Genomic DNA, 44,375 nt, shown 5'->3' with positions numbered 1-44,375 from the left:
CGATGATGCCAGGCAAAAATTTGATAAGGCTTATGCTAGCCTCACATGTCAAAATTAAATGGAAATAGTAATAGTTTGTTTATATATGTTAAATGCCTGTAAAGCTTATATAGAATATATAATTGAAGATGGCGACTTAAAAAAGAGCCTTTGTGATATTATCTCACTCGACTATCTTAATGTGATTATGGCGCACTATTCACATATATCACAGGATGATTTCAGATTATGATTTATTTTTACAATTAAGGGTATGTTAATTTAATATGAATAATTATTATTTAATTTTATCGTGAAAATTGAAGATAACTTAACATTGAATAATTAACCGGATTTATTTCTCAAATTCTTGTTGGTTTTCACTGAAGCCAAAAATATGACGGAACAATTAAAAACCCCCTCGTTTACTTAACCATCAAAATAATAAACAACATGATCCTGATTCAAAAGGGATTATATTGGTCTAATTGAGCTAATATGCTACAATTAAATTATAAATAGTAGATGGTGTTGCATGTGAATTTATCCGACTCAAACCATAATATTGTTTCTGGCTCTAGTATCGAGCTATATAACAATTTAAATCCATCGACAAGATCTTTAATTGATTCGATGAAAAGAGTTGTCTGTAATATCGTTCCTACTGAACATATTGTTGATGAGGTTATTGATATTTCAAATGAGGGCAATGAAACCTGGTATAGTTATATAGTTGTTACTGACTTACCCCAAAGTGAATCATTATCATTGAATAAAAAATTCATAACTTATTGCTTAGAGAATGGACTTCATAAGCTATTAAACTCAGCCGTTACATTTCGATTCAAAGTAGGTAAAGGACATGCCAATAAATGCACAAAACCTTTTGACAATTTCAAAAAAATTATTAGGCGTAACTTCTCAGGCTGAAGAGTATTTCCGGGTCTCTTCGAATCGGGCCTATTATTGCGCTTTTCACTCATGCTCTCAGGTAGCAAGATCTGAATTTAATGCTATACCTAATAATGGTCATCAAAGCTTTGGGCATGAAGAATTATATGATTTATTCTTAAACCACCAACCGCCTTTAAAAGTTCCAAATAAAAGAGATAAGGATATATATCAGATAGGGTATTTATTAAAGCAAGCAAGAGATTTAAGAGTTCATGCAGATTATAAAAATCAAACATTCTCTATTAACGACGCACAGGATACGATTAATAGTACAGAAGAAATACTGCGCTTAATTAAACTGTTATAAATTGAAGATTCAGCAATCCTTAAACACTACCAATGAGCGTGCACTAATATAGCCAATTGCAATACATGGAAACTATAGGATTAGATAATTATTCATTGATTGTGTAAATTTTAGTCTAATTATATTAGAGAAGAAACGCTTTGCTGTATAATAAAAACCTTATCTATCTCAAACTATTTACTTTATCTGTTCATCAAAGTTAAAAAATTATAATGATTTCAAGGGTAAGTAAACTTTTTGAGCTAGATCAGGTACGTTATCTGACTCAAAGTATAATTTACATGAAAATTAAATAAAATATCTTATTGTGAAAAATTCGGATAAAGGACAACTACAAGTGAGAGCTAATGTTACCGAAAAAAGGATCAACGTACACACTAGGCCATTAAGGACGTAGGTTCTTTAATTGTGATATCTTTTTGCCATTTCAGACAGGATGTGTTAAAATTTGTGCAATTTGATTTCTGGGTGATTAATGTGTTTGATACAGTTTATAGAATTGCAATAGAAACTAATGATTTTGAAGAGTTAAAAAGCAAGTTAAAAGAACTTCATGTTGATACTTTGGGTCTAAAGGATGGCTTTCTAGTTACGGTTGGAGCTCAATTAGCAAGAGAATGTAAACACGATAAAGTTGAATGGATGCGGCAGCTCGGCGCAAATGTTGATACTATTGCTTTTGGCTATGCCCAGGCAGGCAATCATGACAAAGTGGAGGCCTACAGACAACTCGGCGCAGGCGTTGATACTATTGCTTGTGGCTATGCTTATGCAGGCTGTCATGACAAAGTAGAGGCCTACAGACAGCTCGGCGCAGGCGTTAATATTATTGCTTTTGGCTATGTACTGGCAGGCAATCATGACAAAGTTGAGGCTTATAGACAGCTCGGTGCAGGCGTTACTACTATTGCTTTTGGCTATGCGCTGACAGGCAATCATGACAAAGTTGAGGCCTACAGACATCTCGGTGCAGACGTTCATAAGATTGGTTTTGGCTATACGCTGGCAGGTAATCATGAGAAAGTAAAGGCATACAGACAACACGGTGTAGACATTAAGGGTATTGCTTATGGCTATGTAGTGGCAAGCAATCATGACGCAGTAGAGACCCGGGAGAAATCACGACGTCGCGCAAAAGTAACTGTTGAAGAGCCTCCCCACCTTGTTGGAGTGCCTCCCTACCTTGCTATAAGATCTGGTGCCGATGCTGATTATGCATTGGTACGCAATCGTGAGAAAGAAAAAAAATACGATATCAAATACAATCTCATTGACACGTTGGATAAATACCTGAAAAAAAGAAGCACTGTAGTTGATTCCTCAGGAAAAACCAAAGAGTATTTTTATGGCAGCTTTTTTTCTGTATTTCAAAAAAGTTTTAAACAAAAAAGTGATGCTGTTAAAGCTTTACAATTAGCGTTAGAGGGATATAAGGTTGACTTAAACCCACACTTGTCTACTTTAAGAAATGGCCATCTGGGTAAAGTGCTGCGAGAATTTATTCAAACTGGCATCGGTGTTGGAAAAGAAGTGACTACCGTGAGCGGCTTCATTCAGGCCCTTCAAGAAGAAAATTTCAAGGCAGTACAGTCTTTTTAATCACTCGTTAAATGCTCTCACCACATCGAGTGAGAGCAGAACTCACTTAGGTTCTGTGAACAATAGGATCAGTACTAACTCAGGAATAGCCAACAATTTTCCAATGCTTTTCTCAATAAAGTAGTTTTTTAATAACTTTTCAATAGTATGATGCTGATATGGATTTTTAATAAATCTGGCAAGAACTATTAAGAGGTATTTGCACGATTCCCAGGGTTTCTGACTTTTAAGCATCTGCTGTCTCAAAAAACGGTCGTTTTTTGAGACAGTATAAAAAATTGATAGTTTTGTTGGGACCCATACCATCACGTACTAAGTCGGACACTATGAAAACCACTTTAAGGAAAGCGGGAAAATCTATGTCATATCATGTAACAAACAGCTTAAATTTCAAAAGCACCTAATATTTCCTTAATCTATACAGTTTATAATTTGAACATAATTGACTTAAAGGAAATTTTGATGGCGAACAAGACTAAGAAAAGTTATAAATTTAATAGCTGGAGTAGGGATTTCGCACTTGTGCCCTTTATCCCTTTGTATATTTATGCTTCTTATGGCAATGCAACAGGTGCTTGGAACAGAAGTGACGCAAGCGCTGACTCTCTTGCTCCCAAACAAATTTTCAACAATACTGTTGGGAAATTATTTCGACAACCGCTTGCTGCCATAATGAATATTGCAGCTTTAACTCTATTAACGCCTATATGCTTGTCGATCGCGGCGGTTTGGTACCCTGTTGCTATATTACATGACATTTATTCTGGAGTTCGTTCATTTTTATTTGGTAGTAAGAAAAATATTTCTTCATCAGAACCCGTAGATTCTAAAAACAGTCAATCGTTATCGATACTTTCTGAAGATTCATTATCGGAGGAAACATCTCATCAAGCTAATGTAAACCATGCTGGTAAAAATACTAACATTGCTTATTTTGACCAACGTAGATCAAGCAACAGAACTCAGCCTACAACATCAGAATTCATTCAGAAGCTTGTTGGTTGCATAAATGGAATAAAAGAAGAAGACATTCAAGACATTAAATTAGTTACTCCCGGTCAAAAATATATTATCAAAGTTAGTGGAACGTATTTCAATGCGATATTTGTTGAGCAAGCTTTCCGTAAAACACTGGAATCAAAGAGCCCAAGAAAACTGAGTGAGGGTATTCGCTTTATAGATGATAATGGAGTTACAGTCGAGAAAATAACCAAAGATACCCATACAATTGAAATTTATGGAAAAGCGGCCGAGCTACTAAATCAATTGTTAGTTGAGAATAATGACCATATGTATTCAAGCCAAATGAGATAATACTTCACATAAGTCTGGTTAGTGGGTTAACCAGGCTTAATCGTTCGAATTTGCGTCAGGGCGCGAGTTCCGGAGCGCCAGGCCTATTATTTTCACCGCCCGCCATGCTCTTCGATCCCGGAAATGGAGGGCAATCCTTCCGACTTTGCGTTTTACCCTCTGTTGCCTTCGGGGTGACCAGACTCTCGGCCATTTCTCAGCTTCGTTAACGGGACTCTATCACTTCAATCTGCAGGTTTACGGCTTGCGGTTTCCTATGCCTACGCTTAACTCAGGATGTTACCATCTCTGCGCCCAAGGCTTAGTACTAAGTGCGTTCGGCTACGCTTCTTTGGTGGCACTTTCCGCCACTAATAATAGTGCGCCTCGTGGCGCACGGTCAAAACGACCCAACCTACAAAAATTATCCGGCACCAAGCCCCCCATAATGGCCCTCCTCCCCCCAAAAAACAAACCAACAAAAAACACATAATGCACTATAATAAGACATTATGGAGATCCCCTTTTCGCTATAGAAAGGACAATAACTACATGAATAACGAGATACAGGAAGAAACCCAACCAGCGATGCCTGAAGAAGCATGGAAAATGTTAGAGACATTTAAAGACATATTTGTTCATCCCGACTTCTTTGAAAAAGGGTTAGTTGTGATCAGCCCGCCTGCAAGCCCGGATATGCCTCGATCCAGCGAAACATTACGTATTAATGAGCGAGAGTATGTTATCTTTAATCAGAATAAGGAAAAGTGGGGCGACTCCCCTACTCCGGAATCACGCTCAATAAATAAAACCAAAAAACTGGCTACCGAACTTTCCCGCTATGCGAAACAGCAAAATCAAACAGATTTTGCTGTCCATAACAATGCCGGTATTTATAATAAACAGCGTCGTGAAGAAATCTTTTTGCCATTAACTGTCGCTACCACAGATAGTTCAGTCCAGTGCTATGCTTACCCTTGGCTCGGGCGAGGCGGCAACATGCCTCAATTTAAAGGCGCTGCGCGTTTTGTCAGTGCCGGTTGTATGTTTGGTGCAACCTTGTCTGGCAAAACAAATACCCAAAAAGAGATTACTCTTATCAATCATAAGTTACCGCTTGAAAAAGACGAGATAATTACTGAGGTTATCTATGATAAGCAATCGCAAAACCCATTTGAAGAAACACTTTTTCAAGAGTTTGAAAAAACTTGCTGTATAATTGATGCTCTGTGTCAACAAAACAAGCCGAAACAATTACTTTATCATCTGCCATTGTATGATTATCTACTATTTGGGGTGAAGTTAGTCTTACAAAATCGCATGACACACGATGCGCTATCTACGTTGACTAAGGCTGTTGTTGAAAAAGCCGCCTTTTATCGAGTTAAGTTGTTGGAAATTTGTCAGCCACATAATATTGAACTGACTATTACCTCTCCTTTTGAGGGATTGTTTACCGAATTTGATCCTAACGCGCCAGCTCAATCACTATGGACTCAATTAGGATTAGCAACAGAAGAACAATCCGTTCCCCATGACCACGCAGAAGCCGAATTGACTCAATCATTGCTTGAGCGGTTGCAAACTGCAAATCATAACCAGAAGCAACAACAAATCTGGCAGACCTTAGTTGCCTTGGAAAAAAATCCAATTACTGATATTGAAGGGTTATTTAAAGTTGCTAATGCAGTTATTCTGGCGGAAGCAAGCCAAGGACAAGGCGATTATGAAACCTGTTCTCTACTTCCATTATCTGAAAAACAGATCCAGGTTCAGTATGACGGCTATGTAGCTATGGCAGCAAATGCGGCTGGTAAAGGCAAAAAATCTATTGCAGCTATAGTTAATATTACAATGTTTGAACCTGTAATTACCTATTCCCCAACAACCAAAGGTTTGTTGTTTTACATGGCTTGCTGCTTAAAGTCTCTGGCAACATTAATTAAGGATCATCAAATTCTTAAATCTGCATCCCAAAAGCTTGGATTGTTTGCCAGCAGTTCGAACATTCCCACTGAAGCAAGTCATTTAAAAACGCCTGGCACATCGCCTGGACTTAACGGATAGGCAGGATAAGCCATGAAACAAAAAAAAGCTTTACCGCCGTTGGAAGCAATAAGTACAAGCCCTGATATTCGACATTTAAATGTTCAAGCTCAGGATCGACTAATCGCAGACATAATTTATTATTACGAAACCATCATTGGTTGTATGCCCGGGAATGTATATTGGCTCGACCGTGAAGGCAAAACTGTCGGTTGCAACCAAAATGTGCTTGATATGTTTGGTATGCAATCGATTGCTGAATTTCGGGGGCTCAACTTTGAAGAAATGGGAAAAATTGGTAACTGGTCTGAAGAAGCCATCCAATCATTTAAAACAGATAGTTTAGCAGTGATGGAATCAGGAATTGCCAAATTAAATATTGAAGAGCCGCCTATCCCGCACCAGGATGGGCGGGTTATTTATTTTTTAACGCATCGCGTACCAATCCTGGATCAACAAAAACAAGTCACTGGTTTAGTAGGGATTTCAATTGATATTACTGAGCGTAAGCAAATGGAAAATGCGTTACGTGAGGCCTTGCAAAAGGCGGAAGATGCAAATCATGCCAAATCAGAATTTCTGGAAAATATGCGCCATGATATCCGTACCCCGCTAACAGGCATTACCGGTTTAACAGAAATTATTCGGGATGAAATCAAAGATCCCGCTTTGCAGACTCATTTAGACGCCCTCTCTGAATCAAGTCAGGCCTTGTTGGATTTATTAAATGAAATTTTAGAGCTTGTTAAACTGTCATCCGGTGAATCTGCTATTACTGTGACTAAATTCAATCTGGAAAATAGGTTAAAAAGCATCATTGAGCTTAATCGAGCCAAAGCGGCAGAAAAACAATTAGCGTTAAATTTTGACTATGATCCCGCTCTTGGGAAATTCTTGATTGGCGATGACAGGCGTATCCATCGTTTAACTCTTGAGTTGATAACAAACGCTATAGTATTTACTGCTACAGGGCATGTGACATTATCTGCAACACTTGCGAAACAGACCAATCGCGACATTGTATTAAAACTCGCTGTTAGCGATACAGGTATTGGAATTCCAGCTGAAAAACAAGAAGTGATTTTTCAACGCTTTAAACGATTAACCCCTTCTTACAAAGGCACTTATCAAGGAGCTGGCTTAGGTTTATCCATCGTTAAGCAATTTATTGATGAGCTGGATGGAGAATTATATATCAATAGTGAAGTGAATCATGGCACAACATTTACCTGCCTTATTCCACTTAAGAAGCCGTTATTAGATACAGACGAAGGCGCGAAGGCCGATTTACCTATGCCAGCACCTGCGGCTCAAAAGCCTTTGGTGAAGACTTCTGAGCTGATTGATGAAATAAAACTGGTATCGCACGATGATACTTATCAAGTGCTGCTAGTCGAAGATAATACCATTGCAGCGATTGCTGCCAAAGCAGTGCTAGTCAAAAATCATTGTGCGGTTACATTAGCCGTAACCGGCGAGGAAGCATTAGCGCTCGCGCGCACGAACCCTAATTTTGATTTAATCTTAATGGATATAGGGTTGCCCGACAGTTCAGGCGATGAAATCGCCATTCAAATCCGCAGAGACACGGCGCATAAGACCACACCTATTATAGCGTTAACCGCGCATGTAGGAGAAGAAAACACGGAGCGCTATCATAACGCCGGTATGAACATGGTGCTTTCGAAACCGTTTAATCAAAACAAAGCCGATACACTTATAGCCGCCTATCTCACAATCAAGAAATCGACTGCTCAGACCGCAACAACAATCATTGACGAAGAGTTCGCATTAAAGCAATTGCAAGGCGACAAGCACTTACTACAAGACATGTTTTCTCTTTTTCTATCGACCCTTCCGGAAGAAAGACAGTTGATTAGCAATGCGTATATGGCAAAAGATTGGACACTGGTAAAAGCGCTTGTCCATAAAATGAAAAGCTCTGCCAGTTATTGCGGAGCACAAAGTTTGGTTGATGCATGCAAAAACATGGAAGCAGCGATTAAAAATAATGAAACAGAAATTTATGAAACCTGTTACCAAGCCTTCGAAAATGAGCTTAATCAAGCGACCCAAGCCATCACCACATTAGTTCAACAAAAAATTTCGAACCTGTAAGCCATGCTTATTATCTCCTTTTAAAAGATAATAAGAAGTCAAGACTTACATTTCATTTTTTATCTGGTAGAATCACATTCGTCAGGATTCTATTCTTCACAAGTTCTTTGTGGATAATTTTAACTACAGTCAGATTAATTCCCATTACTATTACTACTCTATTTTCTTCTAAGCCTTATCAGGCCTTGCTTTTTTTCCAGTTTCACTGCTTCACCCAGGAATAATTTATCCACATTTTCTGTGGATAAACCTGTTAATAGCCTCTGAAAAACCATACCCCGTATGCCCGATAGCAATATGGTTTAACTGTTACCAGGCTGCTTATGCCGTGTTTCCCAAAAATCTATTTAGAAAACACTTGACCCTATAGTTACTATAGACTTTATCGTTATCATCATAGGAGGTAACACCAATGGCTCAATGGTTAGTAAAAAGCTTAAGTACATTAACGGGTGTGTCCGTGCAAACATTACATCATTACGATCGTATTGATCTGTTAAAACCATCGTTGCGTCTCGCTAACGGTTATCGTGTTTACACAGAAAAGGATTTATTAAAACTACAACAAATCATTGCTTTGAAATTTTTTGGATTCGAACTTTCACACATTAGAGATTTACTTGAGAAGCCAAGTGATGCCCTCGAACATTTTACTACTCAGGCCGAAGTCTTGGAAAAAAAAGCACATGCGCTGCTGGAAGGAGCTACCGCTTTAAGGAGCATCACATCTACCGTAACCGATAACAACCAGGAAATTCCCTGGAAGACACTTATTCAACTCATCGAGATTTATCATATGACAGTTCATCTTGAACATTCCTGGGTTAAAGACATTTTTACTCCTGAAGAATTAAAGGAATATGCTGCCTTTAAGACCGAGACGGATGAAATTACAACATAAAGATGCCTGCGTGGTTTATTTAACAACGCCACATGCGCTTGGTTCCAAAACAGTGGGCATTGATGCTCATGCCATTTCAAAAGCAGCTGGCCAGAACATGATTTATAATCGTTGCAAAGATATGGTGGCAACATGGTGTTCTCAGGAGTCAGAATTTGCGCAAGCGCCGGGGGCATTTGCAATCTACCCTGGCTGGGTGCAAACCGACATGGGCGGGAAAAATGCGCGACTTACCGTAGAGCAAAGCGTAGATTCCATGGTCAAAGTAATTGATACAGTAATTAGCAGCAAAAAATTTAACGCCGTTTATTCCTACAATGGCTCAGTGATGAATCCTAATGCTTATGTTGCTTCGGAGGAACTCTCAAAAGTCATTGCTGCGGCAGAAAAAGCAAATCAGAAAAAGGAAAACAATAATGCTTCTCTCGCGGGATTTTTTGCCGACAAACGCAATGGAATAGCGGGTGCCGGGTTAAGCTCTCCGTCCCTTACCCCTATCGGATAAATAAATGTAGCCTGGGTGCAGGTCCATAGGACCGTAACCCGGGTTTCACTTCGTTTCACCCAGGCTACAGTATTAAATATTTTTTAATGGCAAGACCTGTTTAAGCTTCCAAAAATCACCCCAGGGATCATTTTTTAACGCACGTAATCGCTTGGGTAACGTTTTAATGGTATAAGCCGTATCAGAGCGGCGGTTAGTCAGCTCATTCCAATCGAGAGGAACTGACACCGGAGCATGTTTTCGAGAACGGCTTGAGTACGCGCTTACCGAAGTAGCGCTGCGCTGATTACGTAAATAATCGACAAATATTTTACCGCCGCGTTTAGCTTTAGCCATTTTACTAATATACCGCTCGGGATTTTTCTGTTCTAAATATTCAACAAAGACATGGGTAAAGTTTTTAATCACATCCCAATCATATTCCGGTTTAATCGGGATCACCACGTGCAGCCCTTTACCACCAGTCGTTTTCACAAAAGAAGTTAGTTTTAATTGGCTTAACTCCTCTTTAATATCCAAAGCTGCCGCGACGGTAGTTTTCCAGGTCACATCAGGCGCAGGATCGAGGTCAATAACAATGATATCAGGCGTTTCTAAAGACGTTATCAAACTTCCCCAAGGATGAATTTCTAAAACGCCCATTTGTACCAGACTTAACAAACCTTCCCGATTATCTAAATAAATATAGGGTTCGATATGTCCTTTACTTTCTATATCAATTGATTTTAATGCTTTAGGAGTCGTTGCATTGTAATGGCGTTGAAAAAAGCACTCATGGTAATTTTCAGGGCAACGGACTAAAGACAGCGGCCTATTTTGAATAAAAGGTAGAATATAATCGCACACCTCATCATAATAGCCAAGCATGTCTTTTTTAGTATAGTTATCTTCAGGATAAATAATTTTATCGGGATGCGTAATAGGAAAATCAACCGATGACTTTTTCATTTTTTTCTCCACGTCATGTAAAGATTTTGCCTTTTCACGTTTAATGCCGGCGGCCTTTTTATCAAGCCTTAACCCTTTAAAACTGGGATGACGCAAATGATTATCATCAGTCCACTGTGTGAATTCAACTTCAGCTACTAATACCGGTTTTAGCCAATGCGCCTTACGAGATTCCGGCGGTGTGATATTAAAAGGATTTTTAGAAGTACTATATTGTTGCAATTGCTGATAGATTTCTTCAAGCGATTCCTGTGTAAACCCCGTGCCTACATTACCCACGTACTCTAATTCATCCTGGTCATTCCACACGCCCAAATAAAGTGAGCCGAAATGATCTCGGTTTCCCTGTGGATTAGTGTAACCGCCAATAACAAATTCCTGGCGCTTGACGCATTTCACTTTAAGCCAGGTTTTACTGCGTTTTGTTTCATAGGGGCTGTTGATCCGTTTGGAAATGATACCTTCTAAAGCAAGCTCACAGGAATGGTGAAACAACATATCACCGCCATTAATAATGTGATCGCTATATAAAAGGTTCGGGTGTTTCTCAGGAAGTACGGCACGTAATATTTCTTTACGCTGAATAAGAGGTAATCGCTTTAAATCATAGCGATCGTAATAAAGAATATCGAAAATATAATAAATAAAATTAGCCGATTGGTTCGCTTTAATCGCATTTTGTAGTAATTGAAAATCCGATTTACCGTCTTTATCCAACAGAACGACCTCGCCATCAAACACCACATTTTTAAAGGCCAGTTTTTTAATTGCAGTAGCGATAGATAATATCTCGGCGGTCCAGTCAATATGATTACGTGATTTTAAAGTTACCTGCTTATTTTCAACAAAAGCCAGAATACGATACCCGTCAAATTTCACTTCATGCAGCCACTCCGCGCCTTCCGGGGCTTTATCGACAAGAGTAGCCAGTTGTGGAGAAATTCTTTTAGGGAAAGCCGCGGTTTTTAAGTCGTCAGGTAAAGGTACGACTGATTTTTGTCGTGGTTGTTTGCCTTTTTTTGGCGGCATTTTGGGGGTAGCGCCGTCTTTTGTCCAAACCTGTTGATAATTCGCTTTAATTTCATCCATTGTTTGTTCGGTTAGCACGCTAAGCGGTTCTGCTTTGGTCACATCATAATCTGCTAACGGCCTGGCATAATCATCTTTATGTTTAACTAAAAACCAATGTTTATCGTCTTTAAAGCGAAACAAATCCCAGCGGCCATGTAGTTTATGGGCTTCCAGCTCAAAACGTAAATGCCCCTGTTGATATGCTTTCGCAGGATCACTATCCAACGGATGCCAGATGCCTTTATCCCATAACATCACAGTGCCGCCGCCATATTCACCTTTGGGGATTATTCCTTCAAAGGAACCATATTCCACAGGGTGATCTTCAACATGCATGGCTAACCGTTTAACTGTCGGGTCAAAGCAAGGCCCTTTTGGAACAGCCCAGCTTAACAATACGCCATTGAGCTCCAGGCGAAAGTCATAATGCAAGTGGCTTGCGGCATGTTTTTGAATAATAAAAAGATGTTTATTGCCAGAAGCAATTTTACCTTTTGGCTCTGCTGTTTTCTTAAAATCTCTTTTCCTGTGATATTCGGTTAAGCTCATAACTAATCCTTTTGCGCTTTTATTTATTCTAACTCAAAATTTTGCCCTCTATATAAGATAGACTAAGCTTATAGATACACCTACTTTTGAAATAATCGACAATGGCCAGATCAATTTGGGAAGGAGAAATTTCTTTTGGATTAGTATCAATACCAGTATCCTTAGTCTCCGTTGAAGAAAAAAATGATATCCATTTTCATTTACTCGATGCCAAAACCAGGTCACGAGTGAAATATCAGCGCGTCAGTGAGGAAACAGGTAAAGAAGTGCCCTGGGCGGATATTGTTAAAGGGTATGAATACGATAAGGATAGCTACATTATTGTTGATGAATCGTCGTTTGAAAAAGCAAGCCCCGAATTATTTAAAACTATCGAAATTGATGAATTTGTGGATATGAAGGAAATTGATAGCCTTTATTATGTCAAACCCTATTATCTGGTGCCAGAAAGTAAAAATAAAAAAGCCTATGTCTTGTTGCGTGAAGCATTAAAGAAAACACGTAAAGTCGGTGTTGCCAAAGTAATTATTCGAAAGAAAGAATCATTAAGCCTTATTTTACCGCATGAGAATGCCCTGTTGTTATATTTAGTCCATTTTTCCGATGAAATCAGGCAGGAAGACGAGATAAGCCTTCCGAAAGATCCAGCCAAAGCTTACAAAATTGCTGATAAAGAATTAAAAATGGCAGAAGCGTTAATTAACGAGATGAGCACCAAATGGCAACCTGAAAAATACCATAATGAATATCGGGATGCATTACGAGAATGGCTTGACCAGCAAGTGGAGAAAAAAGCTAAAAAAAGCCCACAGAAAACCAAAAGCAGCGTAAATGAAGGCTCTGTTGTTGATTTCATCTCCCTGTTAAAAGAAAGTATGAAAAAAAATAAACCCGCACCTAAAAAAACAGTCCGCAACAGAAAAACCTGACAACGCGCTTTCTTGGCAGATGGAGTATATGACTCAATCAGCATTATCCACTACAATCTCTTCGCAACGGTATAAATATCGCTGCCGATAAGGAACCCTTTTGATTCAATCAAGGGAACATCAATAAAAATTTAAGGAATGTTGTATATGAGTGTGTATTCTACTTTTACCATTTATGAAAATGAAATGCGTCGTTTTATTCAAGCATTAGCAGAGCAAAGTACACTAGATATCCCAAAAATTACAGATTGGATTTATAACACAGGCGTGACAACGTATATTGCTGCTCAAGGCCCTATGTATCACGCCTTCGTTAAACAATGCCAGGAAAAATATAACCATAGGCCATTAATATCGCCCAATCATATTCAAGGACAGCATTACACCGGTCTGGTAGCCCTGATGAATGATTTAATAAACACTTTTAGCGCAACTAATCCTTACTTAAAAAACATTATAACAACTAACTTTGCTAAAATATTATTGTTAGCCATTACCAATCATAACCCGTTTATTGAAATCGAGTCTCAGGTTGCATCCGAATTAAATGAGTTATTGGATAATAATCCTCCCATAAGCCCATTGGAAAAAACCATGGAGCTTTTTGAAGCTAAACGGGCTCAGCATCCTGAACTGGAAGAAGATTTTAAAAATAAATTAACCCTAATGAATGAATTTCTTACCGGACAGAAAGAAAGTCTCGCTAAAATAGCTCGCCCCCATCAGGCAACTTCCAATAATCCTTACGCGCATTTTCAGATGCAGAAAGAAGATCGACCAATGCCTTCTGCTTCTACATTAGGAAATACTGGACCTGCTCAGTAATCAATGGGCCAGGTTCTGAACTTGGCCTTATTTGTTTACTGTTGATCTGTCTTTAGCTTTTCAGTGAGATAGCCTGTTCTGTTTGTTTAATCACTTCCTGCAACTGCAAATAAAGTACTTCTGCTCTGGAAGTATCTCCAATTTTAAGTGATTTTTCCAATGCTTCGCATGCCGAAAACAGACGCTTGGTACCACAGTAAGCCGCCCCGCTTTTAAGCTTGTGCGCTACCTTTTCAAGGGTTTGCCATTCCTTATGGCGAAATGCCTCATCTAGTGCCTGGCGATCTTCAGGGATTTCCTGAGTTAACAGCATGGTTAATAAATCCCGCAAGACTTCTTCACTACCTAACTGGACAATGGCCTGTTCTTTATCCAGGAGAGGAAGGGCTTGCTCGGTGTTTGGCTCTGCTGCCTGCTCTGGGGCTTTGCTACGTATTACTGCGTTTGGGGTTACGCTTTTTAGACATTCCGCAAGCATCTCCGGAGTTAATGGTTTAGTTAAAACTTTATTTACCCCTGCCTGATTGGCATCAGTTAATTCATTGGCTGCATGAGCGGTCAATGCAAAAACAGGAAGAGGTTTTCGATGTTCAAGCTGCTCCAATTGTCTGATTGAATGCGCCAATTCAAAACCATCCATGCCTGGCAATCCAATGTCTGTTAATACCATATCCACTTTATTGGTTAACAGCAGTTCAAAACCCGTTTCAGCGCTCTCAGCAGCTAAACTCAGGCAACCTGCTTTGGCCACTAACGATTCGGCCATCTTTCTGGCAATCAGGTTATCTTCAATGATCAGTACGGTAATAGCAGCTGATGAATCGGGCAAGACCGTTGCCTGGTTTGGTTGTGCAATAACCGATTTAATTCGCTGCGAAGGAATAGCGGACTGACTCAAATGGACAACTTTATCTGATCGAGCAACAGCCCGCACCGGCACAGTAAATCGAATGGTTGTACCTACCCCTGGCTCACTGGTTAATTCAATCTTACCTTTCATCAACTCCACATACTTTTGAACAATATGTAACCCGACTCCATGCCCTTGATATTTGCCATGGTAACTGGCATCACCGCGAAAAAAGCGGTCAAATACCTGCGATTGCATAACTTCAGGTATGCCAATCCCTGTATCTTGAATGGTAAATTGCAACAAGACCTGAGACCCATAGGTCGCAACTGGTTCAATCTTAATGCAGATCCCCCCTTTTTCGGTAAACTTTATGGCATTGCCAATTATATTTAATAATATACGATGCAGTTTGGTTAAATCTGCTTCAATGATAGGAGGCAGTGTTGAAGCCAGGCGAGTAGTTAACGACAACCCTTTTAATTCAATGGCTGGCTTCTCAAGGGCTTGAATATCAGCGATAAGGGTACTTAAGGAAAAGTGCTGCGCCGTTAAGTGCTCCTCAGTTAAACTATCACTGGCAATTAAATCCAGAACGCTGTTAAGTAAATTTAATAACTGTTGACCACAATCGTGCACCCATTCTGCATGTTCACGCTCAATTGGAGTTTGTGCTTCTTCGCATAGCAAATCAGAAATGCCAATGATACCTGCTAATGGAGTACGAATATCATGGCTCATATTGGCGATAAACTCGCTTTTGGCGGTATTGGCTGCTTCAGCATGTTTCACTTGCTTTAATTCTGCCTCAAGCCGTTTTAAATGGGTAATATCTACAGTATTACCAACGATTCCTGCAACCTCCCCTTGTTCATTAAACAACGGTTTTTTAACGGAAAGTAAAATAATGTTCTCGCCATTGGCTAAATGGGTAACTTCTTCCCGTGATATTTCTTGTTGTAATGTCATGACCTCAATATCATTTTGGCGATAAACTGTGGCATTATCCCTATTAAATATATCAAAATCTGTTTTACCAATTATTTCAGAAGCTTCAGGTATTTTAATAAATCCCATCTGGTAAATACTTTCGACACAACGTTTATTTAAACCAAGCCATACTCCATCACGATTTTTCCAATAAACATCACCTGGGAAATCATCCAATAAGTTACTCAAAAGATTATGCTCAGCGCGTAAAACACTTAATTGCTCTGTAAGGGCCTCAATTTCTGCTTGTTGACGTTCTAATGCTTGTTTAAGCTCTTCTGGATTATCGTTAGCCATTACTGCATCATGTCTGTTTTTAATTAATACAAGTATAGTGTAAAAAATAAGCACTGGAACAATGCTTTTATTAGGCAACGTCCCTGAAGTTTTTTTAAACAAGATTAAATCTTGGATTGAGCATAGATTTTTCAATTTCACTTTGATCTGCCCCCTCTCCCGCGATAGGAGCTTTGATAGTATGATATGCCTTTCGCGGGAGAGGGCTGGGGAGAGGGAAAGTCACGGATGGTCATTGCTGAGGAGATGACTACTCGCTGATAATCAATTCCAACCTGATCAGCAAGTGCGTGTAGAGATATTCCTTTGGCTCTACAAACATCGCGTAATTTTAAGAGAATTTATTTAAACTTGTGTCGTTGTCTGACATAACAGTTCCTCTATCTTAAATATCGCTTCTTTCATTTGATTATATCATTTTTTATTTACCAGCAGTTAAAAAAATCAGCGTTATACATTTTCAAGATTAGTTAATAAAATATGTCTATTGTTCCTGACAAGCTCAAAAATTAACTATTTTACTTTCTGCATACACTTCAGAAATATGGTCGCCATTCCAGATATATCTTAGATGGCACCCTTGAACAGGTATTGTTAGCGCAGGCGGTCTAAAAATAGCCATACATAAGCCGCCTTGATTTCTTATGCTAGGGTAAAATATCCCCCAATGCTTCTCATCGCGGATTTTTTTTCCAAATTTCTGACTTGTGTCATAGAAAGCAGGGTCCGGATTTAATAATTCGCTATAAACTTTACTGGTAATATCGACTACTGGTTTCGTGATACTCGCTATATATTCTCGCATAGAGATAGAACACGTTTTTTCGTTAGAAGCCCGGTAAAATCTTTCTCGATGATAAACTGTTTCTTTAATCGCAGTATCTAAAGATGACGCAGCATAATAAACCCCATAACTGCCATCGCTAAATCTTGAGGGAAAACCGATATGACAAAAGGCAGCCATAAGAGGAGTAGCTCCAGGGCTGCCTACCCAATCTTCTTTTGATATTAAATTAATCCGGCCATATTCAGCCTGAATGCGCTCATTTGTAAGGCCTTCCAAAAGAGCAATCTGTTCTAGCTCTTCAGCAGAATCAGCCCAATCAAACAATGATACAGGAGGAAATTTGGATGGTATAAGCCTATGTACTTTCTTGTCATAATCGATAAAAGAGTACAATTTAATACCCTCTCCAAAAATCTAAAAATCTTCTCACCTCTGCAAGGCGAACTATTCCTCCCTCCAGCATATACTCTTTAGGTGTTAAACCATTAAAAGGCGGCAATGTATTTTTACGATTAATCCATGTTCTAGCTTGTACTTCATCATCAAATAGAATGCGTAAAGATTTATAAATACCCAAAAGATAAGACACTCTCTCCCTTTGATCTCTATTTAATCTGGATTTATGAGAAGTATAGGTTGAGCGTGGCATATCCCCCATTAAAATCCGTGCCTCTCCTTCTTTTAAATCAAAGCGATCCACAAGATTAATAAGTGATTTCCACACAACTTCATCGGGAATGTTATTTATTTGGTTTGTGCTGACTTGCATATACTTCTCTCCACTGTTCCTTAGAGGATAGTATATAGAAAGACAATTGTCCATTGATAGACACAAAGGATACTTTGTAAATACTTAAGCCCCGCTATACAGTAATATAAAAAATTAGGAAACAGATAGACTTTTTCAAGTCAGATATGATAAAAAACAGCACGGAATTGAGGCATCCTAAAAGTATTAGAAAAGCATACTGATTTTGGAGCCTATATTGATTACTAGTCCAAAGGTTAAGCGTTATGTTGTTAAACGGAATTGTTTCCTCGCGATATTATTTATTTTCCATTTCTAATTTAATCGCCGCATTTGGCGGAGGATTAATTTTAGGAAAGGCTACAGATGTTATTAAGACGCCATACCTTCATGGCGGGTCAATTCTGGCATTCTTTGTTGGCACTATTCTGGGTTTATTATTTATCCAATTATTGCCTAAGAAATTATCAAAAACCATTGCACCCTCCTTTTCCGTGGGATGCAGTCTGGTATCAGTGATTTTATTTTATGTTTATTATAATTACTCCCAAAACCATTATTTATCGGGATATCCATCTGTAATATTTTTCATCCTTTTAACCCTCCGATTTACTTTTTGGTTCTATTCTCGAGTAAAACGTGCTTCAGAATCATCTGGCTATCAACAATCAATTGCCTGGGTAGAATTTGGATATTACGCTGGTATGGTTCTGGGTTTGATCTTCTGGAAAATTCTGAATCTTGACGTCTCTTTAGAAATGGCTCTGCTAATCGATGCTGCCTTTCAGTTTATCGCAGGCTCAATAGATATTTATAGCTTCTCTTTAAAAACCAGGCCGGCCAATATATCTGCATCACCCGCTCAAACCGTGAAAGTCGAACAGTTCAGCTCAGACTGGTGCTCAAGGCTGTCTAAATCCGTTATCTTTCTTACAGTAGGCGTACAGGTAGTTATATTCAGTGCTGCCCACTATTTGTCACAGACAATCAGCACTTATCTCCTGGCTACTTTTTATTTTGGGGTCGCAGTCGCAGCATTTGTTTGTAATAGGTACAAAGTATTTTTGTCCTGGAATAAAGACCATGATTATGCGGCAATGCTATATACTAATAAACAAAATATAAGGATCCCGCTGCTTCTGGTTTTAGCTATTATTTTTCTGAATATTTCTGCAGTCTGTTATGAAATTTATAGTGATATGTCGGTTCATGAAACCTTTTTCAATGTCATTATAGTCTGTGTATTGGTATTCCTTGCGGCATTCGCTTATGAAGCAATATCACTCTCATTCCTGGACAGAATTGGTTATGAAGAAGAAGCATTAAACTCATCCGGACTCGTTATGAAAACCTATGGCCTGATGGGCGTCTTTTCTGCCATAGGGTTTTGGATCCTGAATATCTTTCACAACAACCTATTCATTTCATTATTAATGATAAGCTCCTCCATTTTATATACAACCCTTGCAACATTAAAAAGAGAAGTAAGTTGGGGTGTTTCGACCCAACAAGGGGCTTGATCAGGTCACTAAGGCAAAATCAGGATTAAAGTCAGGCATGTTGGGTCGAAACAATACCAGCACTTATCTACCAGAGAATGGTGGAACAGCCCTTAAAAGTTTTGAGGACCTTGTAAGATATTTAGTTGATAATAACGAAGCATATAAAGATGTCTTCAAATCCTACCGCAATGCACCTGTTCATCATATTGTAGAAATTAAGGATGGAAAGAATGTTGTAACATTAACTGTTTTACACTGCCATCGAACCTCCGATGCAGGGATGGTTAGTGTTGGTCAAACTACTATCAAACTATAGCGCGTTGTAGCCTATATTGGATATGGTACGCCACAAATTTCTATTGAATTATGGACGGGTGATGCACGAAAAACGATAGCCAACTCTCAAGCAAAGGAATAAAAAATGCCAATAAGTATCCATCCAAAACCAGGACAAATTCTTCTTTGTGATTTTTCTGAAGGATTTAAAGAACCTGAAATGGTTAAATCTAATAGGCCTGTAATAATAATATCTAATGAAATTAAAGGGAGAAAGAATCTAGTAACTTTAGTCCCACTCAGCACTACTAAACCGAGTCCTATCCTTGCCTATCATTATCTTATGCCAAAACAATCCATGCCCATGCTTAAACATTTCCAAGAATATGAAAACTGGGTTAAAGGGGACATGCTTTATACTGTCTCTTTTGAAAGATTAAGCTTAATAAAACTAGGTACTAGAGATTCATCCGGAAAACGATTGTATTTTAAGAATAGGCTTGGAAGGGAGCAAATGAAGGAGATTTATAAGTGTATACTACATGGATTAAATTTATCCCGATTAACACCCTATTTGTAATTTTCTCTAAAAATGAATATAATATAATTGTTAACTGCTCTGCTTCGGCATCAGGCATTCAAGACTGCACAAAGGTCCGCCCAGTGCAGCTGGCCCAACAAACGGAGACGACAATCCATGTTGACGCCATGTTTAGGCTTCTTCGGAAGCCTTTGTCGTTTTAAAGGCTTCTCAATCGTATCATTAACTACCTCAATATATTAAATTTTTAATGCTTGTCTTAAACAAAAGGGTTATTTATGAGCCCAATCTATAGCTAAAAGTGCAAACATTGCGAAAAGTAATCGTCTGTTGCGCCGGTTAAGTTATTTTCACAAGGCTTTTTTTAAAGCGACAAATTTTATCAATATAATGCTTAGAAAATGAGCTCATTTGCTTTATTTCCTCTTCTGATACTAGCCTCATAATCTTACCAGGCGAGCCAGCAACGAAAGAATTGTCAGGAATTGTCTGATTTTCAAGAATAAGAGTATTTGCTGCGATAATACAATTTTTTCCAATAGTTGTATTATTGAGAATCGTGGCTCCAATAGCAACAATTGTATTATCGCCGATGTGACAGCCATGCAACATGGCTTTATGAGCAATAGTAACATTATTACCAATTTTCATTACCAAATGCGGATCCGTATGAATAATTGCTCCATCCTGAATGTTAGTACCGTCTCCAATATATATCTCTGCATTGTCAGCTCGAATTACAGCATAAGGAAGAATGCATACATTATTTTCAATAATAACGGAGCCTATTAAACAAGCCTCTTCTGCTATATAGATATTACTACCGTTAATTTGTGGCTTACGTTCTTCGAATGAATAAAGCATACATTCCTTAATAAATAAAACCTAATAGAGTTCTATTGATCATCCTCATTAATTTGCAAAAAATCCTCTTCTGTTTGTATTGGTATATCATCGATGACACAACTAAATCCTAGCCGTATCTGATCTTCTTTCAAGCCTAAAACAGTACATTGGATAAAATCACCAATCATTATTGTTTCCCCAATACGTCTTTTAAAGAGCAACATGTTCAATTTCCTTTTATTTTTAAAATAATTATTTATTGTTTTACTGATGGTTTGATTGGTTCTAATCACCTACATGCAAGCATTATCAGAATGGCTACAGGAAGTGTTAATAAACTTAATATTATCTGGATTCTTGCCTATAGTTTCAAAATCACAGGCAAAGATATATCCTACTTTTCGGATATCTTGAGGACTCATATCAGCCAGCATTTCATCATCTCGAAATACCAACGCAGCTGCCGTATGTATAATAATGTCATCTTTTTTGTCTCTTATGGACAAGACACATAAGCCATGGGGTAATTTAAATTTTTGTGCAATTACTTCATATCTATATTGCTTTTCTACGGTTCCACTGTCTGCTGTAGCCATTTTTTTCTCCATTTTAATTGGACCTTTCTTCAAACTAAATTATTGTAATCCTAAATTTTTACTCTCACGTTACATTTGTAATTAATATATAATTTCATTTTTTCCATACCAGGTAACAAAATTTAGCGAATACTATAAGTTATTTTTCATTTCTGCAACAACAAATTTTCATAGATGAAATTATCTGTTCAATTTTTTATAATATTGAATTATGAATTTGAAAACTTGACAGAATCCATGCGTTCTAGTAAAAACGCACAAGTACGATTTAATAAATTTTTTCACGTTAGCTAATTATGACTACTATTGCCGATAACATTAACAGACTTATGAACGAAGAAGGAATTACCGCTTCAGAGTTATCGCGTATTACAGGCATAGATCGCTCGGTATTACATAAAATTATTAGTGGTTCTACCAAAAATCCCACTATCGATTCTATTAAAGCTATTATCAAACATTATAGTTTTGATGAAGTAGTTTTCGGCGTTAAAGAGGGCACACACAAATCTTGTGATGAAATTCCAATATTATCTTGGGCAGACGCTGCCTGCCTTTCCAGATTAGGCTTCACTTCTAACTACAAATACCTTAAAGTGGGTTATCAACCACCACAAGCTTCATTTGCATTGTTGATAGAATATACTTTGGACAACCGTTTTCCAGAAGGAACTTTTCTTATTATTGATCAAAACAAAAAACCTAAAAATGGAAGCTACGTAATCGTCAAACAGGAAAACAGCAATTTAGCCTCTTTAAAACGTTTTATTTTAGATGGAAGTACTGCATATTTAAAATCTATAGATCATAGTATACCGAGCGTTCAATATGATGATAAAACCACAAAAATTGTAGGAGTTGTAATTCAGTCGATTCTCAACTTTGAATAATCAATAATTTTAAATTTTGTAGAGATAAAAATGCCTCAAAAAAACTGGAACCCTCACGAGTATGATAAGCAAAGTGTATTGCAGTATAATACTGCAATGTCTATGTTGAATACTTTACCGCTAAAAGGCAATGAAAAAATACTGGATATCGGCTGCGGTACTGGCAGAATCACATCTCAAATTGCAAGAGAAAGACTAACCAACGGTGGTTCTATTATCGGCTTGGATATCAATGAAGGCATGATTGATTATGCAAAAAATAATTATGTCCACAATAATTTAAGCTTTGAATGTAAAAATGTATTAGATATGGATCATGAAGAAAGTTTTGATTTAGTGATCTCATTTTGGACATTGTCATGGATCCCTTTGAAAGACCAGGCTGATGCATTACAGAAAATAATTCAAAGTTTAAACGAGGATGGCAACCTCTTTCTAATGTATCCATTAAAACATGACGCTTACGAAGTTGTTACCGAAGTAATAAAAAGGCCTCACTGGCAAAAGTATTTTCAAAATTATGCTATGCCAAGATCTTTTATTACCGAAGAACAGTATAAAGATTTAATACTCAGCCACATCCCGATGGATATTTCTGTTCAAAAGAAGGAAATTGAATGCCGTTACACTAGTGATCAGGAAATGGTTGATTCAATAAACTGCTGGCTTGCGCATGTCGATGAAATATCCGAGCCACGTGAGAAAAATCAGTTTTTGTGGGAGGTCGCTGAAGCTTACAAAGCATTTAGAGGAATAAGCACACCGGCAATGTTTTATTCAACGTTAGAAATTACGGGTTGTAAGAATACTCTTCAAAATAATCTAAAATTCACGTGCTAGGATAGTTATGAGTGACCAAAACCTATTAATATCAGTTAAAAGAAATGAAGAATATAAATATTTATCAGTAACCTCTATGATTTCTGTTACATTTTTAATTTGTGCAATGGTATTTACATATCGCATTATTGAGTTTGGGCCTTTTTTGACACCAGGAGGCGTTATTCCATTCGCGGCAACCTATCTTGTAGCAGCATTAATTACTGAAGTCTATGGCTATAAACACGCTAGAAAAATTATTTTTGGGAATTTCGTCTGTATTTTTATTTTCAATATAACCGTATCTTTTTTATTAAAACTACCCACACCGTCAGGAATCAATTATTCTGCTTATAATCAAATATTTAATAGTGCTTTGTATGTTATGATTATATACAGCATAGGCTTCTTCTTTGGCGATTATATCAACGCTTTTTGCATTGCTAAATGGCGGAATTTTCTTAAGGGCAAGTATTTTTTCATAAGGCTTATTGGCGCATCCATTATTGGACAATGCAGTTTTTCCATAATTGTGATCCCTGCTTTATATTTACATACATTAAGCCCAAATAGATTAATACAACAGTTTTGTACAACAATACTCGCAAAACTACTTGTGATTTTAATATTATCGTTTCCCTTCTCAGTTATTGCTAAACTTTTGATGAGATACGAAAATATTGATTCAGAATCACCAAAAGTTATTTTTAACCCCTTTACAATGAATCAAACCTGATATTGATTTTTTATTTATTTTAAGATGTAATCACATTTTAGTTGGCTTTTGAAAAACTTTACGGAAAAATTATTTATGAATTTTAAGTGTGATAAGGAAACCATTTTAAAGTTTATGGTTCAACGATTAACGAATATTGTCGCTTCTTTATTAGAAATTATCAAACAAAAAGACGAGCAGTTAAAAATAAAATATAGGCTCGTTGATTGGGTGGAAAAAAATGGCACTGGATACTGCAGAATACAACTTGTTGGAACTAGTGTAGTAAATGATTATACTCCCGAGGAAATCGTTGCTGATGATGATTTTATATCCGGCTTTAGCCATTTTGACATAAGAACTGTTACTAATCTGGCTAATCATGAAAAATATAAGCCAAAGGCAAAAATCATGTTTGTTAAACATGAAGAGAATTGTGTAGGCATTAAGGAAAATGGGCAAATTCAAGATATTAATATTGATAATGGCATTCAAAGTGATATTAAAAAATTTAGTCAAAATGATGCATTTATTTTAGGGAGACTTCTTGGCGAAAATGATATCAAAATATAGTGTCTTGAATGAGCAATATTTTTGTAACTTATTGTATGAAATTAATTTACTTTTGGTACAAACTTTGTATCAAGGTGAATTTTAGCATCTGAATAACCAGCCTGCACGTTGAGTGCTTATTGTTTTCCAGTTACAGAGCTATTTTGATGACAGGCTATCCCTAGGACTTAGATATTCACTAAGACACAGTTAGATGACTACTTTCCTTTTTTATGTCAATTATTGTTTCTAGTTTTCTCTTTTTGCCATTTTTTTATTGCGATTAACTTACTCAAAACTAAAATATATCCTTTAGCAATGAACACAGGACTAATATCTATAGAGATATTGATTTGGATTAATTTTTTCAAAATATATTGATGAGTCCATCATTGTGAATAGTCTCTATTTTTTTACGTAATTAACAATTGTTAGGTAGTAGGTTTTCATTTTCGCTTTATATATTGATAGAGTCTTGATCTTTTAATTGCAAAGTAGCACAAGAAAACAGCAAATAGAGCAGAAAGGCTTATTCCTACGCCGATAAAAATAATTAAATAAATTGAGTTTTTATATATCGGATCATTAGGATTAGTAATGGCTGCTATGAGTCCAGAAAAAAGTAAGAAATTGAACAAAATCAGTTTTATTTTTGTATTTCTAGGGAAGAATTCATACTGCTTTTCAAATACATATATAATTGACTGTCGCTTTACATAAATTTTTTCTCTATTGCCCAAGATTGATTTGATATCTTTATTGCAATTTATAATACTGTACGCGAATCCTATCAATGCTACAATCAAGGCGCTTAATCGGTGTATAATAAAAATTGGCAAACAAATACCAAGTACTTTCATTCCAAAAGCCTGTACTGAACAACTCAATAATTCTAATTCTAATTTTTCTTTTGAATTAACAATATAACCAAGCGATGACGTTACTGGGCTTTTCCTAAAAATATATTTATTTTTTCCAATTTTTTCAAAATAAATGGAAGGATTTGATATCATATATTAACCTCTTTCAACTAAAATTGGTATTTTTTAATATTATTATTTTACAATCCATTAATACTTTTTTAATCCTTATATAGTAATCAATTAGAAAAAAATTATTTAAACACTATCATTTGCCTTTAAATAACATGACTACATTTCTATTTAAACTCTAAACCTATTCCACCATAACGCGATTTAAATGCTAACGAAGCATCAAAATGTTTAATGGAATATGTAATGTTTTTTGTAACTCTTTGACCTACATTACTCACATTATTTGCTACTGTTCCCATTTTATCCCACACAAAACTATAAGCATTTTTTGCAGCACTACTCACATAATTACCTAACGGCGTTAAATTGTAACCTAAATAACCAATAACACAGCCTACAGTATATCCTGGTACAGCCCACGTACCCATAGTCATGCTGGCTGCATATGAGCCAAGGCCAAGTCCAAGAGTATGCGCAGCCGCTACACTCCCCCATGCTCCAGCAGTAACACCAAATCCAGCGGCAGTTGTTTCCCGTGCCTGAATATTAAAGCCAGCATCCATATTTTTGGTGTAGGCCTCACTCATTTCTTTCGCCATCTGTACAGTATATAATAGGCGTCCACTGTTCTCTATTAACTTATACCACCTTGAATTTATCGCTCCATCTAAAATAGCGTATGATTTTGAAACCTGCGTTTTAAATAATGGTTTAATCTGGTTCAAATTTTTTGCTAAAGATAAAGCAATACTTTTTGTACGATGCAATGCTCCAGCTCGGTTCAACACAACATTTATCTTATATTTTACATGAGACTCATAAGCTAGCTTCCCCATATCATTAGTAGTGTTCAAATAATTTAGTAAAGTATCAGATGAAACTCCATCGGAATAACTTTGCTGGCTATTGAAATCACTGTCTCTTGGCAAGCAATCACTAATCACAGAGCCCTCGATATTATTTGCAGCCGCCCTAAAATCCAGATCCCCATCCAGTGCTGAACTCACCAGTTCCCGTGCTTTTCTTTCTTCCCTAAACCGCTCATAGGTTCCCTCTGGTATGGGGGTGAAGCTGCCTTCTTCTTCGATGGTGAAGGGGCAGTAGCCGCCGGATTCGATTTGTTGTTGGGCGGTTTCTGTTTGGAGTTTTTCCTTGAGTTGGGCAAGCGCTTGGCCTTTTTCGGCGATTGAGCTTGCGAGTGTGCTTCCGATGGCATTGCCTAAGTTGTTGAGTAAGATATCGCCGGCTTGAATATCCTTGAAATTGCCGCCGTGGGCTACGGTGTCGATTGTGCCGGAGGCGAGTGCGTTCAGCTCGCTGTTGATCAGGGAAGAGATTTCTTTGCCTACGGTTGTTGTGAGCTTGTTTTGGGCTGATTCGACAGTTTGGCTGCCTAATATGCCGGCGGTGACGGCGGTGGTTCCGAGTTCCAGCCAGTCGAAGTGTTGGTGATCTCTTAATGCAAGGTTTGTTGTTTGGGCGATAGTGTCGCGTTCCATCATTTCAAGGGCGCTTCGGACGTTGAAATGGTTAGAAAGCTCATCAAGTTTAGGGGCTAACTCTTTATAGAATCGGGTGCCGCCTATCAGGTTGCCGGCGCCTGCGGCTGCGGCTGAGGTTAATGCGCTGATTAATAGCCCTTTGACATCCAGTCCGTGTTGCAGGCCGAAAGCGTTGCTTAAACCTTGGGCGGCGAGACTGCCGATGAAGCCGGCGGCAAAGCTTACGCCTGCCGCAGCGAAGGCCGAGAGACCTAATGCGGTACCACCGCTTAACGCACTGAAACCGGTTGCAAACAGTCCTCCGGATAACGCGGCCCCTCCGGGGAGTAAGGTGGCCATAATGCCTGCGCTTAATACCGTTGCGACAATCGCCGTGACGGTAATGGCAATTTTAGCAAGCGTTTTCCAGAGACTTTTTTTATGCCGGACCGGAGTTGGCAGCGACATCTCAAGGGGATCAAGACGGGCGGTGGCGCTTAAATTGCCATATATCGCCTCGCTTGATAACACTTTGTGTGTGCCGTTGTTATAATGTTGGTCAAGGTTTACCGGCGGGAGAGTTAATTGTTTGCCGACAGGTAAACTGCTGCTTTTACCGCCTTCGGCATTACGCTCGCTGATGCCGTTGGCATCGGCAATCAGGTACCATAAACTGCTGTCGCCATAGACAGCAAAAGCGATGCGTTCCAGAGTATCGCCAGCCTGGACGGTATAGGCGCCAAGCGTACTTTGGGGCGCTTCCGGCAATATCCCGTCAAACGGCTTAAAATCGGTTTCCTGCAGGAAATTGTTGCTGCTAGGTGCGCCTGTGGGGGTAAAGCCTGAATACAGATTGAGCGCTTGGGTACCGTTGGTGTTGAGTTTGACATCACCGATTAATTTCCCGCCAATGGCAAGATACGAGGTGTGGCCGCTGCCATCGTATCGGTCGTGGAGGCCGTCAAGAGCGCTGTTGCTGAAAAAGGTGTTGGGGCTTGTGCCCTGGTTGTCGTTGACTTGTTCAAATTGACCGTCGATGGCATTGTATATGCGCCTACCCTGCCCCAAACTTACCCTGCCATCGGTGGTGACAAGGCTTACATACTCCATACTTTGCTGATAACTATCCCACAATTCATAGGTATAGGTCCGCTTTTCGGTCGCATCGATAATATGATGCATTGGATTATATAAAGTCGTTAGCCGCTCTTTTAAATTACCCGCGTCATCGTACCAATAGTTCGTCATGTTGGCGATGAAATTGCCAGACGGCAGCAAAGTCATCTGGGTTTCGAGCAAATTCGCTTTATAATGCGACAGGTGCATTTCAGACACATCACCCAACTCATTATAAAGCAGCTCCTTTGTCAGGCGTCCGGCCTCATCATATTGCTTGTACTGGAGGTCGAGCCCGTTTTTTTGGATGCGCTCCAATTGGTTGTCGCCGGTATATAGGTAGTCGTAGCGTTCTGCTTTGCCGTCTTTAATTTGAAATGCCAGACTTAAATTGCCGGCGGCGTCATACCACAGGGCTGTGCCCTGATTATAGGGAACATAAACTTCACCCTGAGCATTTAACCGGCCTTTATTGATGACCATTCGGTTATTGGCATCATAGGCAAAATAATCGTCCTCGCTCACGGCCTGATAGCCTGGGTAGTGCGCGGTGGCTGAGGTATGGATAATATTGCCGTTCGCATCGTATTCATATTGCAAGGCAAGCACTTTATTCTGGTCTTGTTCGTAGCGGTTAACCGCCACCAGCCGGCCTAGCGCATCGTATTGATATTCATCCTTTTGAGCCGCCCAATAGCCGCTACGAGACGAGCTTTTAGCTGTGACATTGCCCTCGTCATCATAGGCGTAAGTTGCTTTTTCACCCCCGGCTTTATCCTCAAAGCTTGCCAGCCGGCCATTGCTGTAATAGGTGTATTCGCGGTTTCGCAGGGTGTTGGGTGAGGTTTCAGCGACTAACTGACCATTGGCGTTGTAGGTATATACCGTCTTGCGGCCGAACATGTCGGCATGTTCTGTTACCCGGCCATACTCATCATACGCCCAGCTTTTGCTGTTATTAAACGCACCGACCTCGAGGGTTTTATGGCCGGCATCGTCATAATAATAGCGCGTTGCCGTTATCGCCGGCGAATCTTGCTTTCCGACCAGAAAACCCAATTCGTTGTACCAGAAACGAACCTGGTTATCCATGCCGGCGGTTTGTTGGGCAATAAGTTGACCGGCTTCATCGTATTGGTATTCTTTATGGCTGGTCGGCGTTTTAATCTGGACCAGGCGGTTTTCATGGTCATAAAAATATTGGGTGATATAGGAGCGTTCATCACGTAAGGTTTCCAGTTGACCAAGCAAATTATAGGTCTTATCGCGCTGATAGCCTAACGCATTGACGTCACGGATAATCCTGCCGTCCGCGTCATAGTATTTGGCCACTGCATTGCCATTGGCATCAATCATTGCAATGGCATGACCAAGCTCGTCATAGGCATATTCAATCACCGGATTAATGGTCCGGGCGCCATTCGCGTGGTACACAGCGACTGCCGGTAATTGCTGCCTTATCACTTCATCAAAGGCGTTGTAGTCATAACAGGTGGTATCCCCGAGGGCATTGGTGTGTTTAAGAACATTTCCCCACCTGTCGACTGTTTGCGCTGAGAGCCTCACCCTGGACTTACACTGCCCGGTTGCCGGGTCATAAACCCCGTCTTCGTCTTGGGAAAGCACGTGTCCCATGCGATCGTAGGTATAGTATTGACGATGAAAAGCGAATTGATAAGCGAGGCTATCAAAATCGCTTTCCTGATTAAACGCTGCCTGCGATAAGTCAATCCCATAAGCACCGTAGGCGGCCAGCGTCTGCTGACTGGCGGTGATGGTTTCAGTCAGGTTGCCCGCAAGGTCATAGCGGTAAATCTGGTAATAGCCCTGACTGTTGCTGCGCCAAAGCCTGCCGGCGTTATCATATTCAAAACGGGTTGTGAATTGGTGATTAATGCCTTTGCCGGCAATTTCGCCAAACGAGTTATAGCGCACATCCTCCGTGCGGACACTGCCGTCTTGTTTTAAGGTTGCGGTCTGGATAAGGCGGTTGTCGTAATCGTACTGATAACGCTTGTCCTGGATAAGATAGCTGCCGTCAATTTGCTTGAGTACTTGCCAGCTGCGGGCCACGTTGCCATTTTCATCGTAGCTGAACCAGGTGCTATGCTGATTGCCGTCAATTTTTTCAATCAACTGGCCGCTATTGTCATAGCGGTTATGGGTGATAATATCGGCAGCGCTTGCGGCTTTTAAGGTGTAACCGGTTTCATCGGCGTTGGCGGCGCCTTGGGCCCATTGATGCGTTTCAACCAGCTGGCCAAGGCTATCGTATTGATAAGTCGTCGCCGCCCGGCCTTTTTGGGTCAGCGGGGCGATTTTAGCGATGAGCTGCCCGCTTGGGTCGTAATAACAATAGGCAGTATTGCCTTGCGGGTCGGTGGTAGCAATCAGGTTGCCAACCGCATCATACTGATAGAAGCTGGTCAAATCCCCGGTGTGCTTTTCGTATTGGGCTTTATTGCCGGTCAGGCGCTGCCAGCTGACCTGTTTTAAGGTCTTACGAGTCACCCGGCTTAAACTATCGTATGCAAACTCAACCGCACGGTCGTTTGCTGATAACGCAGGCGGTGTATAATCGGTCGCCGTCCAGCCGCTTACGCGGTTTGCATATTGCACCTCCCGCAGAATCTCGCCAAACGGAGTATAGTCATAAGTGGTTAAATAATCTTCGGCATCAATCACTGCCGTTTTTAAACCATCCTGATTATAAAAACAGGATGTGGCCGCCCAATCCTGCTCATTATGTTTCACCTGGGTACTGATAACTTCACCAAAGGCATTATAGTCATAGCGTGTTATGGGCGTTTGCCAACTGGTAAGCCCAGTGCGGGCATTATACATTTTGACTGGTTGTTTGCTGGTTTCAATGAGCCGATTATCGGGGTCATAACGATATGTTTCAGTGCGGTCGGCAAGCGGATCTTCGATTATTAAGCGCGTGACCTGTTCTTTCGTTAACGCGGCAGCGTCAGGCAAAGACACTGGAATGGCATAAGCTGTTTTGGTTATGAGGTTACCGGCGGTGTCATAGCTATATTGGGTTACCTGATTGCCGCCAGCAATGGAATAAATAAGTTGTCCCTGGCCATCATAGATATAACGTGTCCAATGCCCTGCCCGGTCACTGTGTGCAATCACTTGCCCAAAGTCATTGTAAACCCATTGTTCGGTTAGTGTTTTAGTCGTGAGATTAGGAAAGGAACTCGCTGTCATACCGGCGGCGTTTACCGCTACATCGGGATAGCGGGTCTGCGTAAGCTGGTTGTTTTTATCGTATTCATAACAAACAGTTTGGGCAATGCCGTCAGCGTCTTTTATAACCGCCGTCACATTGCCAAAACTATCGTATTGCTTGCGGGTAATAATTGCGCGGTTAGTCGTCGCAAGCGTGCCATTTTGCCAACTGCTGACCGGCATGATTGGCGAATGGGTCGCTATCAGTTGATTGGCCTCATCATACTCATAGCTGGAAACGGCCTGGTTTGCCTCGGTTTTATACACCAGGTTGCCATTGTCGTCATAGTCATAATGAGTCAAGTGATGTTCGGCATCGGTTTTGTCGCGTAAGCGGCCATTGGCATCATACTGATAACGGGTTATTCGTGCCTCGCTGTCGGTGCCGAGCGCCGCCTTCATCGCTTTTTCGCTATACTCAGGCAGTCTCACGGTTTGGCTGTGGTTGATTTCAGCCACCACGTTTCCAACTGCATCATACACTCTCTCAACCACATGGCCTAGCGGGCTTACCCGGTATATTTCCCGGCCGGCAGCGTCATAGACCGTATGGGAAATGCGATCGGCGGCATGATCAGTTATGAGCGCATCCCAATTCGCCGCGGATCGCGCGTTAATGCTCAGTAAGGTCGCTGATACAATGGTGGTCGTGACATGGCCCAGGCTGTCGTACTGATAACGGGTAACAGCGCCTGAGGCTGAGACCTGCGCGCGTAAGCAGCCGGCCTTATCATAGGCATATAATACGCTCCGATCCTTGGCCGGATTGCGCTGAAGCAAGGACTCGATGACCTCCAGCGTATAGCCTGTTTCATTTCTGGCAAGGGTCTGGCTGAATTCGGTTTTTTTAAGCAACTCATCCCCGTGGTTATAGTCAAACCCGGTGAGTTTGCCGCCTGGATCGATCTGATAGCGTAAGCGGTTGAGGCCGTCATAAGCAAAATAGGTAGCGCGCAGGGTTTCGGGAGTTTCCTGCTTGCCATATTGCTTTTTAATGGTCAGGTTGCCGTTCTCGTCATAAGTGTAACAGGTAATATTGCCGAGAGCATCCGTTTGTCTGATCAGGCGAGAGGCATTATCGTATTCAAAAAGCCGGGTTTGATCGTGGTCCGGATCGCGTTTTATCGCCTGGACAATTTGCGCTTCCTGATAGGTGTCAAGCGTGCCGATGCGGTTGGCAAATACCGTTGTTTCACAGACATTGCCCAAGGCATCATAGGCATAGGCGGTGACCACGCCCCGGTTATCAATCTGATAGCGGCAGCGGTTATTCGCATCATATATAAAGTGGCTGGTATGCTGCCTGGGATCGGTCTTGCTAATCACATTATTGTTGGCATCATACTGATAGCGGGTTGTCAGGCATAATCCATCGGGATCAATAATTTCAGCGATTATTCGGCCGAGGCTGTCACGTTCATAGGCGATGATTTTATCGTGTCCTGCCGGATTTTTTTCAATGGTGCGGATGAGCTGATTACGCTCGTCATATGCATACTCGGTGATCCGGTTTAAACCATTAGGATCGATTGTGACGGTAATGAGATTGCCCTGGCTATCATAGCCGTATACGGTTTGAGTACCGGCCGGATTGGTGACCGTAAAGAGCCGCCCTATCCCGTCATAAGTCATGGTGGTTAACAGCTTTAAACCGTCGGGATCGACCAGCTCAGTGAGTTTACGGCCGCTGGCATCATAGGTGTAACGGATTTGCTTGCCGTTGCTGTCTTGTTGCCAGATTAAATGGCCTTCGGCGTCATACTCATACTGGTAGGATTTAACCGCCTGCTCCGGCAAATTTACCGTAATCAACTGCCCTTTTTCATCGTATTCATACCGGGTGCTCTGCCCCTTGGCATCCCGGTCTTCAATTTTATCGCCAAACGCGTTGTAGCTGATTTGGGTTGTGCGGCCATCAGCATAGGTAATCGTCAGCGTATTGCAGCTATCGTCATACATAGTGGTTTCGCTGTTCCGCGCACCCTGCTCAAATTCGATAACTCGCCCGAATGCGTCATAGCGGTATTTTTTTACTTGTTCAGCAGCATTGGTTATGGTTGTCAAATGAGCCAGGCGGTCATAACCATAACGGGTTGCATAGCCGCGCTTGTCAATTGTCTGGCTTATCTGGCCAAATGCATCGTATTGCCATTCCTCCGGGTTATTGGCATCGTCAATGCGATGGCGGAGTAAACCGCGTCGGTCATAGTCATAGCTGGTTCGGGCGACACGTCCAGGGCTTATGGCTTCCATTTGCGTGACCAGTTCGCCAAAAGCATTATAAACCATCTCAACGCGGCCATTCGCGCCTTTTTTTATCTGAGTAATCTGCCCTATTGTATTATATTGGTAATGCGTTGACTCATCGTGTCGATCATCGGCCAGTAAGGCGACATAGTCGGCAAGCGCCTGGGTTGAGAGCTCGGGAGCGAGCGTTGATATTCGAGCCCGATACTGGATAACGGTGTCTAGCTGATGAAACGTGTTATAACGGTTTTCGGTGACACAGCCTTCAGCATTGACCGTAAAGACCAGTTGCCCTTCGTTGTTATAAAAATAACGGGTTCTCTGTCCCAGGGCATTGGTTGAACCGATCATACGCCCGGTTAAATCATAGTCATAACGAATACCGTGCTCACGCCAGATTTGTTCGATTTTCTCCGTCGGCCAATCGGGATGCTGTTGCAGTAAGGTTGCTCCAAGCTCATCCAATTGCTGAACCAGCCGTCCTAAAGCGTCATAACGGAACTGGCGTGCGCGTGCTGTGTGCGTCAGGTTATCGGTTTTACGCTGTGAAATGCATAATCCTTGCTCGTTGTAGGCATACGTTGTTATCAAACCATTGGCGCTTTGCTCTTCGATGAGCAGCCCGGAATCATTATATTGGTAGTGGGTACGCCGGTCGTTGCGGTGGTTTGCGGGCCGCAGCGATTCAAGACTCAGGTTATTAGTCGCAGAACAAGGGGTATAATAGGCGATTTTTTCAATCAGAAGACCGCGTGCGTCGTAATGGTATTCGGTTAGATAACCGCCAGCATCGACGTCTGCAATCTTTAACCCGGCAGCGTTATAGAAGCAGTAACTGATGCTATCGAATGTACTGCGTTCGGGTTCTGCATCGCGCCATAATGCGGCGGGCGGCAAGGCGACAGGCTGGCGGTAGCGGCATATTTCGGTGCAATGGCCTGCCGCATCGTACTGATAGGCGGTCGCATAACCTTCGCCATTTACCTCGGCAATCAGCCGGCCTTCGGTATCGTAATAGTAAGCCTGCGTGCGGTCGCCGCCACTGGCAATGAGGTGGATGTCTTCATAAGCCAGGCTCTGTCCTGGTTGATAATTTTCAAGCCGGTTGGCATAAGCTGTTTTACTGATAACGCGGCCTTCGGCATCGTAGCGATACGCAATGACCGCCCCCTCGCTATTGATTTCAAATGCCAGCGCCTGGTATTGATTATAGACATACTGCGTAATCCGATCCTGGCCAGACGGTTTAAGCGCGATGTCACGAAATGACGGCCTTTGGGTCAGCCAGTTTGCCGGGTTCACTTTTTGTTGATAATGACAGCGTTGGATACAATGCCCCTGGTTATCATAACGGTACTCAACCGCTTCACCACTGGCCGATACCCGGCCTTGTAACCGGCCTTGCGTATCGTAAAAATAATAAACTGTTTTACCATCCTGGCCCGTTTGGGCAATCAGACGCCCGGCGTCATCATAAGCATTGCGCACCTCTCCAAAATCATGGCGGCTGTCGCATTGCTGTGTACACAACAGCAAGCCGCTTTTATCGTAGGTTGCAATGGTTGTGAGCCCATTGGGTTCGGTGGTCACGATTTGCTGATGGGCATCATCGTAAAAAAAGGTTTTGACCCGCTGCTCACTATCTACCGTTTTAACTACCCGGCCCAAGCCATCATAAAAATAGTAGGTGATGACCCATTTGCCATTGACGGGAGCGCTTTTTTCCACCAATCGCCCGGCTGCATCATATTGGGTCGTGTGGATTAAACAATCAGGAGTTACAACGCCCTGGCCGGATGCATCAATGGCGGTGTAGGTTATTTCGTGCGTTAACAGCCCGCGCCAGTCATAGCAATATTCCGTTAGCATGATGGCTTGCGGGTTTTGACGCGCGGCCCAGGCCATCATGTCATCGAGAGTAAGCGTCTGCTCGCCAGACTCAGCGGCAAGTCTTGCATTCAAATAACGGCGCTCGCTCACTAGCCGGCCCTCGCTATCATAACGGTATTCGGTAATGGCGCCATCACCGGCCGCTGCGAATCGCAGATGGCCACGGCTATCATAGACAAAACGCCTGGTGCTCGGATCAACGGGATGATGCTCGCCGTCAAAGCGTTGATAGCGGGTTTCGGCAATGAGATGATGTTCGCTATCAAACATCCGTTTAGTCACCTGCCCTGACGGTTCGGCAATCAGCACGCAATCGCCGGCGGCGTTATACTTAAAATGCCAGGTTTGGTTACCCTCAACGACCTCGGTTAACCGCTTGTTCTCATAATGATAGGCAACATGAAAATTCTCTGGTCCATCAATACCGGTTAATAAGCCTTCCTGATTAAAACGGTATAACCATCGCGCCCCCTTGCCATTGGTAATCGCGGTTATCCCTTCAAAGTACTCATAAGCGGTGGTGCGCCCTTCACCATCGGTTAAACATTTAACCCGGCCCTCGCCGTCGTAGTCGACATGCAGACGGGTGCCATCGGATTGCCGAATATCCGTGATAAGATTGGAATCTCCGGCATAGTCATAGGCTATCCAATAGGTCTTGCCATCGCCTAAATCCCGGCTGGCCAGAGTTAAACGGCCTTGGGAATCGTAGTCATAATGGATATGCCCTACTCGTTTATTCTCACTCACCCAGTTAATATCCTGCAACACACCGTGGTCAAATAACCAGGTCACGGTCTGATTGCCGCTGGTATCGGTAATTTGCGACAGATAACCCTGCTCATAACGGAAAACCCAGGCATGGCCATCGCGGTCGGTCAGTGAAGTCAGCTGGCCGGCAAGGTTATAGTTGCAACTGACCTCACCGCTGCCAGACTGGTAATGCCAGCTGCCGTCTGACCATACAATGCGTGCCGTGCTCCCGTCATCGGCCTGATAAACACGCTCGCTACCCTGGCGGACAAACCGGGTTACATGGCCATCGTCTCCCACACGGTTAATCACCGAATCGCTTTCAAATTCAAGTGTTGTCTGGCTGTTAAACCGCCAGTTACCGCTTAAGGAATTATAAACCTGGAATAGGTCGAGGCCGAGTCCCAGGCCTGCCATGAAGCCATCACTTTGCTTGAGCACCAGATTGCCATTGGCGGCATTGACATAAACCGCCTCCCCGCCCTGGCCTAATCCGGCAGCCCCTTTTGGGCCATAAGAACCGAGTTTCTCCAGGGAGGAACCCTGGATCCCTAAACCTGCTCCAGTAAATACTTGTGTCATAATGCATCCTGTAATTAATAGCGGCCGTTGAGAAACGGCTTGCGTTGGACTGTTTTTCCTGGCTGGTAATTACGTTGAATAGCAATAAGGTTTAGTGAAGAATGGCGATCGTATTGGACTCATGGTCTTGTTCCTTGTTGTTGGATTTTTATTTATTTTTTATTCCGTTGTTTCAGGAGCTTTGTCCTGATGCGAGGATACTAATCAAAAGCATTTTTCAGGTCAACAGGGAGCTGAAAATTTTTTTGTCCCCCGTCAAGGGAAGAAAGGAATTCTTTGATGACAGGCTCTTGCTTCGGGTATATACTTCCAGTTTTTACCGAGGAAAAACCCATGCGTCCCAGCAATCGCGAACCTAATGCACTTCGTCAGATTAAAATCACCCGTCAATACACTAATCATGCAGAAGGATCAGTACTGGTTGAGTTTGGCCAGACACGCGTGCTGTGTAACGCTTCATTTGTTGATGGCGTACCGCGTTTTTTAAAAGGCAAAGGTCAGGGATGGGTTACTGCTGAATATGGCATGTTGCCGCGGGCAACGCATAGCCGTACTGAGCGTGAAGCAAGCAGAGGTAAACAAGGCGGACGGACACTGGAGATTCAGCGATTGATTGGACGATCGTTAAGAGCTTGTATTGATATGAAGGTTCTTGGTGAAAATACGATTATGATTGATTGTGATGTTATTCAGGCTGACGGCGGCACGCGTACTGCTGCGATTACTGGCGCCTGTGTTGCTTTCCGTGATGCGTTATCATGGATGGTTAGCCGTGAAAAATTGCGTAAGATGCCGCAGTTTAATTATATTGCAGCTGTTTCGGTTGGTCTTTACCGCGGCCAGCCAGTGCTTGATCTTGATTATGCTGAAGATGTGCTTGCTGAAACAGATATGAATGTTGTTATGAATGAAGCTGGACAATTTATTGAAATTCAAGGTACTGCTGAAGATAAAAGCTTTAGCCGGGATGAGTTAAATTCCATGTTAGCGCTGGCAGAAGGCGGCATTGCGCAGTTGATTGAGATTCAAAAGACTTGTTAGAGTTGGTTTTTGAATCAGATTGGGGGACCTTGATTACGCTTCGCTGCATCAAGGCTACTTTTCGGGATGTGGGCTTAAAATAAAGTTTTGTTAATCGCTACATCTCTTGCTGTGTGGCGTGCAATCAGGTTTTCATGAACCAGTTGGGTGAGGTGTTGATCCAGTGTTTGCATGCCTTTTGACTGGCCCGTTTGAATTGCTGAATACATTTGAGCCACTTTATCTTCCCGGATAAGGTTGCGGATTGCTGATGTGCAAATCATGATTTCCAAGCCGGCCACCCGGCCTCCGCCAGTTTTTTTCAGCAGGCTTTGTGCAATAACGGCCTGTAACGATTCTGACAGCATCGAGCGGATCATTGCTTTTTCCTCTCCTGGAAAGACGTCGATAATCCGGTTAATTGTCTTGGTTGCCGAATTGGTATGTAGCGTACCAAAGACCAAATGCCCTGTCTCTGCTGCGGTCATAGCTAATCGGATAGTTTCCAGATCACGCAACTCCCCTACCAGAATAATATCCGGGTCTTCGCGCAGGGCTGAACGCAAGGCGGCGTTAAAACTATGAGTGTCGCGATGGACTTCGCGCTGGTTAACCAGACATTTTTTACTGTTATGGACAAACTCAATCGGATCTTCGACTGTTAAAATATGTTCGTAACGGGTTGAATTAATATAATCAATGACTGCGGCAAGAGTGGTACTTTTACCTGAGCCCGTTGGGCCGGTTACCAGAACCAGACCTTTAGGATAAGAGGCTATTTCCTGAAAAATAGAGGGTAATGCCAAATCTTCCATACTTAATATTTTTGATGGAATGGTTCGGAATACTGCGCCAGCTCCGCGTGCCTGAGTAAATGCATTGACCCTGAACCGGGCAAGATTGGTAATTTCAAATGAAAAGTCGGTTTCAAGATGCTCTTCAAACTCTTTGCGCTGTTTATCATTCATAATGTCATAAACAATTTTAATAACATCTTTATGCTCCAGAGCTGGAACATTAATTTTCCGCAAATCGCCGTCAACCCGAATCATGGGTGGCAATCCGGCTGATAAATGCAAGTCCGATGAATTGTTTTTTACAGAAAAGGCCAGTAATTCTGCAATATCCATAATTGTTGATCCTGAGTTGAGATTCTTTTATTCCTCGTTAGAAGATTAGCTTATGGAAAGAGACAGAGCAAATGATTACGCTTAAAAACTCGCATTTTGGAGAATTTTGGAGTACTTTTAAATCTTTTGAAACGATAGCTCCATGTCAATCGCAAAACATATAGCACATATTAATCAGTTAATCCGTTCAGTTGCCCTGTCAGTTCAGCGCAATCCGAATGAGATTACGTTAATGGCCGTCAGCAAAACGCATGATATAGCTGCAATCAAACAAGCCCTGGCCTGCGGCGTAACTGATTTTGGCGAAAATTATCTGCAAGAAGCGGAAAATAAAATTGCGGCTCTGCAAAAAGAACCGATAACCTGGCATTTTATCGGCTCTTTGCAAAGTAAAAAAACAGCTGATGCAGCTTGTCTGTTTGCATGGGTGCATAGTGTTGATCGGTTAAAAATTGCTCAGTTATTATCTTCGCATCGACCAGAAAATATGCCGCTGCTCAATATTTGCATTCAGGTTAATCTTGATGAGGAACAAAATAAGGGTGGTGTAGCTCCGGAACAACTAATAGCATTGGCGCGCGAAATTACCGCCCTGCCCCGAATAAAGTTGCGCGGTCTAATGGCGATCCCTAAACCGGTGGCCACACCGGAACAGCAGTACCAGAGTCTGTTAAGGTTAAAGCTATTGCTTATACGCCTGAATCAGGAGTTATCATTAAATCTTGATACGCTTTCCATGGGTATGTCGGATGATTTGGAAGCGGCAATAAAAGCCGGCAGCACCATTGTGCGCATTGGCAGAGCAATATTTGGCGAACGGCAGAGGTAAAAGTATGAAAGTTTGTTTTATTGGTTATGGCAATATGGCGCAGGCAATCGCGGCTCAGCTAAAGCAGATCAACAGTATCGAGCTTTTTGCCTCCTCACCGTCACTGACTCCAAAAGCCGAATCAGGCATTACCACCCATTATGACAATAAAAAATTTATCCATCAGGCACACATTGTCATTCTGGCAGTAAAACCGGCGAAGATTAACCAGGTTGTCGCTGAAATTGTCCCCTTATTATCAGATCGCAGCGTATTGCTATCACTTGCAGCCGGTATCACCCTTAAGCGCCTGGAGAGCCTGTGCGGACACCAGCAGGCGATTGTCCGTGCCATGCCTAATACCCCGGTTGCTGTTGGTTGTGGTGCGACGCCCTTGCTGGCTAACCCGCATGTGACTGCGGAACAAAAACAATGGCTGGAAACCTTATTTCAATCGACAGGCATTACCACTTGGGTTGACGATGAACGGTTAATGAATGCTTATACCGCGGTTTCGGGCAGCGGCCCGGCGTATGTTTTTTTATATCTGGAAGCGATGATCGCAACAGCGGAAAAATTGGGGATTCCCCCTGAGCAGGCACGCGATTTTTCTTTACAAACGTTATCAGGCGCGGTTGAATTACTACGTAAAAGTAACCTGTCGCCTCAGGAGCTACGCCAACAAGTGACTTCTCCGGCAGGCACTACTGAAGCTGCCATTCATTTTTTTGAACAACATCAGTTTAAACAGACGATAACCGGCGCCGTTAAAGCGGCCTGTAATCGGGCGGTAGAACTGGGACAAGAACATAATTCAGAGAGTAATTAATATGTCAGGATTTTATATAGCGGGTGCTTTTCTTTTTAATACTATTTTCAGTCTGATTATCTATTTACTCTGGTTACGCATATTCCTGCGCTACTATCGGGTAAGCAGCCTGCATCCATTCGGCCGGTTAATTTTTACCTTAAGCGACCCGCTTGTGAATCCTATAGAACGGCTCGTTTATCGTGGTAAAAAGCGATTACCGCAGTATGACTGGTGCTGCCTGGGATTGATCATAGTCGTGGAAATAATAAAATTTCTGCTATTAGGACTCATCGCATTAAAAATTTTGATGCCGCCACTCTATTTACTGCTTTATGTCGCAGCGGATTTAATCATCCAGCCATTGGATATTCTGTTTTATGCCTTGTTAATCCGCATCATTATCAGTTTTTTCAATACTCAATACCAACACCACCCGGTAATCGATATTGTAATGCTAATTACAGCACCCTTGATTAAGTTGGGGTTACGGATTGTACCCAATATTTCCGGATTTGACTTTGGGCCTTATATTGTTTTGATTATGCTGAAAGTGATTACCTTGTTTATCAGGGGCTCTTTGCCGGTAATGTTTATGTAGTCGATACAGGACTGAATTCGCTACACTCGCTGTTTGGGTATATACTTTGCTTTATATATGTTGCAGCACACAATATCGAGTTGGCAGGGAGCAGATCATGAAACAACGTATGGCTATTACCGCTTTAATGTTGTTGCCCTGTTTTTTATGGGCGGCGCAATCAATCTATTGTCCGCAAAACCATGGTTATATTAATGTCGGGATGACAGAGGCTCAGGTTGTCGCGGCTTGCGGCCAACCGTTAAGTAAACAGGAATCAAACAAGCCGGTTATGGTTCAGGTTCCCATGTTGCAACTTTATTTTAATAATCAAGGCGCAAACAGAGCTTTTTATGGCGTTTGGGCGATCCCTATCGGTATTGGTAATCCCAACCGAAGCGGATACAAGCCTTTCGGCGGTAATAGCGGGGGCGGAGTTAAAGTAGAGACGGATATTGTTGATAATAAAGTCAAAGCAATAAGAATTAACGGTACTGACGTCAATGCATTCTCTGTTTGCCGTGGAACTAATATTCAGGTTGGCGATCAGGTAGGCATGGTCTATGGCGCCTGTGGAACTCCGTCCCTAATCAACCGGACATTTATCTATCAACCTGTTCCCAGCCGGAATAAACCGCAAATCTGGGTTTATCAGGCTAGCCAATATCAATCACCGATGAGCTTGACATTTGTTGACGGCAAACTACAATCCATCGATTAATTTGAAACAGAGAGCAGTTTAATGAGTGAAAATATCGATGATTTAACGATTGCCTATTCGGATGATGGCACAGAAACGGTACGTGAGCTGGACAAGCATGTATTATCCAAGGGTGCGTGGACTACTATAATGTTCCGTTATCAGGATTGGGATAATGCCAAACAGGCTTATGGTGCAGTAAAGTATTCCATCAGACGTTATCAGAAGCGCAATAATCAGTATTGGATGAAATCCAAGTTTAATATTTCAAGCGAAGATCAGGCACGAAAGATTATTGATGTGCTTAATGGTTGGTTAGAAAAGCCTGTTGAGTAGAGTTCTTCGAAGTCATGTTGGGTCAGAAACGACCCAACCCAAGTATTATTTCCATGCCCCGCTTAATGCCGTACGTACTGCTTTATCAGCATCGAGAATGCCTTTTCCGCAACTTTTTCTGCCTTTACAGGATTTATCCGGATCACTGCTTTCGCCAAATGGATGAACGGAGTTTAGCATAAGCTGTTCAACCTGTTCCGGGGTAATCTGATTATTGGTTATTGCGTAAATCAGCCCGGCAATCCCTGCTGCATGAGGAGTGGCCATGCTGGTACCCTGATAGAAATCAAAGCCAGAATGATTGTAGCCGCCGTACTCATTAACAGTTGACAGAATCCCCCCTACTTTGCCGTAGCGCAGATCTCCGCCTGGAGCCGCGAAGCTTACGCCGGGACCGTAGTTAGAATAGTAGGAGCGCAAACCCTCAGGACCCGTTGCGGCAACGACCATGACGCGCTCACAGGCTGCCGGTGCATTAAAATGCTGGTAACGGTTATCATTACCGGCTGCCGCCATTAACACAGCGCCCTGTGCTCGTGCATAATCGACTGCATCTTGTAAGGCCGGATCACAAATCTCCTTTTCTTTACCCGGTCTTTCATCAACTCCAAAGCTCATATTTAATACTTTGGCCGGATAAATATTATCGGGCACGGCAGGAACCTTACCGCCAACCGACCAATAAATTCCATTGATTACCTGGCTCTCGTAAAACATGCCGCTGGCATCGGGGATTTTAACCGGCAATACTTTGAGATTTTGGCCAATGCCGGTCATTTCCCGGCTGAAGCCGGCAATTGTTCCAGATACATGCGTACCATGATAGGAACCCGTTTCATCGTAGATATCGCGATTGTTCGCAGCAAAATTCCATCCCCAGAGTTTGCCATTTTCATCTTTAACCAGATTGTCATAAATTGCGGGATTAGTTGCAATTCCCGTATCAAGTACTGCAACAACAACAGGTTCTGTTGCCTCACCAGTCGTATACATCCAGGCACCATCACGTCGTCCGGCAGCTGATTCCAGCATAACGCCTGCAGGTGCAATAAATTCATCCCATTGCAGATAATGCGAAAGCTCTATGGCGTCTTTCATATCTTTTACTGACTGTGGCTGGGGAACTGGTTTGAAATGCCCTTTGCGATCTTCTACTGCATAGGCGAACTCTTGGCTGTTATTAAGTTGTTTGAGCAATGCAGTCATTGCTTTTTGCCCGTCCAGCGCTTTGGGTTTGTTGACGACGATAACATAAGCGCCGCCAGCTATTGGCGTCATTGTACTAATGTGGATATTAAATTGTTTTTCCAGAGCAGGTCTGGTCATTAAATTCATTGCCTGAGGTGTACTTTTTACAATCACTCGCAGTGACTCTTGATTTTCACCGCCAGTTGCCGCTTGAGCCAACATAAAAAGAGCTAGTCCAAGCCCGGTATGGTAACGCATTTCTCATCTCCTTATACTCAATAAATGCTGCTGCATTATGCAGGATATTTATGATGGGAGCTAGAGAAATGCATGAGAGGGAGTGTTGGGCTACACTTTGTTTAGCCCAACCTGCGCTGGTTTTAATAGCGGTAATGCTCTGGTTTGTAGGGGCCGTTAACGTTGACGCCGATATAGTCTGCTTGCGCTTTGCTTAGCTTTGTCAGCTTGGCGCCTATGCGTTTCAGGTGCAGGCGAGCAACTTTTTCATCGAGATGCTTGGGAAGGACATAGACCTGATTATCGTAACTGGCGGCATTTTTGTAGAGCTCGATCTGAGCCAACACCTGATTGGTAAATGACGCTGACATAACAAAGCTTGGGTGTCCTGTCGCACAACCGAGATTCACCAGACGACCTTCTGCCAATACAATAATTCGCTTGCCGTCGGGGAAAATCACATGGTCGACCTGCGGTTTGATATTTTCCCATTGATATTGTCTCAGACTGTTGATATCAATTTCAGAATCAAAGTGGCCAATATTGCATACGATAGCCTGATTACGTAATCTCAGCATATGTTCGTGGGTTACAACATGGTAATTGCCAGTTGCGGTTACGATAATATCAACCTGCTCTGCAACCTCATCCAGCGTAACAACCCGGTATCCTTCCATGGCAGCCTGTAAGGCACAAATCGGATCGATTTCACTGACCCAGACAGTTGCACCCTGGCCACGTAAAGCCTGAGCACATCCTTTACCCACATCGCCATAGCCGAGAATCAGAGCGACTTTACCCGCGATCATCACATCGGTAGCCCGTTTCACGCCA

The 44,375-nt window shown here is 41.7% G+C and carries 33 protein-coding genes and 1 pseudogene (1 of these 34 only partly in view); 22 read left to right on the top strand and 12 right to left on the bottom strand.

Going from position 1 to position 44,375, the window contains the following annotated elements:
- The first annotated feature begins 841 nt into the window (after positions 1-841).
- From ACFORL_RS05695 to ACFORL_RS05665, 7 genes and pseudogenes are all read left to right on the top strand, one after another.
- Positions 842-1,240 carry a hypothetical protein gene (locus ACFORL_RS05695; protein WP_382341971.1) on the top strand — a complete coding sequence of 133 codons (399 nt, stop codon included), beginning with the start codon at positions 842-844 and terminating at the stop codon, positions 1,238-1,240.
- A 438-nt stretch (positions 1,241-1,678) separates the two neighbouring features.
- Entirely contained in the window at positions 1,679-2,839 is a 1,161-nt protein-coding gene (locus tag ACFORL_RS05690) for a hypothetical protein (RefSeq protein WP_382341969.1), read from the top strand.
- Positions 2,840-3,301: 462 nt separating this feature from the next.
- Positions 3,302-4,153 carry a hypothetical protein gene (locus ACFORL_RS05685; protein WP_382341968.1) on the top strand — a complete coding sequence of 284 codons (852 nt, stop codon included), beginning with the start codon at positions 3,302-3,304 and terminating at the stop codon, positions 4,151-4,153.
- A 531-nt stretch (positions 4,154-4,684) separates the two neighbouring features.
- Complete coding sequence (locus tag ACFORL_RS05680; protein ID WP_382341966.1) at positions 4,685-6,199, top strand: hypothetical protein; 1,515 nt, start codon at positions 4,685-4,687, stop codon at positions 6,197-6,199.
- Between the two features lie 12 nt (positions 6,200-6,211).
- Positions 6,212-8,296: an ATP-binding protein gene (locus tag ACFORL_RS05675; RefSeq protein ID WP_382341964.1), complete on the top strand. Its 2,085-nt coding sequence runs from the start codon at positions 6,212-6,214 to the stop codon at positions 8,294-8,296.
- A 412-nt stretch (positions 8,297-8,708) separates the two neighbouring features.
- Positions 8,709-9,176 (top strand): annotated as a pseudogene (locus ACFORL_RS05670) (MerR family transcriptional regulator); the annotation flags it as partial.
- A gap of 4 nt (positions 9,177-9,180) precedes the next feature.
- Positions 9,181-9,702: a hypothetical protein gene (locus tag ACFORL_RS05665; protein ID WP_382341962.1), complete on the top strand. Its 522-nt coding sequence runs from the start codon at positions 9,181-9,183 to the stop codon at positions 9,700-9,702.
- Positions 9,703-9,774: 72 nt separating this feature from the next.
- On the opposite strand, the gene ligD is transcribed toward ACFORL_RS05665, so the two are convergent.
- Positions 9,775-12,270, bottom strand: a complete 2,496-nt coding sequence (gene ligD, locus ACFORL_RS05660) for a DNA ligase D (protein ID WP_382341960.1) — start codon at positions 12,268-12,270, stop codon at positions 9,775-9,777.
- Positions 12,271-12,371: 101 nt separating this feature from the next.
- Between ligD and ku the strand changes: the two genes are divergently transcribed.
- Both ku and ACFORL_RS05650 read left to right on the top strand, forming a co-directional pair.
- Positions 12,372-13,199, top strand: a complete 828-nt coding sequence (ku, locus tag ACFORL_RS05655) for a non-homologous end joining protein Ku (protein WP_382341958.1) — start codon at positions 12,372-12,374, stop codon at positions 13,197-13,199.
- 147 nt (positions 13,200-13,346) lie between these two features.
- Complete coding sequence (locus ACFORL_RS05650) at positions 13,347-14,024, top strand: hypothetical protein (protein WP_382341956.1); 678 nt, start codon at positions 13,347-13,349, stop codon at positions 14,022-14,024.
- Between the two features lie 52 nt (positions 14,025-14,076).
- Here the strand turns inward: ACFORL_RS05650 and ACFORL_RS05645 are convergent, their stop codons facing one another.
- From ACFORL_RS05645 to ACFORL_RS05635, 3 genes are all read right to left on the bottom strand, one after another.
- Positions 14,077-16,161, bottom strand: coding sequence for a PAS domain-containing hybrid sensor histidine kinase/response regulator (locus ACFORL_RS05645; protein ID WP_382341954.1), 2,085 nt, complete (start codon positions 16,159-16,161; stop codon positions 14,077-14,079).
- A gap of 502 nt (positions 16,162-16,663) precedes the next feature.
- Positions 16,664-17,341: an RES family NAD+ phosphorylase gene (locus ACFORL_RS05640; RefSeq protein WP_382341952.1), complete on the bottom strand. Its 678-nt coding sequence runs from the start codon at positions 17,339-17,341 to the stop codon at positions 16,664-16,666.
- 1 nt (position 17,342) lies between these two features.
- Positions 17,343-17,717 (bottom strand): antitoxin Xre/MbcA/ParS toxin-binding domain-containing protein, encoded by a 375-nt coding sequence (locus ACFORL_RS05635; RefSeq protein WP_382341951.1) that lies wholly within the window; start codon positions 17,715-17,717, stop codon positions 17,343-17,345.
- A 245-nt stretch (positions 17,718-17,962) separates the two neighbouring features.
- On the opposite strand from ACFORL_RS05635, the gene ACFORL_RS05630 reads away from it, so the two are divergent.
- From ACFORL_RS05630 to ACFORL_RS05620, 3 genes are all read left to right on the top strand, one after another.
- A complete protein-coding gene (locus tag ACFORL_RS05630) occupies positions 17,963-19,216 on the top strand; it encodes a hypothetical protein (RefSeq protein WP_382341949.1) in 1,254 nt (417 codons plus the stop codon).
- Between the two features lie 37 nt (positions 19,217-19,253).
- On the top strand, positions 19,254-19,514 hold the full coding sequence (locus ACFORL_RS05625) for a hypothetical protein (protein ID WP_382341948.1): 261 nt from the start codon (positions 19,254-19,256) through the stop codon (positions 19,512-19,514).
- Between the two features lie 105 nt (positions 19,515-19,619).
- Positions 19,620-20,054 carry a type II toxin-antitoxin system PemK/MazF family toxin gene (locus ACFORL_RS05620; protein ID WP_382341946.1) on the top strand — a complete coding sequence of 145 codons (435 nt, stop codon included), beginning with the start codon at positions 19,620-19,622 and terminating at the stop codon, positions 20,052-20,054.
- 300 nt (positions 20,055-20,354) lie between these two features.
- On the opposite strand, the gene ACFORL_RS05615 is transcribed toward ACFORL_RS05620, so the two are convergent.
- The 3 genes from ACFORL_RS05615 to ACFORL_RS05605 all read right to left on the bottom strand — a co-directional run bounded on the left by ACFORL_RS05615 (position 20,355) and on the right by ACFORL_RS05605 (position 21,457).
- On the bottom strand, positions 20,355-20,879 hold the full coding sequence (locus ACFORL_RS05615; RefSeq protein ID WP_382341944.1) for a gamma carbonic anhydrase family protein: 525 nt from the start codon (positions 20,877-20,879) through the stop codon (positions 20,355-20,357).
- 32 nt (positions 20,880-20,911) lie between these two features.
- Positions 20,912-21,085 carry a carbon storage regulator gene (locus ACFORL_RS05610; RefSeq protein WP_382341942.1) on the bottom strand — a complete coding sequence of 58 codons (174 nt, stop codon included), beginning with the start codon at positions 21,083-21,085 and terminating at the stop codon, positions 20,912-20,914.
- A gap of 69 nt (positions 21,086-21,154) precedes the next feature.
- Entirely contained in the window at positions 21,155-21,457 is a 303-nt protein-coding gene (locus ACFORL_RS05605; RefSeq protein WP_382341941.1) for a hypothetical protein, read from the bottom strand.
- Positions 21,458-21,753: 296 nt separating this feature from the next.
- Here ACFORL_RS05605 and ACFORL_RS05600 point away from each other — a divergent pair, with 296 nt between their 5' ends.
- From ACFORL_RS05600 to ACFORL_RS05585, 4 genes are all read left to right on the top strand, one after another.
- Positions 21,754-22,347, top strand: coding sequence for a LexA family protein (locus ACFORL_RS05600; RefSeq protein ID WP_382341939.1), 594 nt, complete (start codon positions 21,754-21,756; stop codon positions 22,345-22,347).
- Positions 22,348-22,377: 30 nt separating this feature from the next.
- Complete coding sequence (locus ACFORL_RS05595) at positions 22,378-23,187, top strand: class I SAM-dependent methyltransferase (RefSeq protein WP_382341938.1); 810 nt, start codon at positions 22,378-22,380, stop codon at positions 23,185-23,187.
- A gap of 7 nt (positions 23,188-23,194) precedes the next feature.
- Entirely contained in the window at positions 23,195-23,902 is a 708-nt protein-coding gene (locus ACFORL_RS05590; protein WP_382341936.1) for a queuosine precursor transporter, read from the top strand.
- 75 nt (positions 23,903-23,977) lie between these two features.
- The gene (locus ACFORL_RS05585) at positions 23,978-24,454 is read left to right on the top strand and encodes a hypothetical protein (protein WP_382341934.1); all 477 of its coding nucleotides are present in this window, start codon (positions 23,978-23,980) and stop codon (positions 24,452-24,454) included.
- A 425-nt stretch (positions 24,455-24,879) separates the two neighbouring features.
- Here ACFORL_RS05585 and ACFORL_RS05580 read toward each other — a convergent pair whose 3' ends face one another.
- Both ACFORL_RS05580 and ACFORL_RS05575 read right to left on the bottom strand, forming a co-directional pair.
- Positions 24,880-25,446 (bottom strand): hypothetical protein, encoded by a 567-nt coding sequence (locus tag ACFORL_RS05580; protein WP_382341933.1) that lies wholly within the window; start codon positions 25,444-25,446, stop codon positions 24,880-24,882.
- A 146-nt stretch (positions 25,447-25,592) separates the two neighbouring features.
- Positions 25,593-36,734 (bottom strand): hypothetical protein, encoded by an 11,142-nt coding sequence (locus tag ACFORL_RS05575; RefSeq protein ID WP_382341931.1) that lies wholly within the window; start codon positions 36,732-36,734, stop codon positions 25,593-25,595.
- A 333-nt stretch (positions 36,735-37,067) separates the two neighbouring features.
- Here ACFORL_RS05575 and rph point away from each other — a divergent pair, with 333 nt between their 5' ends.
- Positions 37,068-37,775: a ribonuclease PH gene (gene rph, locus ACFORL_RS05570; RefSeq protein ID WP_382341929.1), complete on the top strand. Its 708-nt coding sequence runs from the start codon at positions 37,068-37,070 to the stop codon at positions 37,773-37,775.
- A 74-nt stretch (positions 37,776-37,849) separates the two neighbouring features.
- On the opposite strand, the gene ACFORL_RS05565 is transcribed toward rph, so the two are convergent.
- Positions 37,850-38,884, bottom strand: coding sequence for a type IV pilus twitching motility protein PilT (locus ACFORL_RS05565; RefSeq protein ID WP_382341928.1), 1,035 nt, complete (start codon positions 38,882-38,884; stop codon positions 37,850-37,852).
- A 142-nt stretch (positions 38,885-39,026) separates the two neighbouring features.
- On the opposite strand from ACFORL_RS05565, the gene ACFORL_RS05560 reads away from it, so the two are divergent.
- The 5 genes from ACFORL_RS05560 to ACFORL_RS05540 all read left to right on the top strand — a co-directional run bounded on the left by ACFORL_RS05560 (position 39,027) and on the right by ACFORL_RS05540 (position 42,116).
- Positions 39,027-39,713, top strand: a complete 687-nt coding sequence (locus ACFORL_RS05560; RefSeq protein WP_382341926.1) for a YggS family pyridoxal phosphate-dependent enzyme — start codon at positions 39,027-39,029, stop codon at positions 39,711-39,713.
- 4 nt (positions 39,714-39,717) lie between these two features.
- Entirely contained in the window at positions 39,718-40,521 is an 804-nt protein-coding gene (gene proC, locus ACFORL_RS05555) for a pyrroline-5-carboxylate reductase (protein ID WP_382341924.1), read from the top strand.
- Position 40,522: 1 nt separating this feature from the next.
- The gene (locus ACFORL_RS05550; RefSeq protein WP_382341923.1) at positions 40,523-41,101 is read left to right on the top strand and encodes a YggT family protein; all 579 of its coding nucleotides are present in this window, start codon (positions 40,523-40,525) and stop codon (positions 41,099-41,101) included.
- A 97-nt stretch (positions 41,102-41,198) separates the two neighbouring features.
- Complete coding sequence (locus ACFORL_RS05545) at positions 41,199-41,801, top strand: DUF2845 domain-containing protein (RefSeq protein ID WP_382341921.1); 603 nt, start codon at positions 41,199-41,201, stop codon at positions 41,799-41,801.
- Between the two features lie 21 nt (positions 41,802-41,822).
- Complete coding sequence (locus ACFORL_RS05540; protein WP_382341919.1) at positions 41,823-42,116, top strand: hypothetical protein; 294 nt, start codon at positions 41,823-41,825, stop codon at positions 42,114-42,116.
- Positions 42,117-42,161: 45 nt separating this feature from the next.
- On the opposite strand, the gene ACFORL_RS05535 is transcribed toward ACFORL_RS05540, so the two are convergent.
- Entirely contained in the window at positions 42,162-43,562 is a 1,401-nt protein-coding gene (locus ACFORL_RS05535) for a S8 family serine peptidase (RefSeq protein ID WP_382341917.1), read from the bottom strand.
- A 122-nt stretch (positions 43,563-43,684) separates the two neighbouring features.
- A protein-coding gene (ahcY, locus tag ACFORL_RS05530; protein WP_382341915.1) for an adenosylhomocysteinase crosses the window boundary here: on the bottom strand, positions 43,685-44,375 show its 3' portion. The gene runs 629 nt beyond the window's last position; 691 of the gene's 1,320 nt are visible here — the last part of the coding sequence; its start codon lies off the right edge, out of view; it ends in the stop codon at positions 43,685-43,687.

Origin of the sequence: Legionella dresdenensis, assembly GCF_042649825.1 — a bacterium.
GTDB lineage: Bacteria > Pseudomonadota > Gammaproteobacteria > Legionellales > Legionellaceae > Legionella_C > Legionella_C dresdenensis.
The sequence above is the reverse complement of the archived record's forward strand: the minus strand, read 5'-3'. Positions and strand labels throughout refer to the sequence as shown.

What these genes read in the sequence shown, in the direction of transcription:
- ACFORL_RS05665 (WP_382341962.1), top strand. Translation starts at nt 9,181, where the DNA reads ATGAAATTACAACATAAAGATGCCTGCGTGGTTTATTTAACAACGCCA.
- ACFORL_RS05580 (WP_382341933.1), bottom strand. Translation starts at nt 25,446, where the DNA reads ATGATATCAAATCCTTCCATTTATTTTGAAAAAATTGGAAAAAATAAA.
- ACFORL_RS05650 (WP_382341956.1), top strand. Translation starts at nt 13,347, where the DNA reads ATGAGTGTGTATTCTACTTTTACCATTTATGAAAATGAAATGCGTCGT.
- ACFORL_RS05565 (WP_382341928.1), bottom strand. Translation starts at nt 38,884, where the DNA reads ATGGATATTGCAGAATTACTGGCCTTTTCTGTAAAAAACAATTCATCG.
- ACFORL_RS05545 (WP_382341921.1), top strand. Translation starts at nt 41,199, where the DNA reads ATGAAACAACGTATGGCTATTACCGCTTTAATGTTGTTGCCCTGTTTT.
- ACFORL_RS05620 (WP_382341946.1), top strand. Translation starts at nt 19,620, where the DNA reads ATGCCAATAAGTATCCATCCAAAACCAGGACAAATTCTTCTTTGTGAT.
- proC (WP_382341924.1), top strand. Translation starts at nt 39,718, where the DNA reads ATGAAAGTTTGTTTTATTGGTTATGGCAATATGGCGCAGGCAATCGCG.
- ACFORL_RS05540 (WP_382341919.1), top strand. Translation starts at nt 41,823, where the DNA reads ATGAGTGAAAATATCGATGATTTAACGATTGCCTATTCGGATGATGGC.
- ACFORL_RS05625 (WP_382341948.1), top strand. Translation starts at nt 19,254, where the DNA reads ATGTTGGGTCGAAACAATACCAGCACTTATCTACCAGAGAATGGTGGA.
- rph (WP_382341929.1), top strand. Translation starts at nt 37,068, where the DNA reads ATGCGTCCCAGCAATCGCGAACCTAATGCACTTCGTCAGATTAAAATC.
- ACFORL_RS05615 (WP_382341944.1), bottom strand. Translation starts at nt 20,879, where the DNA reads ATGCTTTATTCATTCGAAGAACGTAAGCCACAAATTAACGGTAGTAAT.
- ACFORL_RS05600 (WP_382341939.1), top strand. Translation starts at nt 21,754, where the DNA reads ATGACTACTATTGCCGATAACATTAACAGACTTATGAACGAAGAAGGA.
- ACFORL_RS05685 (WP_382341968.1), top strand. Translation starts at nt 3,302, where the DNA reads ATGGCGAACAAGACTAAGAAAAGTTATAAATTTAATAGCTGGAGTAGG.
- ACFORL_RS05595 (WP_382341938.1), top strand. Translation starts at nt 22,378, where the DNA reads ATGCCTCAAAAAAACTGGAACCCTCACGAGTATGATAAGCAAAGTGTA.
- ACFORL_RS05680 (WP_382341966.1), top strand. Translation starts at nt 4,685, where the DNA reads ATGAATAACGAGATACAGGAAGAAACCCAACCAGCGATGCCTGAAGAA.
- ACFORL_RS05575 (WP_382341931.1), bottom strand. Translation starts at nt 36,734, where the DNA reads ATGACACAAGTATTTACTGGAGCAGGTTTAGGGATCCAGGGTTCCTCC.
- ACFORL_RS05675 (WP_382341964.1), top strand. Translation starts at nt 6,212, where the DNA reads ATGAAACAAAAAAAAGCTTTACCGCCGTTGGAAGCAATAAGTACAAGC.
- ACFORL_RS05610 (WP_382341942.1), bottom strand. Translation starts at nt 21,085, where the DNA reads ATGTTGCTCTTTAAAAGACGTATTGGGGAAACAATAATGATTGGTGAT.
- ACFORL_RS05585 (WP_382341934.1), top strand. Translation starts at nt 23,978, where the DNA reads ATGAATTTTAAGTGTGATAAGGAAACCATTTTAAAGTTTATGGTTCAA.
- ACFORL_RS05605 (WP_382341941.1), bottom strand. Translation starts at nt 21,457, where the DNA reads ATGGCTACAGCAGACAGTGGAACCGTAGAAAAGCAATATAGATATGAA.
- ku (WP_382341958.1), top strand. Translation starts at nt 12,372, where the DNA reads ATGGCCAGATCAATTTGGGAAGGAGAAATTTCTTTTGGATTAGTATCA.
- ACFORL_RS05590 (WP_382341936.1), top strand. Translation starts at nt 23,195, where the DNA reads ATGAGTGACCAAAACCTATTAATATCAGTTAAAAGAAATGAAGAATAT.
- ACFORL_RS05635 (WP_382341951.1), bottom strand. Translation starts at nt 17,717, where the DNA reads ATGCAAGTCAGCACAAACCAAATAAATAACATTCCCGATGAAGTTGTG.
- ACFORL_RS05535 (WP_382341917.1), bottom strand. Translation starts at nt 43,562, where the DNA reads ATGCGTTACCATACCGGGCTTGGACTAGCTCTTTTTATGTTGGCTCAA.
- ACFORL_RS05560 (WP_382341926.1), top strand. Translation starts at nt 39,027, where the DNA reads ATGTCAATCGCAAAACATATAGCACATATTAATCAGTTAATCCGTTCA.
- ACFORL_RS05695 (WP_382341971.1), top strand. Translation starts at nt 842, where the DNA reads ATGCCAATAAATGCACAAAACCTTTTGACAATTTCAAAAAAATTATTA.
- ACFORL_RS05630 (WP_382341949.1), top strand. Translation starts at nt 17,963, where the DNA reads ATGTTGTTAAACGGAATTGTTTCCTCGCGATATTATTTATTTTCCATT.
- ligD (WP_382341960.1), bottom strand. Translation starts at nt 12,270, where the DNA reads ATGAGCTTAACCGAATATCACAGGAAAAGAGATTTTAAGAAAACAGCA.
- ACFORL_RS05550 (WP_382341923.1), top strand. Translation starts at nt 40,523, where the DNA reads ATGTCAGGATTTTATATAGCGGGTGCTTTTCTTTTTAATACTATTTTC.
- ACFORL_RS05645 (WP_382341954.1), bottom strand. Translation starts at nt 16,161, where the DNA reads ATGGCTAACGATAATCCAGAAGAGCTTAAACAAGCATTAGAACGTCAA.